Source organism: Halomonas sp. KM-1, from assembly GCF_000246875.1.
GTDB classification, from domain to species: domain Bacteria; phylum Pseudomonadota; class Gammaproteobacteria; order Pseudomonadales; family Halomonadaceae; genus Halomonas; species Halomonas aerodenitrificans.
Genome location: NZ_BAEU01000165.1, coordinates 1 through 44,842, shown reverse-complemented (window position 1 = coordinate 44,842; position 44,842 = coordinate 1). Strand labels below are relative to the sequence as shown.

Sequence of the window (44,842 nt, the reverse complement as noted above, 5' to 3'; positions counted from 1 at the left end):
CGAGCGCGGCGTGGAGGGCAAGATCGCGACCGCCCGCTACGCTCGCGAGAACGGCATTCCCTATCTCGGTATCTGTCTCGGCATGCAGGTGGCGGTGATCGAATTTGCCCGCCATGTGGCCGGTTGGGAAGATGCCAACTCCACCGAGTTCACCCACGACACCCAGCATCCGGTGGTCGGCCTGATCACCGAGTGGATCAACGCCGAGGGCAAGATCGAGCTGCGTGACGCAGCCTCGGACCTGGGCGGCACCATGCGCCTGGGCGGCCAGGTGTGTCACCTTGCAGCGGGCAGCAAGGCGCGCGAGGCCTACGGCAGTGATGAGATCGTCGAGCGCCATCGCCACCGTTTCGAAGTCAACAACCAGTTCATCGAGCAGTTGGAGAAGGCCGGTCTGGTGGTCTCCGGCAAGAGCGTCGACAATTCGCTGGTGGAGATGATCGAGCTGCCCGACCACCCTTGGTTCGTGGCCTGCCAGTTCCATCCCGAGTTCACCTCCACGCCGCGCGACGGCCATCCGCTGTTCACCGGCTTCGTCAACGCGGCGCTGGAGCACAAGGCGGCGCGCGCTCGCGCGCTCTCCTCGCATCAGGAGTGAGACCATGTCTGCCATGACCCCGTCCACACCCGAACGTCATATCTCCTTTGCCGGCCTCACCGCCGGCAATTCTTTGCCGCTGATGCTACTTGGCGGCATGAACGTGCTGGAGTCCCGTGAGCTGGCCCTCGAGGTGGCCGAGACCTATGTCGAGGTGACCGACCGGCTCGGCATGCCTTATGTGTTCAAGGCCAGTTTCGACAAGGCCAACCGCAGCTCCATCCACTCCTTCCGCGGCCCCGGCCTGGAAAAGGGGCTGGAGATACTGGCCGAGATCAAGCAGCGCTTCGGCGTACCGGTGATCACCGACGTGCACGAGCCGTGGCAGGCCGAGCCGGTGGCCGAGGTGGCCGACATCATTCAGCTGCCGGCCTTCCTGGCGCGCCAGACCGACCTGGTAGTGGCCATGGCCCGGACCGGTGCGGTGATCAACATCAAGAAGCCGCAGTTCCTGGCACCCCACGAAATGCGCCACATCATTCGCAAGTGCGAAGAGGCGGGCAACGATCGCGTGTTGCTTTGCGAACGTGGATCGAGCTTCGGGTATAATAATCTGATCGTCGACATGCTCGGTTTCGGTGATATGAAGCAGACCGGCTGTCCGGTGTTCTTCGACGTCACTCACTCCCTGCAGCGCCCCGGCGGACGCGCCGACAGCGCCGGTGGGCGTCGTCAGCAGGTGGCCGAACTGTCGCGTGCCGGCATTGCCGTGGGCCTGGCCGGGCTCTTCCTCGAAGCGCATCCGGACCCCGACAATGCTCTGTGCGACGGCCCCTGCGCGCTGCCGCTGGACCAGCTCGAACCCTTCCTGACCCAGGCGAAGGCGCTCGACGATCTGGTCAAGGGCTTCCCGGCGCTGAAAATCGAATAAAGCCGAGAGAGAAAAAGCGATTCCCACGACTCAATCAACGCTGACTGAATGAAAGGACGATAGAGATGACCAAGATTGTCGATATCCAGGCCCTCGAGGTGCTCGACTCCCGAGGCAACCCCACCGTGCAGGCCGAAGTGCGTCTGGAGAGCGGCGCCGTGGGCGTGGCCTGTGCCCCGAGCGGTGCCTCCACCGGCTCCCGCGAGGCCCTGGAGTTGCGTGACGGTGACAAGTCGCGCTACCTGGGCAAGGGCGTGCTGAAGGCGGTGGAAGCAGTCAACGGCGCCATTCGCGAGCGGCTCGTCGGGATGGATGCCCGTGACCAGCGCGGTCTCGACAATGCCATGCTCGAGCTCGACGGTACCGACAACAAGGCCAAGCTGGGCGCCAATGCCATCCTCGCCGTGTCGCTGGCGGCGGCCAAGGCGGCAGCCAATGCCAAGGGTATGCCGCTGTATGCCCACATCGCCGAACTCTACGGCCAGCCGGGGCAGTACAGCATGCCGGTGCCGATGATGAACATCCTCAACGGCGGCGAGCATGCCGACAACAACGTCGACATCCAGGAGTTCATGGTGCAGCCGGTGGGCGCAGCGAACTTCCGCGAGGCGCTGCGGGTCGGCGCCGAGATCTTCCATGCGCTGAAGAAGGTGCTTTCGGCCAAGGGCCTCTCCACCGCCGTGGGCGATGAGGGCGGCTTCGCGCCCAATCTGGAATCCAACGCCGAGGCGCTCGCCGTGATCAAGCAGGCCGTCGCCGATGCCGGCTACGAGCTCGGCCGCGACGTGACCCTGGCGCTCGACTGCGCCTCTTCCGAGTTCTACAAGGACGGCCAGTACAATCTCTCCGGCGAGGGTAAGGCCTTCGATGCCAATGGCTTCGTCGACTATTTGGCTGAGCTGTGCGACCAGTACCCCATCGTCTCCATCGAAGACGGCATGGACGAGTCCGATTGGGATGGCTGGAAGGCGCTGACCGACAAGCTCGGCGACAAGGTGCAGCTGGTCGGCGACGACCTGTTCGTCACCAACACCAAGATCCTCAAGCGCGGTATCGACGAGAAGATCGGCAACTCCATCCTGATCAAGTTCAACCAGATCGGCTCCCTCTCCGAGACGCTGGACGCCATCAAGATGGCTCAGGACGCTGGCTTCACCGCCGTCATCTCCCACCGCTCCGGCGAGACCGAGGACACTACCATCGCCGATCTGGCGGTGGGTACCTCGGCCGGCCAGATCAAGACCGGTTCGCTATGCCGTTCCGATCGTGTCGCCAAGTACAACCGCCTGCTGGTCATCGAGCAGCAGCTCGGTGAGCGTGTCGGTTATCCTGGCCGCTCGGCCATCAAAGGGCAGTGAATGGGTCGTGATTGAGCGCTGAGCCGACGATATCGCTGACAATTTTGTAGGAAATTGCCTACATAGAGGCGACGATTCAAGCTTAGTCTACCTAGGAAAACCGACGCCTTGGGTGTCGGTTTTTCTCTATCTCATTGTTTTTAAAGAATTTGGCTTTTTCGCTGTCAACCGGTCAGATTCGGCGAGGTTGCCAGAGGCGCGTTTGCGTCTTTTGGAGGAAATGCCAGAATGCGTGTGGGACAAGGCAGAGCGGGAGGCTCTCCAGCAGGATGCAACGGGATGCTTGATTCGTGGCACGCCCGGTGTGACAGGAAGTCGCCTCCGGGCAGGGAAGCTTGCCATTGGAGAGAGGGCGGAAGGAGCCGCCCAAGGAAATGCTGGGAGCCGGGCGGCCTTAGGGCCGCCTTTTTTTGCGCCTGAAATAGGCAATGCCGAAGGCCGCTTGGCCCTCGGCGCTAGGTCGGGCTTACGTTCGACCGGACTAGCCGCTGGGTTGGACTAGCCGCATGAAGCTCGGTTGGACTAGTCGCACGAAAGGGCCAGGTCGGGAAGCGGAGCTCAGCGCTCCAGGTACTGCAGCTTGCCCGGCTTGCCATCCCACTCCTCGGCGTCGGCCGGCGGATCCTTCTTCTCGGCAATGTTCGGCCATACCTCGGAGAGTTCGGCGTTGAGCGCGATGAACTCCTCCTGGCCTTCGGGCAGCTCATCCTCCGAGAAGATCGCTTCGGCTGGGCATTCCGGCTCGCACAGGGCGCAGTCGATGCACTCGTCCGGATGGATCACCAGGAAGTTGGGCCCCTCATAGAAGCAGTCCACCGGGCAGACCTCGACGCAGTCGGTGTACTTGCACTTGATGCAGTTTTCGGTGACGACAAAGGTCATGCCTGTCTCCCTCATTCGCAGCCGGACCGTGGTTTGTCCGGCTGGTGATGTTCGGTATCTTTTTTAAGCCTAAAAGTTATAAAAAACTAACTTCTTATAATGGCGGAAAAATTGGACGCTTCATTCTAGACATGCCGTCCCGTGTGAGCAAGCGACACGCTACCTACAGCTGCTCTCGCCAGCTATAGATCAACTCCAGCGCCCGGCGCGGCGTCAGCTCATCCGGGTTCAGATCGGCCAGGGCGTCGAGCAGCGGATGCGCTGCGCTGGCGAACAGGTCGCTCTGCATCGGCTTGGCATCGTCGCCCCGCGGCAGGCCGCCGCCGCGACTGCTCTGGTCGACCTCCTGCTGCTCGAGCTGCGCCAGCTTGTCCCGCGCCCGCGCGATGACCGACTGCGGCACGCCGGCCAGCTGGGCCACCTGCAAGCCGTAGCTCTGGCTGGCGGGGCCCTCTTCCACCCGGTGCATGAAGACAATGCCGTCGCGATGCTCGGCGGCGGTGAGGTGTACGTTGGCCACCCCTTCGGCCTGTTCGGCCAGCGCGGTCATCTCGAAGTAGTGGGTGGCGAACAGGGTGAAGGCGCGGGTGCGCGTCAGGTGCTCGGCGCTGGCCCAGGCCAGCGACAGCCCGTCGAAGGTGCTGGTGCCGCGGCCGATCTCGTCCATCAGCACCAGGCTGTGGTCGGTGGCGTTGTGCAGGATGCTGGCGGTCTCGGTCATCTCCACCATGAAGGTGGAGCGCCCGCCGGCCAGGTCGTCCGACGAGCCGATGCGGGTGAAGATGCGATCCACCGGGCCGATGCAGGCCTCGTCGGCCGGCACGAAGCTGCCGGTGTGGGCGAGCAGGGTGATCAGCGCCGCCTGGCGCATGTAGGTCGACTTACCGCCCATGTTGGGGCCGGTGATCACCAGCATGCGGCGCTGCTCGTCGAGCACCAGGTCGTTGGGCACGAAGGGAGCGTCGCTGACGTGCTCCACCACCGGGTGACGCCCGCCGCGAATCTCGATGCCCGGCGCCTCGCCGAGCCGGGGCCGCGAGAAGCCCAGCGCCTGGGCGCGCTCGGCGAAGGCGCAGAGCACGTCCAAAGCGGCCAGCGCGCGGCCGGTGCCCTGCAGGGGGGCGAGCTCGGCGTTGAGCGAGTCGAGCAGGCCGTCGTAGAGCAGCTTTTCGCGGGCCAGAGCACGCGACTTGGCCGACAGCGCCTTGTCCTCGAACTCCTTGAGTTCGGGAATGATGAAGCGCTCGGCGTTCTTCAGGGTCTGACGACGTACGTAGTCCACCGGCACTTCACGGGCCTGGGCGCGGGGAATCTCGATGTAGTAGCCGTGTACGCGGTTATAGCCCACCTTGAGCCCGGCCAGGCCGGTGCGCTCGCGCTCGCGGGCTTCGAGCTTCACCAGGTAGTCGCCGGCGTGCTCGGCCAGGCCGCGGTAGTCGTCGAGTTCGGCGTCGAAGCCGTCGCGGATCACGCCGCCGTCGCGGATCACCACCGGGGGATTGTCGAACAGCCCCCGGGCGAGCATGTCGGCAAGCTCGGGATAGGGACGGATATGGTGGGCCAGTTCGTCCAGGGCGGTGCCTTCGCTATAATCTTGCAGTTCACCCTGAAGCTCCGGCAGGGCGAGCAGGGCGTCGCGCAGGCGGGCCAGATCCCGCGGCCGGGCGCTGTAGAGCGCTACCCGCGCCAGAATGCGCTCCACGTCGCCGATCGCCTTGAGCAGCTCGCGCAGGGCGACGAAGCCCTCCTGCTCCAGCAGCAGGGCGACCGCGGCCTGGCGCCCCTGCACCTGGCTGCGGTCACGCAGCGGACGGTTGAGCCAGCGCTTGAGCAGCCGCGAGCCCATGGCAGTGGCGGTGGTGTCGAGCACGCTGGCCAGCGTATTGTCGCCGCCGCCGCCGAGATTGATGTCGATCTCCAGATTGCGTCGGCTGGCGGCGTCGATCACCACAGCGTCGTCGCGGTTCTCCACCCCCAGCGCGGTGACGTGGGGCAGCGGCGAGCGCTGGGTGTCGCGGGCGTACTCCACCAGCACCCCGGCGGCGGTAAGTGCGGCCTCCAGATGAGCACAGCCGAAGCCGCGCAGGTCCTGTACCTGGAACTGGTCGCACAGCAGCCGCGTGGCCGATTCGAGATCGAACAGCCAGTCGCTCTGGCGGCGCAGGCCCGGCCGCCCTTCCAGGGCGGGAGGCAGCGACAGGCTCTCGGCGATGAGCAGTTCGGCGGGATCGAGACGCTGAAGCTCGGCGAGCATGTCGCCCTCGCCCTCCACCTCGAGCACGCTGAAGCGTCCGCTGGAGAGCTCCAGCCAGGCGATGCCCCAGCAGTCGCCGGCCGGGTGCACGGCCACCAGCAGGTTGTCGCGGCGGGCATCGAGCAGCGCCTCGTCGTGCAGCGTGCCGGGGGTGACGATACGCACCACGCGACGCTCCACCGGTCCCTTGCTCGTCGCCGGATCGCCGATCTGCTCGCAGATCGCCACCGACTCGCCGGCCTTGACCAGGCGCGCCAGGTAGCCCTCGGCGCTGTGGTAGGGCACGCCGGCCATGGGAATCGGCTTGCCGGCGGACTGACCGCGCTGGGTCAGGGTGATGTCGAGCAGGGCGGCGGCGCGTCTGGCGTCGTCGAAAAACAGCTCGTAGAAATCGCCCATACGATAGAAGAGCAGCACGTCGGGATGCTCGCGCTTGATCCTCAGATACTGGGCCATCATCGGGGTATGGGCCGGCATGGCCGTCTTGACCGCGTCGTTCATGCGTTCTCGGCTGGCTCGTCGATTGTGTGGGGCGTGGGAGGGCAAGGTTAACATGCGCGGCCCGGAGCCGACACGCTCGGGGTCTGCGGGATACTGTACAGATGGTCTGTCGCCGCGGGGAGGATGCGCTATGGTGGCAGGCAGTCCCACTCGATCAGGAGCGATACCATGCCGCATAGTGCTACCAGCCTGGCCAACCTCGATCTCACCACGCTGGCCGAGCGCCTCGGACGGCGCTGCCGCGAGCAGGGCGTCAGCGTGACCGCGGCCGAATCGTGCACCGGTGGTGGAGTGGCCAGTGCCATCACCGCGGTGGCGGGCAGTTCGGACTACTTCGAGACCGGCTACGTGACCTATTCCAATGCGGCCAAGGCCCGCCTGCTGGGCGTTGCCGAGGCGCTGATCGCCCAGCACGGTGCCGTCAGCCGTGAGGTGGTGGAGGCGATGGTGGCGGGTGCCTGCCGCGACAGCGGCGCCAAGCTGGGGGTGGCGATCAGCGGCGTGGCCGGCCCCGATGGCGGTACGCCGGAGAAGCCGGTGGGCACCGTCTGGCTGGCCTGGGGCAGCGAGCACGAGCAGCGCGCCGAGCGTTTCCAGTTTCCCGGCGACCGGCGGGCGGTGCGCGAGCGGGCGGTGCGCGAGGCCATCGTCGGGCTGATTCGCTACCTGGAGAACCCGCCGGGGCAATCACGTTGAACGAGTGACTAGGCGCGCGGCGTTTTTTTCGTCATACTACTGTCCAACCATACAGTGTCCGGGCGTGCTCCCCTTGGCGGCCCACCATTCATCATTTGTATTTGCAGCATTGTATTTGCAGCATTGCATTTGCAGCGTCTGCGAGTTCTGCGAGGAGAGCCTCATGGCACAGGATGAAAATCGTTCCAAGGCATTGAATGCCGCCCTTTCCCAGATCGAGCGGCAGTTCGGCAAGGGTACCGTGATGCGCCTGGGCGATGCGCCGCGGGTGGCGATGCCCTCGGTGTCCACCGGTTCGCTGGGGCTGGACATCGCCCTGGGCATCGGCGGCCTGCCCTTTGGCCGCGTGGTGGAGATCTTCGGTCCGGAATCCTCGGGCAAGACCACCCTGACCCTGTCGGTGATCGCCCAGGCCCAGAAGCAGGGCAAGACCTGCGCCTTCATCGATGCCGAGCACGCCCTCGACCCGAGCTACGCCGAGAAACTCGGCGTCAACCTCGACGACTTGCTGGTGTCGCAGCCGGACACCGGCGAGCAGGCGCTGGAGATCTGCGACATGCTGGTGCGCTCCGGCGGCGTCGACGTGATCATCATCGACTCGGTGGCGGCGCTCACCCCGCGGGCCGAGATCGAGGGCGAGATGGGCGACTCCCATGTCGGTCTGCAGGCGCGCCTGATGTCCCAGGCCCTGCGCAAGATCACCGGCCACATCAAGAACGCCAACTGCCTGGTGGTGTTCATCAATCAGATCCGCATGAAGATCGGCGTGATGTTCGGCAGCCCCGAGACCACCACCGGCGGCAACGCGCTGAAGTTTTATGCCAGCGTGCGCCTCGACATCCGCCGTACCGGTTCGGTCAAGCAGGGCGACGAGGTGACCGGCAACGAGACCCGCGTCAAGGTGGTGAAGAACAAGGTGGCACCGCCGTTCCGTCAGGCCGAATTCCAGATTCTCTACGGCAAGGGTATCTACCATGCCGGTGAGGTGATCGACCTCGGTGTACAGTGCAACCTGGTCGACAAGGCCGGTGCCTGGTACAGCTACAAGGGCAACAAGATCGGTCAGGGCAAGGCCAACGCCGCCCAGTTCCTCGAGGACAACCCGGCGGTGATGGAGGAGATCGAGAGCCAGATCCGCGGCCAGCTGCTGGCCACGGCGGCGCCCAAGGAGGAGGAGATCGCTGAGCCGCTGGCTGCCGAGGCCGAGCGCGAGGACGACCTGCTCTAAGCCAGGTCGCACTAAATCAGGTTGCTCTAAATCATGCCATTGCAGCCCGGCTCCGAGCGTGCGTCGTCCCCGCGGGACGACGCCATCCGCCTGCTGGCCCGGCGCGAGTACACTCGCGCCGAGCTGACACAGCGGCTCGCGGCGCGTGCCCACTCGGCAGAGGCGATAGCCGCCTGCCTCGATACCCTGGCCGACGAAGGGCTGCAGTCCGACGCCCGCTTCGTCGAGAGCTTCGTGCGCTCGCGCATCGCGCGCGGCCAGGGTCCGCTGAAGGTGCGGGCCGAGCTGGAGCGGCGCGGCGTCGAACGCGCCCTGATCGCGACCGCACTGGCCGAGGTCGAGCGGGAGGGCGAGGTCGATTGGTTCGAGCTCGCCGCCGCGACGCTGGCGCGGCGCTACTCCCTGCCGGACAGCACCCCCCGTGAGCGCGCCCGACGCGAGCGCTTCCTGGCGTCTCGCGGCTTCGAATTCGAGCATGTGCGCTACGCCCTCGAGCGTCTCGACTCGGTCGAATGACGTTCGCTTGGGCGCCTCCTCTTTAGTCGCTTGACAACTGCGTTATAATGCCTCCCTTTGTGAACGCCCTCGGTGGCGCTCCTGACACGCCAAGGCGTGCGAATTCGGCCATGTGAAGCGGCGCCGAGCGCGCCTGCCCGTCGGGTGACCACGCTCATCGCCACGGATATGCCATGAAAAGCGCAGACATCAGACAGGCCTTTCTGAATTACTTCGAGGAGCACGGGCATACCGTTGTGCCATCCAGCTCCCTGGTGCCGGGCAACGACCCGACGCTGCTGTTCACCAATGCCGGCATGGTGCCGTTCAAGGACGTCTTCCTCGGCCGTGACCCGCGCCCCTACGTGCGTGCGGCCTCGTCCCAGCGCTGCGTGCGCGCCGGCGGCAAGCACAACGACCTCGACAACGTCGGCTACACCGCACGGCATCACACCTTCTTCGAGATGCTGGGCAACTTCAGCTTCGGCGACTACTTCAAGCGCGACGCCATCCGCCTGGCCTGGACCTTCCTCACCGAGCGCATGGGGCTGCCGGCCGAGAAGCTGTGGGTCACGGTGTTCACCGAAGACGACGAGGCCTACGGCATCTGGGCCGACGAGATAGGCGTGCCGCACGAGCGCATCGCGCGTATCGGCGCCAAGGACAACTTCTGGCAGATGGGCGATACCGGCCCCTGCGGCCCCTGCTCGGAGATCTTCTACGACCACGGTCCCGAGGTGTGGGGCGGCCCTCCCGGCACTCCCGAGGAGGACGGCGACCGCTACATCGAGATCTGGAACCTGGTGTTCATGCAGTTCGACCGCGATGCGGCCGGCAACCTGAACCCCCTGCCCAAGCCCTCCATCGATACCGGCATGGGCCTCGAGCGGGTGGCAGCGGTGCTCCAGGGCGTGCACTCCAACTACGAGATCGACCTGTTCCAGAATCTGCTCAAGGCGGCGGCCGATGCCACCGGCCATGCGGATACCGACACGCCCTCGCTGCGGGTCATCGCCGACCATATCCGCTCCTGCGCCTTCCTGATCACCGATGGCGTGCTGCCCTCCAACGAGGGCCGCGGCTACGTGCTGCGCCGGATCATCCGCCGCGCCATTCGCCACGGCCACAAGCTCGGCGCCAAGGAGCCGTTCTTCCACAAGCTGGTGGCGGCTCTCGATGCCGAGATGGGCGATGCCTATCCCGAGCTCCGTGAAGCCAGCAGCCAGGTCGAGCGCATCCTGCTCAAGGAGGAGGAGCAGTTCGCGCGCACCCTCGAACACGGCATGAGCCTGCTCGAAGAGGCCCTGGCCGGGCTCCAGGGCGACGTGCTGCCGGGCGAGACGGTATTCAAGCTTTATGACACCTACGGCTTCCCCTATGACCTCACCGCCGACGTCTGCCGCGAGCGCGGCGTGAGCCTGGACGAAGCCGGCTTCGAGCGTGAGCTCGAGGCCCAGCGCGAGCGCGCCCGTGCCGCCAGCCAGTTCGGCGCCAGTCAGGGCGTGGCGCTGGAGCTCGAGGGCGAGACCGCCTTCACCGGTTACGAGCGGCTCGAGGATCGCGCCACCGTCACCGCCATTGCCGACCATGAGGGCAACGCTCTGGTCGCGCTCGAAGCCGAGCAGCGCGGCATCGTGGTGCTCGACCGCACCCCCTTCTATGGCGAGTCCGGTGGCCAGGTGGGCGACACCGGCTACCTGACGCTCGACGGCGGACGCTTCCTGGTCACCGACACCCAGAAGCAGGGCGGTCACCACCTGCATCACGGCGTGCTGCTCGAAGGCCGCCTGAGCGTGGGCGCCGAGGTATCACCTCAGGTCGATGCCAAGCTGCGCGGCGCCACCATCCGCAACCACTCCGCCACTCACCTGATGCACAAGGCGTTGCGTCTGGTGCTGGGCGACCACGTGCAGCAGAAGGGCTCGCTGGTGACGCCGGAGCGGCTGCGCTTCGACTTCAGCCACTTCGAGGCCATGACCCCGGCGCAGCTCGCCGAGGTGGAGCGTCTGGTCAACGAGCAGGTCCTGGCCAATGCGCCGACCCGCATCGAGCAGATGACCCTGGACCAGGCCAAGGCCAAGGGTGCGGCGGCGCTGTTCGAGGCCAAGTACGCCGACAGCGTACGGGTGCTGACCATCGGCGCCGACGACTTCTCCATCGAGCTGTGCGGCGGCACCCACGTGGCCCGCAGCGGCGACATCGGCTGCTTCCACATCGTCAGCGAGCAGGGCATCGCGTCGGGCGTGCGCCGCATCGAGGCGATCACCGGCGAAGGGGCGCTGGCCTACTTCCGCGAGCAGGAAACGCGGCTGGCGCGCATCGGCGAGCGCCTCAAGGCCAAGCCGGAGCAGGTCGAGGAGCGCGTCGAGTCGCTGGTGGAGCGTAACCGCAGCCTGGAGAAGGAGCTCGAGCGGCTCAAGGCCAAGCTGGCAAGCGCCGCGGGCAGCGACATGCTCGCGCAGGCTCAGGAGATCGCCGGGGTCAAGCTGCTGGCCACCCAGCTCGAAGGCGTTTCGGCCAAGGAGCTGCGCGGCGTGCTCGACCAGCTCAAGAACAAGCTGGGCTCTGGCATCGTGGTGCTCGGCGTGGCCGACCGGGAAGCGGGCAAGGTGAGCCTGATTGCCGGTGTCACCGACGATCTCACCGGCAGGGTCAAGGCCGGTGAGCTGGTCAATCACGTGGCCACCCAGGTGGGCGGCAAGGGCGGCGGTCGCGCCGACATGGCCCAGGCCGGGGGCAGCGACGTGACGGCCCTGCCGGCGGCTCTGGAGAGCGTCTCCGCCTGGGTCGAACAGCAGTTGCATTGAGGACGGTCGGGGCCGTGACGTTGCGTTACGGCCCTTTTCGTTGACGACTTTCACTCATCCGAGCGTGCATCGCTCGACAAACGAGGGAAAACCGTAGATGGCACTTTACGTACAGAAATTCGGTGGTACCTCGGTGGGCTCCGTGGAGCGCATCAAGGCCGTGGCCGAGAAGGTCAAGGGCTTTCGTGACGACGGCCATCAGGTGGTGGTCGTGGTCTCCGCCATGAGCGGCGAGACCAACCGTCTGATCGGCATGGCCAACGAGATCAACGACGAGCCCACGCCGCGCGAAATGGACATGCTGGTCTCCACCGGCGAGCAGGTGACCATTTCGCTGCTGGCGCTCGCCCTGCACAAGCTGGGCGTACCGGCCACCTCCTATACCGGCTCCCAGGTGGGTATCCTCACCGACAGCGCCCACACCAAGGCCCGCATTCAGCGCATCGAGACCGACGAGATGCGCGAAGACCTCGACGAGGGCAAGGTGGTCGTAGTGGCAGGCTTCCAGGGCGTCGACGAAGAGGGCAACATCACCACCCTCGGTCGCGGCGGCTCCGATACCACCGGGGTGGCGCTGGCGGCGGCGCTGGGCGCCGACGAGTGTCAGATCTACACCGACGTCGACGGCGTCTACACCACCGACCCGCGGGTCTGCTCGAAGGCTCAACGCCTCGACACCATCACCGTCGAGGAGATGCTGGAACTGGCGAGCCTCGGCTCCAAGGTGCTGCAGATCCGCTCGGTGGAATTCGCCGGCAAGTACAATGTCCCGCTGCGCGTGCTGTCCAGTTTCCAGGATGGCCCCGGCACCCTGATCGTTGCTGAATCCGACCAAGACGAGGACTCCATGGAAGAACCGCTGATCTCAGGCATCGCCTTCACCGCCAACGAGGCCAAGCTGACCCTGCTCCATACGCCGGACGTGCCGGGCGTGGCCTCGCGCATTCTGGGCCCGATCGCCGACGCCAACATCGAAGTCGACATGATCGTGCAGAACGTGGCACCGGCTGGCGACTACACCGATTTCACCTTTACCGTGGCCAAGGGCGACTACAAGAAGACGCTCAAGATCCTCGAGGAACAGGTGATTCCCGAGCTGGGTGGCGGTGAGGTCAACGGCGACGACAACATCGCCAAGGTCTCCCTGGTCGGCGTGGGCATGCGCTCGCATGCCGGCGTTGCCGCCAAGATGTTCCGCGTGCTGGCCGACGAGAACATCAACATCCGCATGGTGTCCACTTCCGAGATCAAGATCTCGGTCGTCATCGACGAGAAGCAGATGGAGCTCGCCGTTCGTGCCCTGCACACCGCGTTCGGTCTCGACAAGAGCGATATCGAGAGCGAATAAGAACGTAACAAGAACATTAACAAGGTAGGACGACTTCAGCGGGTGCTTCTTCTACTCTGGGGAGGTCTGCCGCGATGAGCGGTCCGGCTTCCCTTCAACGCTGTCATCGTGTCATGGTGGGGTTGGGTGGTGGTGATGCACCTTTGGTGCATAGTAGTACTAATGTGTTACATAATGAGAGCAACCTAGCGTCGATGGGATCGACGCGTATCCCGTTGCAAGTCGTCTGAGAAGGAGATCAGTCATGCTCATCCTGACCCGCCGAGTCGGTGAAACGCTGATGATCGGTGATGACATCACCGTGACCGTCCTTGGCGTCAAGGGCAACCAAGTACGTATTGGCGTCAATGCCCCCAAGGATGTCGCCGTACATCGTGAGGAAATCTATCAGCGCATCCAGCGTGAAAAGTCAGACGAAGAGGGTGGGAGCGGTCAGGCTTAGTAGACGACGTTGTCTCCGCCGGTTTCGGCAACAGGAAACAAATGTCTGAATACGCTGGACAAAGCGCGATAGAAAAGATAGGATATGCGCCGTGTCGTTGAGGGAGAGGTGGCCGAGTGGCTGAAGGCGCTCCCCTGCTAAGGGAGTATGGGGTTTATAGCCCCATCGAGGGTTCGAATCCCTCCCTCTCCGCCATACGACATGGATCCATTGTTCGATGCGTATCGTTAGATGCGTGATGGTTCGAAGTGTGATGATGCGCCCGTAGCTCAGCTGGATAGAGTACCTGACTACGAATCAGGTGGTCGGAGGTTCGAATCCTCCCGGGCGCGCCACGAAGCATGATGAAGCGGTCATGAAAATGAGCGTCGATCGTGTCTCCGCAAAGCGCATGATTCGAAGCAATGGTGACTACCTGCAGGACCTCGGTCTTGCAATCCGCGCCCGTAGCTCAGCTGGATAGAGTACCTGACTACGAATCAGGTGGTCGGAGGTTCGAATCCTCCCGGGCGCGCCAGATTCAAAAACCCGTCCTCCTGTGAGGACGGGTTTTTTGCTTTTGTCAGCCCCTTTCTTCAGACGTGGCAGAGCGTGCCTGCAGGCGCTCCTGGCGGCGTGAGCCCGGGCTTCTGCGGCGCGTGCCCGAGCCCGGCCAGCAACCCTTCGAGCAGCCCTTCGAGATCGTTGATGCGCTTCACCGCCTGGAAGCGTCGCTCCGCTTCGTCGTTCCTATAGCGCATGTGGTTCAGCCACTGTTTTACCAGAGACGTGACAATGCGTTCGGGAAGTGTGCTACGCTGCAATGCAGCATATTCGGCAAGGATGGCAGCCCGTTCCTGCCACTGCGTATCGGGCAGTCGCTCGCCGGTACTCAGCCAATGGCGGATGCGAGGTGCCAGTAGCGGATCGGCAAGGGCGCCTCGGCCCAGCATGACGTCGCGGCAGCCGGACAGCGTGCGCGCCTTCCAGTAATCCTCCAGGCTCCAGATATCGCCGTTGGCGACCACCGGAATCTGGATGTGACGGCGAATGCGGCCGATCCACTCCCAGTGGGCCGGTGGGCGATAGCCTTCGTCGCGGGTGCGTGCATGTACCACGAGCTGCGTAGCGCCGCCGTCGGCTGCCGCCTGGGCGCAGGCCAGCGCCAGGCGGCGATCAGAGAAGCCGAGGCGGACCTTGGCCGTCACCGGTATCGAGTCGCCTACGGCGTTGTGAACCGCGGCCACGGCGGCCTGCACGCGACGTGGGTCGCGCAGTAGCGAGGCGCCGCCGTCGTGACGGTTGACCAGCTTGGCCGGGCAGCCGAAGTTGAGATCGATGGCGCGGGCGCCGAGGTCTCGCGCCTGCTCGGCGTTGGCCGCCAGCGCTTCGGGATCGCTGCCGAGCAGCTGTAGCGCCACGGGAACCCCCGCCGGCGTGACTACCCCGGTTTCGAGCTCAGGGCAGTGGCGCAGGAAGACCTTGGGTGGCAGTCGTGCATCGACGACGCGGACGAACTCCGTCACCGCCCAGTCGAAACCGGGGCGGCGGGTAAGCAGATCGCGGGCATGGGCATCGATCACGCCCTCCATGGGGGCGAGTCCGATCCTTCCTTGTAGTAAAACAACAACGTTGGCTTCCACCATGGGGTGCTTGCAATTCATCCGGAGTGTGGCAGTTTAGATGGCCAACTTTTAAACGCTTGGCGTCATGTTTGCGGCAATTTAGCTCAAGAACTCGGCTCAAGAACAAGGGGGAGTAAGCATGCAGGATGAGCAGTTGCTACTCGATGGCCTGGCCCTGATGGGGGTCGGCATGGGTTTCGTTTTTGTTTTTCTTACCATTCTGGTGCTGGCCACCACCCTGATGTCACTGGTAGTTCGCCGCCTGGCGCCGCCCCCTGCTTCCCCGGCCACTGCGCCGACCTCGACCACGCCATCCGCCAAGGATGACGCCGAAATCATGGCCGTCATCAGCACCGCCATCCATCGCTATCGTCAGCGCCGCTGACGGCTGGCAGCGAACGCAATACTACTACACAACACGTCATTCACGGGGTCATTGTCATGAGCGAGACCAATCGCCCGCTGGGCATCACCGACGTCGTCCTGCGCGACGCCCACCAGTCGCTGTTTGCCACCCGCATGCGGCTCGACGACATGCTGCCGATCGCCGAGAAGCTCGACCGGGTCGGCTTCTGGTCGCTGGAGTCCTGGGGCGGTGCCACCTTCGACGCCTGTATCCGCTACCTCGGCGAGGATCCGTGGGAGCGGATACGCGCGTTGAAGGAGGCCATGCCCAATACGCCGCAGCAGATGCTGCTGCGTGGCCAGAACCTGCTCGGCTACCGCCATTACGCCGACGACGTGGTCGACCGCTTCGTCGAACGGGCCAAGACCAACGGCGTCGACGTGTTCCGCGTGTTCGATGCCATGAACGACCCGCGCAACCTGGAGCGGGCCATCAAGGCCGTGCGCAAGGTGGGCGGTCACGCTCAGGGCACCATCTCCTATACCGTGAGCCCGGTGCACACCCTCGACAGTTGGGTCGAGCTGGCCGAGACAATCGCCGACATGGGCGCCGACTCGCTGGCGATCAAGGACATGGCCGGCCTGCTGGCCCCCTACGATGCCTATGAGCTGGTCACGCGGCTGAAGAAGGCGCTGTCGATCCCGATCCACATGCAGTGCCATGCCACCACCGGCATGTCCACCGCCGCCATCCTCAAGGCGGTGGAGGCCGGTATCGACAACGTCGACACGGCCATCTCGTCCATGTCGATGACCTATGGCCACAGTCCCACCGAGTCAGTGGTGGCGATTCTCAAGGGTACCGAGCGCGACACCAATCTCGACCTCGAGCTGCTCGAGGATATCGCCGGTTACTTCCGCGAAGTGCGCAAGAAGTACGCTGCCTTCGAGGGCTCGCTCAAGGGCATTGATTCGCGCATCCTGGTGGCCCAGGTGCCCGGCGGCATGCTCACCAACATGGAGAGCCAGCTCAAGGAGCAGGGTGCCGGCGACAAGCTCGACGACGTGCTGGCCGAGATCCCCCGTGTGCGCGAGGACCTGGGTTTCATCCCGCTGGTCACGCCCACCTCGCAGATCGTCGGCACCCAGGCAGTGATGAACGTGATGATGGGCGAGCGCTACAAGTCGATCTCCAAGGAGGTTCAGGCGCTGCTCAAAGGCGAGTACGGCGCCGCGCCGGCGCCCTTCGACAAGGCGCTGCAGAGTCGCGTGCTGGAGGGTGGTGAGCCGATCACCTGTCGCCCTGCCGATCTGCTTGAAGACGAAATGGACCGGCTCGCCGCCGAACTCAAGGAGAAGGCCAAGACCGACGGCATTCGCCTCGCCGAAGGCGAGCGCGAGATCGACGATGTCCTCACCTATGCGCTGTTCCCGCAGATCGGGCTGAAGTTCCTCAAGAACCGCGACAATCCCGATGCCTTCGAACCGGCCCCCCAGTCGCCGGGGCAGGAGGCCAGCCTGCCGGTGACCGCTCAGAAGGGCGAGGACAAGCTGCCGGCGACGCGTGCGGCGGCGCCTGCCGGCCCCGAGACCTATACGGTCAAGGTCAACGGCAAGCAGTACGTGGTGGAAGTGGCCGAGGGCGGCGAGATCGGTGCCGTGTCGGAGTCGGCCGCCCAGTCGGCGGCTCAGCCGGCGGCGGGTGTCGCAGGCTCGTCGGGTGAAACGATCACCGCCCCGCTGGCCGGCAACATCTTCAAGGTCAACGTGCGCCCCGGCGACAGCGTGCAGGAAGGCGATGTGGTGATCATCCTCGAGGCAATGAAGATGGAAACCGAAGTGCGGGCCGCCAGCAGCGGTACCGTGTCCGAGGTCAAGGTCGGTGAGGGCGACAGCGTCGCCGTCGGCGACACGCTGATCGTGCTGTAAGGGCTTCTACCATGGAAAAGCTGTTGACCCTGTGGGAGGGTTCCGGCCTCTACAACCTGACCTTCGGCCAGGTGGTCATGATCCTGGTGGGCCTGGTGCTGCTCTACCTGGCGATTGCCAAGAAGTTCGAGCCGCTGCTGCTGGTGCCGATCGGCTTCGGCGGCATACTCGCCAACATTCCCGAGGCGGGCCTGGCGATCTCGGCGCTGGATCAGGCCATCGAAGTGGCGCGCCCGGCGGTGCTGCAGCAGATGGCGGCGGCGCTCGGCGCTACGCTCGATCCGCTGGCCGGCGAGGAGGCGTGGCGCGCCACGCTAAAGGCGCTAGTCGACAACGGTGCTGCACCGGATCAGGTCCGCGCCGCCCGGGACATCGCCCTGAACGTCGGCTACGGCGACGGGCTGCTCTACGTCTTCTACTCTCTGGCCGTGGCTTCGGGCATCGCACCGCTGCTGATCTTCATGGGCGTGGGGGCGATGACCGACTTCGGCCCGCTGCTGGCCAACCCGCGCACCCTGTTCCTGGGAGCGGCGGCGCAGTTCGGCATCTTCGCCACCCTGTTCGGCGCGGTTGGCATGTCGGCTCTGGGCTGGATGGACTTCTCCATCGAGCAGGCCGCGGCCATCGGCATCATCGGCGGTGCCGACGGGCCGACCTCGATCTACGTGTCGAGCGTGCTGGCGCCGGAGCTGCTGGGTGCCATCGCCGTGGCAGCCTACGCCTACATGGCACTGGTGCCGATGCTGCAGCCGCCGATCATGCGGCTGCTGACCACGCGCAAGGAGCGGGCGATAGCGATGACGCAGCTGCGCCCGGTCTCCAAGCTGGAGAAGATCGCCTTCCCCCTGCTGCTGCTGATGCTGGTGGCGCTGTTCCTGCCCGATGCCGCGCCGCTGCTGGGCATGTTCTGCTTCGGAAACCTGATGCGCGAGTGCGGCGTGGTGGAGCGACTGACCGATACCGCGCAGAACGCCCTGATCAACATCGTCACCATCGTGCTGGGGCTGGCCGTGGGTTCGCGGCTGATGGCCGAGAGCTTCCTGGCGCTGGAGACTCTGGGCATCATGACGCTGGGCATGGTGGCCTTCGCCATCGGTACCGCGGCCGGGGTGCTGATGGCCAAGCTGATGAACCTGGTGAGCCGCATGCCGATCAATCCGCTGATCGGTGCCGCCGGGGTGTCGGCGGTGCCGATGGCGGCACGGGTCGCCAACAAGGTGGGGCTCGAGTCCAACCCGCACAACTTCCTGCTCATGCACGCCATGGGCCCCAACGTGGCCGGCGTCATCGGCTCGGCGGTGGCTGCCGGGGTGATGATCAAGTACCTGGGATAGCAGAGCCTCGATGAGTAACGACTACGGCACCCGAGGGTGCCGTAGTCGTTCATGCAGGTCACGCTACCAGGGCAGCACGGCACCGTCGGTACGCGGCTCGGTGCCGCCGCACAGCACGCCGGATGTCGGGTCGCGCAGGATGATCTGGCCACGACCGAAGCTGATCGTGTCGGCAAGCTTGACGATGTGGTGGCCGCGCCGCGCCAGGGCTTGTGCCAGGTGGTCGGGGAAATGCGGTTCCACCTCGACGGTCTTGCCCTTGGTCCACTTCCAGCGCGGCATATCCAGGGCCGCCTGAGGATTGAGCCGGTCCTCGAGCATTGCGGTGATCACCTGCACGTGGCCCTGGGGCTGCATGTAGCCGCCCATCACCCCGAACGGCCCCACTGCCTGACCATCCCGGGTGATGAAGCCGGGGATGATGGTGTGATAGGTACGCTTGCCCGGTGCCAGGGCGTTGGCGTGGTCGGCATTGAGAGAGAAGGAGGCGCCGCGATTCTGCAGGCTGATGCCGGTACCCGGGATCACGATGCCCGAGCCGAAGCCGTGGAAGTTGCTCTGGATGAACGACACCATGTTGCCCTCGCCATCGGCGGTGGCCAGATAGACGGTGCCGCCCATGACCGGATTGCCGTGAACCGGGTCGACGGCTCTCTCTCCGATCAGTCCGGCGCGCTGTGCCAGGTAATCGCCGGCGAGCATCTGCTCGACGCTCGGCTTCATGGCGTCGCGCTCGGTGATGTAGTTCAGTCCATCCACATAGGCCAGCTTGGTGGCCTCGATACGCCGATGCAGCGTCTCTACCGGGTCGCGCCCCTCCGCCCCCATCTGCTCGAGCATGCCGAGGGCTTGCAGCGCGATCATGCCGGAGCCGTTGGGGGGAATTTCCCAGATGTCGTGGCCGCGGTAGCGCGTGGAAATGGGTTCGACCCATTCCGGCTGGAAGGCGGCCAGGTCCGCCTTGCGCAGCAGACCGCCGTGCTCGCGGAAGAAGGCATCGATCTTGTCGGCCAGCTCGCCCTCGTAGAAGGCGCGGCCCTTGGTCTCGGCGATGGCGCGCAGCGAGCTGGCGTGGCCTGTCGACGACCAGCGCTCGCCGGGCCTGGGCGCGCGACCCTCGATTGCAAAGGTATCGAACCACGGCTTGAAGGCCGCATCGTCATAGGCCGAGTAGGTGTGGAAGGACTCGTCCCACATCTGGTGGGCCACCGGGGTGACCGCATAGCCCTGCTCGGCCAGTGCCACTGCGGGGGCGAGCAGGTCGGCGAAGGGCAGCTTGCCGAAGCGCTCGGAGAGGGCCGCCCATGCCGCCGGCGCGCCGGGCACGGTGACCGGCAGCAGGCCGTGAAGAGGCATGTTGGCATGACCCAGTGCCTTCATGGTCTCGATGGTGGCGGCCTGGGGGGCCGGCCCGCTGGCATTCAAGCCGTGCAGCTTGCCGTCGATCCAGACGATGGCGAAGGCGTCGCTGCCGATGCCGTTGGAGGTTGGCTCGACCACGCTCAGCGCTGCGGCGCTGGCGATGGCGGCATCCACGGCATTGCCCCCCTGCTGAAGGATCTGCATGCCCACCTGGGCGGCCACCGGCTGGGAGGTGGCGACCATGCCGCGGGTGCCGAAGGCGGCCATGCGTCGTGAAGGGCTGGGGTAGTAAAGCGCATCGTGTTGCATAAGGGATCCTTGAGGGGCTTGTTGATGGCAGGCGGCGGGCGTCTCAGCCCAGGAATATTCCTCCATAAACCAGAGCGCCGAGTACCACGAAGGCCGGGTGGGTACGAAAGCGGAGCAAGGCGACCGCGGCCACCGCACCGATCAGCAGCGTGTGGAGCAGACCGGCGTTGTTGATGCCCTCACTGAAGAAGCTCCAGGTCAACCAGGCCATCATCATGGCAATGACGGGGCGTACCCACTGGCTCATGCACTGAACCCGCGGCGAGTTGCGGTGGCGATGAAGCAACCCCAGCGCACAGAGCATCAGCAAAAGCGAGGGGGCCACTGTCGCCAGCACCGCCACCATGGCGCCGCTGATACCAGCAACGTCATAGCCCACGTAGCCGGCCATCTTGGTGGCGATGGGGCTGGGCAAGGCGTTGCCCAGCGCCAGGGTCTCGGCAAATTGTTGTGCGTTCATCCAGCCGTAGCGACCCACCACTTCGGCTTCGATCAGCGGGATGATGGCCGGCCCGCCGCCATAGCCGATGATGTTGGGAATGAAGAAGGCGAGGAACAGCTCCCCATAGATCATGATGCACCCGCCTTCCGCGGCATGGGCCGCAGTAGCGCCGCCGCCAGGATGCCGCCGATCACCAGGCCGGGATGCACGCCTAGCAGGTAGATCAGCACGCCGGCCGCCGCCGCCATCGCGAGACTGACCAGCCAGCCGAGCACCAACTGCGACTTGTCGAGGAAGTCCCAGGCCAATTGACCCATCATCACCATCACCACCGGTACCACCGCTTGGCCCATACCGCGGATCCAGGCGACGTCGCGGTATCGGCTGAACGCCGTGAGCAGCGCAATCATGGCCACGATCATGGGTATGATGACGGCACCCACGGCAACGATGCAGCCGAGCGTGCCGGCGACCCGGTAGCCGATATAACCGGGCATCTTGGTGGCGATGGGGCCGGGTAGGGTATTGCCGATGGCCAGGATGTCAGCGAACTCCTCGTCGCTGAGCCAGGCATGGCGTTTGACTACCTCTTGCCGTACCAGGGGTATCATGGCGGGGCCGCCGCCGAAGCCAAGTAGGCCGATGCGAGTGAAGGCCCAGAACAAGGCGCCGAGGGGCGCTTTGCCGGGCGCCTTCATGCGGCTACCTCATGTACATCGGTAATGGGAGCGATGATTGATTTAGTGTTCATCTGTCTTCTTAATGATAAAAAATCGATTGTTTGGGCTAGAATATAGGTTGAGCCCGAAAGCCGCGTCAACCTTCGTTGCCAAAACGAGCTGAGGAGGGAGCATGGGGATACCCAAACGCCAGGTGTCGTCGACGGCGTCCAGCCGCATCTACGACACCCTGCGACAAGACCTGATCAACGGTCGTTTTACTGCCGGCGAAAAGGTCGCTATCAGCGCGCTCAAGGAGCGCTATGAGATCGGGCTGAGTCCGCTACGTGAGGCGCTGAATCGCCTGGCGGCTCACGGTTTGCTGATCCAGGAGAACCAGCGCGGTTTCCGCGTGCCCAGCATGGAGCGCAGCGAGCTCGACGATATCGCCGAGATGCGTCGCGAACTCGAAGGCATGGCACTGGAGCGTGCCATACGCTTGGGTGATGCCGAATGGGAGTCCGAGTTGCTGGCCGCTGCGCACCGCTTGAAGCGGGCCGACATGGCGCCGGACAAGGTCGAGGAGTGGGAGCATTTCCATGCCTGTTTCCACCGCACCCTGGTGGCACCCTGCGGCTCGGCTTGGTTATTGCGCTTCATTGCGCAGCTGCATGATCAGTTCGACCGCTATCGGCGCATGGCACCGGAGGCACCCGAGGTGCGTTGTGTGCTGGACGCTCAGCATGGCGAGTTGGTGGAGCTGGCGTTGGAGCGTGATATCAAATCGGCTCGAGCGCTGATGGACGACCACATTCAGCGTTCGTATCAGGTGGCTCTGCAAGGTGTGTTGTCACCGGCCTGATTCGTAGCAAGCAGGTCTCGCGTGCCGTGCAGCCATGCTTGCAGTCTCTTCCGCGGTCAGCGAGAAACCGATGGCGGCACAGGTTGCCAACGAATCGGTATTGGCTCGCCTGGCCGCCTGTCGCCGCTCATGAGGCCGTAACGCCACCGGCTCGGCTCGGCTGGCTGCTGCCGGCCGCACTGTCCTGAGCCAGCTCGAGATCCTCTTCCACCCACAGCTGGCAGGCGAGCCGGTAGCCCTGTTCCAGGCGCTCTCCCAGCATCTTCTTCTCCTTCCAGTTGGGCTCGGGCAATGCTTCACCTCCCTTGAGCACCTTGCACATGCACTTGGCGCACTTGCCCATACCGCAGCCGTAGCTCAGGTGGGGGTAGGGAAACTGGCGGATGCCGGCGCGCACCACCAGGTTGGTGTTGGGCTGGACTTCGCCTTCGAAGACCTCGCCGTTCTTGTGGATCGTGATCAGGGGCATGAGGGTCACCTAGTCGTTATCGTCAGATTGCGCATCGCGCTTCCATGTCGCTCTTCCATGTCTCTCGGGCGTAACGCGCGATGCCTGTCGTCTGCATTGCCTTTTGGCATATGGTATACCATGTGCCAGTTGTGAGGTTTCGTCAACCCTACATTGCGCTATTTTTTGTGGCCCAAAAAAACTCACCCGGTGTCGTGGACGCCGGGTGAGATGGCTATTGAGATGGCTACTGCCTGGACAGGCTCCTTGGGCGCTATATCAGCAGGAACACGGCAAGCAGCGAGGCCACGACGACACCCGAGATCACCGGGATGAAGTTGCGTCGCACCAAGGCGGCAGGGCTGACGCCAGCGATGCCGGCATCGGCGGCCACGCCGAAGGCCCAGGCTGCCAGCGTGCCACCACCGGCGAAGATCGCCGCCACCTGGCCGAGGGCCGCCAGGACGTGAATGTCGACATTAGCCGCGGTACCCAGCGCGCCGGACAGCGAACCCACCAGCGGCAGGCCGGAGAAACCCGAGCCGTCCATGCCGGAGAGCAGGCCGATGAAGGCCATGCCGAAGGTCAGCAGGAAGACGTTGCCATCGATGTAGTGGCCGATGTTGTGGCCGATATCGAACAGGAAGCCTGACGCGCCGGCGCCGATTACCTCGGCGGAGTGCCCGGGGTGGCCGAGGAAGAAGAAGCCGGCGATGGGGATGATGGGGGCGAAGATCTTGATGGCGAAGAAGAAGCCTTCGCGGGTATAGGTGCTGATGCCATCCAGGGCATGGTGTCCGTGGGAGGCGAACGATGAAAGCACCAGCAGGATCGTTGCCGTGCCGCCCAGCAGCGCCGTGGCACCGCCGCCGCGAATCGCCTGGTCGGGCATGAACACGGCGCGATAGATCATCAGCCCCGCGATGCCGAGCAGGATGACGGGAACGGCGATGGCGAAGATGCGCGCGTAGGGGCCGGCCTCGGGCTCATCCTCTTCCTTGACGGTATCGGTCTGCACCGCGGCGGCACCTGCCGAGCGCGGAGTGAATACCTCGTCGGACTGGGGGGCTTCCAGAACGCCCGAGCGCATGTCGCGACGCAGGGCAAGGCAGGCCATGGTGATGGCAACACCGCCCACGACCAGGGAGAACAGCAGGGTATAGGGCACCAGGACGGTGGTATCGATGCCGGCGGCGCCGGCGGTCAGGCGGCTAGCCCCCTGGATGACCGGATCGGCGGAAAGCGCCATGCCGTGGCCGAACAGGTTGACCGCCATGGCGGCACCGATGGCCGGCAGGCCGACCTGCATGGCCACCGGAATCAGCACCGTGCCGACGAGTGCCACGGCCGGGGTCGGCCAGAAGAAGGCGGCGGCAACGTACATGGTGATGCCGACCACGAAGAAGGCGGTCCAGGGGCCGATCATCAGCTTCTTCATCGGCGCCACCATCATCCTGTCGGCGCCCTGGCTCTGTAGCGACTTGAGCATGGCAACCATCAGCGCGATGACCAGCATGATGTCGAAGAGCTCGGTGCCGGCATTAAGCAGGGCACGGAAGACCACCTGTACGGCGAAGAGCAATTGATTCAACCCGCCCTCATGGGGGGCGTCGGCCAGCAGGCCGAGCATGAAGATACCGGCGATGGAGGGTACGATGACCCCCTTGCGAAAACCGATGGAAACGAAGATCGCCAGGATCACCAGCAGGAAGACCCAGTGCGAGGCGGTGAGTTGTATTTGCTCGAGTTGTTCCATTTTGCACCTGTCGTGTCGTCAGACTTGGCGATGGCGGCTCCGGTAGTGTCGAGAGAGCCATCGTCTACTTGTATTTGTCGGTTCTTGCACAGTCACGGTTGCGTGTTGCCTTGCATGTCACGAAAGCGGTGCTGACGTCTTTCGCACATGGGGGCTGCTCAGCTCAGGGGTCGTCGCATCGTTTTCTCCTGTCTTCGAGTATGGCTATCCATGAAGATTCGGTGGCCGGGTGCTCTAGCCCAGCAGCAAGCCTCCGTAGGCCAATGCTCCCACCACCACCAGGGCGGGATGCGCCTTGAAACGGAACAGCGCGATGGCCGCTAGCGCTGCAATGATCGCGGTATGCACGAGCCCGGCGCCGGCGATGCCTTCACTGAAGAAACTCAGTACCATGCCGGCCATCATGATGGCGATGACGGGGCGCACCCACTGGCTCATGCGCTTGACCCGCGGTGAGTCGCGGTAGCGATAGAGCAGGCCCAGAGCGCCCAGCATCAGCAGCAGAGTAGGTACCACCGTCGCCAGCACGGCGACCACGGCACCGCCGGCACCGGCCACTTCATAACCCACGTAGCCCGCCATCTTGGTGGCGATCGGGCTCGGCAGGGCGTTGCCCAAACCCAGCACCTCGGCGAACTCCTGGGCGTTCATCCAGCCGTAGCGGCCCACCACTTCCGCTTCGATCAGCGGGATGATGGCGGGGCCGCCGCCATAGCCGACGATGTTGGGAATGAAGAAGGCCAAAAAGAGTTGTACGTAGATCATTGCGCCGCCTCCTCGACCGACTTGCGTTTCGTGAGGGGAGGCAACATGGCGGCGACCAGCAGGGCGCCGATCACCAGGCCGGGATGGACGCCCAGCCAGTAGATCAATGCGCCGGCCACGGCGGCCATGGCCAGGCTGACGGCCCAGCCCAGCGCCAGGCGCGACTTGTTAAGAAAGTCCCAGGCAAGCTGGCCCATCATCACCATCACCACCGGTACCATTCCTTGGCTCATGCCGTGGATCCAAGCCACGTCACGATGGCGGCTGAACAGACCTAGCAGCAGGATCATGGCCACGATCATCGGCAGAATCACCGCAACCACGGCATTGATGCAGCCGAGCGTTCCGCCGACCCGGAAGCCGATATAGCCCGGCATCTTGGTGGCGATCGGCCCCGGCAGCGTATTGGCGATGGCCAGTACGTCAGCGAACTCCTCGTCCTTCATCCAGGCGTGCCGCTTGACTACCTCTTGGTGTACCAAAGGTATCATCGAAGGGCCGCCACCGAAGCCCAGCAGGCCGATGCGAAGGAAGGAGAAGAACAGCTTTCCCTGTTGCGATGCCGTCATGTTAGCGGATTTCCTCAAAAGGGATCGGTCATATTTCCATTGAAAAACAACTTGTTGTGGCTATATCCGTTGTATTTTTTCTGGAAATAATCGATTATTTGACTCAGATTAGATTGAAGCCTGGCGATTCGTCAAGTCAGGTATACCAAATTCCAAAAAAGAATGGAGCCACGCCATGACCGAAACCCTCAAGCAAGGCAGTGCCACCGCCGCCAGCAGGATCTACGAGACGCTGCGTCAGGATCTGCTCAACGGTCGCTACCGTGCAGGCGAGCGGCTGTCGATCACGCTACTGCGGGAGACCTACGACGTGGGCCTTAGCCCACTGCGCGAGGCGCTGAACCGTCTGGCTGCCTACGGTCTGCTACGCCAGGAGAACCAGCGTGGCTTTCGGGTACTGGAGCTGACCCGGGAGGAGCTGGCCGACATCACCGAAATGCGTCGCCAACTGGAGGGCATGGCGCTCGAACTTGCCATACGCCATGGCGACGAGGAGTGGGAGTCCCAACTGCTGGCGGCCAATCACCGCCTGGCCCGGGCTGGCGAGCACACCCCGGTGGTGGAGTGGGAGAGCCTGCATTCGCGTTTCCACAGTGCCCTGGTGGCGCCGTGCGGTTCGGCCTGGCTACTGCGCTTCATTTCGCAGCTGCACGACCAGTTCGACCGCTATCGGCGGGTGGCGCCGCGCGCCCAGGAGCTGCGCCATCAGCTCGACTCCCAGCACCAGGAGCTGGTCGATCTGGCGCTGACGCGGGATGCCCGCCGAGCCAGGGCACTGATCGAGGAGCACATCACGCTTTCCAGCGAGGTGGCCAAGCGCAGCTGTCGCTAGCGCCGCGGGCGGTCGCTCAAAGGCTTTGCATGAATCGCCGGATTCGGCTAGTGTTGGCATATGGTATACCAAGTGTCTGTGTGACACTCTTACCCTCATGACAACAGGCTGCCTGCCGTCGAGGCTCCAGCGCGCAGGCACCGAAGGAGAGCGGGATGGAAAGTCAGTTGGCAGGTCAGACGGCAGATCAGATGAAAAGCTACGTACTGACGGAAATGACCTGGCCCGAGGTCGAGGAGGCGCTCAAGAGCGCCAAGATGGCCATCGTGCCGGTCGGGGCGCACGAGCAGCACGGGCCGCACATGAACGAGAGCTGCGATGCGGTACTAGCCACCGAGATGGCCAAGCGGCTCGCCGCAGTGCTGTATCCGCAGGTTCTCGTCACGCCCACCGTGAACATGGGCGTTTCCCCGCACCACCTGAACTTCCCCGGCACCATTAGTCTGCGCCCGGAAACCCTGCTGGCCGTACTGCGCGACATGGTCGTCTCGCTCAAGCGCCACGGCATCGACAAGGTGCTGTTTCTCAACAGCCACGGCGGCAACCAGGGCACCCTGGGCCTGGCCTGCGCCAGCTTCGCCCAGGAGCTGGAGGTCGACTGCTATTACGCCAAGACCACGGCTTCCGCCAAGCAGGCCATGAAGGAGCACATCGGCTCGACGCTGTTCGGCCACAGCTGCGAGCGCGAGGTTTCAGAGGCGTACTACCTCGCCCCGCACCTGGTGCGTCCCGAGCGCCTGGAGAAGGGCGACATCGTGCATGGTGGGCGCTGGGAGCGGATGCGTCCGGGCAACCCCATCCAGGGTTTCTACCGCTACGAGGAGATGACCCGCAACGGCTGCATCGGCGATGCCACCCAGGCCAGCCTCGAGATCGGCAAGGCCATCGTCGAGGAGGCCCTGGCAGAGCTGTCGGCAGCGCTGCGGCCTCTGCTGGAGGAGCCTGTCGGCAAGCAGGCGGCAGGAGTGGAGAGGGAGCTCGCCACCTGAAGTCCGCTGGGCCAGACCAAACGCAAGAGCATCACAAGCACAAGATCCGATTAGAGAGGGCACCGACATGTACATCATCCTGACGAGCAAGCTGGGCGAATACGATGCCAGGCCGGGGCAGGGCATCTCCCCGGTCGAAGCCTACGAGTACTTCTTCTACGGCAAGAAGAAGGCCGACTTCACCATCGCCGAGGTCGACGGCGATCAGGGTCGTGTCAGCATCGTCGAAACCGGCGAAGGCGGCACGACCAACAGCGTGCCGCTGAAATTCTTCGAGCGCTTCGATACGGTCGAGGCGGCCCGCGACGAGCTCAAGCAACTGGTGACCTTCGGCAATATCGATACGCGGCTGGAAAGGGTGACGCCCTAGCTCGAACGTGACATCAGGCCAGCCATGACGCCCGTACCGTTCGGTGCGGGCGTTGATGTTTGCCTCGGCTCCCTGGCCCCTCGTGCACCAGATACCGTTGCATTGTCCAGATATGGTAAAATGCGCCATTCGCCACCCCCGTTCCAAGACAGCCGAAGGTAGCCAATGATGGCCGAGACCTGGACCCAGGAAGACCTTTCACCGATCCGCGACAAGGTGTACGCCCACCTCAAGGACGCCATTCTGCGCGGTGAGTACAAGGCGGGGGATCGGCTGGTCGAAAGGGTGCTGGCGGAAAAGCTCAACATCAGCCGCACTCCCATTCGTGAGGCGCTGTTTCGCCTCGAGACCCAGCGCTTCGTGCGCACGGTGCCGCGCAAGGGGGTGGTGGTCAACGAGATCACCCAGTCCGAGATCCTCGAAGTCTTCATGATCCTGGCATCGCTGGAGTCGCTGGCGGCACGCCTGGCTGCCCAGAAGGTCAACGACGAGATCGTGGCCGAGATCGACCAGCTCATGGCCGAGATCGAGGAGGCCTTGAACAACGGCGGCGGCGACGAGGTCGAACTCAACGTCAAGTACAACGAGCTGATCGGGCGTGCCTCCGGCAATCCCAAGCTTCATGAGATGCTGGTCGACCTCAAGGATTACGTGCGTGCCTTCTCCAATCTGAGCAGCGCCCTGCCGGGGCGTACCAAGGAGGCGCTGCGCGAGCACCAGGACGTGCTGAGCGCGATTCGCAGCGGCGAAGAGGATCTGGCCGAGAGCTTCACCCGCATCCACCTCGAGAAGTCGCGCAAGGCCTACATGAGCCACTCCCAGGTCTGAGCGGTTGGGCAACAGTATGACAACGCAAACCGGGCGCCCTCGAGCGCCCGGTTTGCGTTTTCCTCATCACACACCTTCGACAAGCCGAATGTCTCTGATGGCGCCATCGCCGAGTGCATCAAGCGCAGCACCATAAGCTTCTCCATCGTGGGTTGCTCGGGCACTTTCCAAATCGGGAAACTCGATGATGATGGTGCGGTCTTGCTGACCATCCTCATAGGCGAAGGCTGCCACATCTCTAGCCAGGAAGATGCCGCCGCCCGCGGCGATAGCTGGGACAGCAAGCTTTATGTAGTTGGCGTACTTCGTCGAATCCGTTATCTCACGGTAGCAGGAGACCCAATATGCTTTGCTCACCTTTAAACTCCTTGCCCATGCTTCGCAGCCACTAGCCGATGACCAGCGGCGAGGAGAGATTCTTCAGCGCCCGGGCAACGCTCATGGCGACGATATAGCCGGTCTTGGGGTTGCTGGGGGAAGGGGTGTTGCGCACCTCGATGCGCACTTCGCCGAAAAGTCCCTTGGCCGACACCTCGTGCACGTTCTTGTCGATGGTGGGGTCGACCAGCACGCGAACCTGCGTCGCCTCGAAGCCCACCCCCGCCAGGCTCAGCGCCGCCGAGACGTTGACGCTCTCCGGAAACACCCGGGACGATTCGCGGGCGTTGCCCTCGAAGATCACCGTCGGCTGCGTGATCGCATCGAGACTCACCACTTCCTCGGCAAAGGTACCGCGCCACGCCTTGACCGGCTTGCGGGTAGTCAGCGTGACACGCTCCAGCGGCCCCTGGGCGGCGGCGGCGATGCGGTCGAGGCCGGCAATGGCCGCTGAAGGCACCAGCACCCGCTGGCCATTCCGCTCGGCGCTGGACATCACGCGGTCGAACAGCGCCTGGTCGCAGAAGGCACCCACCGAGACCACCATGAAATCGCAGCCGTGGGCGAGCGAGGTCTCGGCATAGCGCGCCACAGCCGCGTGGCCCGCCGTTTCCACCACCACATCGGGAGTGCAGGCGAAGAAGGCCTCCTCGCTGTCGGTGAAGTGACAGCCTTCCGGGGCAACGTCGGCATACTTGGCCATGTCGCGTACCAGCACGGCGACCAAGCGGCTGCTGCCCGCCTGGCCGCCGAGGATGGCCTCGGCGACGTCCTTGCCGGCGGTGCCATAACCGATGAGGCCGACCCGTGTCGTCTTCTCGCTGCTGGTCATGGCGCTACTCATGCCTCCGCCTTGGGCTGAACCTGCCGTGCGCCGGCGGTGCCGCCCTTGGGGGTCTCCTCCCAGGAGACCTTGACGTCGCCCTTGAGGAAGGTCTGGCAGGCCAGACGATAGCCCTGCTCGAGCTCCTCGGCCGAGAGCAGCTTCTCTTCCTTCTTCTTCACCGCGTCGGTGTTCTCGCGGCCCTCCTCGACCAGGCACTTGCAGGTGCCGCACAGGCCGCCGCCACACTTGAACGGAATGCCGCCCTTCTCGCGCAGCGAGATGCGCAGCAGGTTGGAGTCCTCAGGAGCGCTGATGACCTTGCCGCCGTTGGTGATGAAAGTGATATCCGGCATGTCGATTACCTCGCTAGATCCGGTGAAGCGTCAGGCGACGCTGCCTTCGAGCTCATGGGTGAAGTTGAAGCTGTCGGCGTAGATCCGCTCGACGTCGAGGCCGCGCTGGGCAAAGCTCGTCTTGGCGGCGGCGATCATCGGCGGCGGGCCGCACAGGTAGGCATCGAAGGAGCTCAGGTCGTCGAAGTCTTGGCACACGGCCTCGTGCACGAAGCCGCGGCGGCCGCCCCACTCGGGATCGGGGTCCGAGAGCACCGGCACGTAGCGGAAGTCGGGCAGCGTTCTGGCCCAGTCGTTGAGCTGCTCGTCGAGATAGAGATCCTCGGCGCGACGCACGCCCCAGTAGAGCGTGATACTCGGCCGGTTCGGCTCGTCCAGCAGCGATTCGATGATGCTCTTGAGCGGCGCCAGGCCGGTGCCGCCGCCCACCATCAGCAGGTCGCGGGGGCTCTCGGCGTCGTGACGGAAGTTGCCCAGCGGCAGCTCCACGTCGAGGGTGTCGCCGGCCTGGTAGTGCGTTTCCAGGCGGCCGGTAAAATGGCCGCCTGGCACGCGACGGATGTGAAAGTCGAACAGTTCGCCGCGGTGGGGCGAGGCCATCGAGAAGCTGCGCGGGCTGCCGTCGTCCAGCATCACGTTGAGATACTGGCCGGGATGGAAGACCACCTCGCTGGCGCTGGGAATACGCAGCACCAGGTGAGTCACGTCATGGCTCAACTTTTCCAGCCGCTCGATGGTAGCGACGTGGAAATCGGCCGGAATGTGGCCCGCCGGCAGCAGCTTGGCGCTGATGGTCAGGTCGCTCTGGGCGCAGGCCTGACAGGCCAGGGCGTAGCCCGCCTCGGCTTCCTCCTCGGTCAGGCCGAAGGGGAACTCGTCATACTCGACGGTGCCCTCGATCAGCTTGACGCGGCAGGCGCCGCAGCCACCGAAGCGGCAATCATGAGCCAGAGGGAAACCGGCTCGCTCAGCGGCCTCGAGCAGCGGCTCTCCCGGCTGGGCCTCGAAGCTTTCTGGCGTGTCGGCTGAAGTGTCGGCAGAAGTGTTGGCTGAAGTTCTGGAGAGGGTAATACGGTAGCTCATGGCAGCCTCCTCGAGCGCACCCGCTTCAGGCCCGGGGGGCTTGTCGTTCTCAGCGGGTGTCGGTGCTCGGCCGGTCGTCTGGGGCGTCGGCAGGCGCGCAAGCCGCCTGCCGAAGTCGCTCGCTTATTTCTTGATATCGGCCTCGACCACGACCTCGTGGCCGGATTCGCGCAGATGGTCCTGCAGGGCCTGCAGCGCGGCCAGGCCGGCCTGGGTGTCCTGCTCGCCGTTGCCGCCGCTCAGACCGACCCCGCCGATCACCTCGCCGTCGACCACGATGGGAAAGCCGCCGACGAACACGGCAAACTTGCCCTCGAAGCTCCACTGGATGCCGAAGGCCTCGTTGCCGGGCAGGGCGGGGCCGTTGGGGGCGGTATTGAAAAGGTGGGTGGAACGCTTGTGGCCGGCGGCGGTGAAGGCCTTGTTCCAGGCGATCTGCGGGCCGGTGACGCGGGCGCCGTTCATGCGCTCCAGGGCCAGCGGATAGCCGCCGTCATCTACCACGCAGATGGTTTCCAGCACGCCGATCTCCTCGGAGCGCTTCTTGGCGGCTTCCACCATCAGCTTGGCTTCTTCCAGTTCCAGTCGGAATACCTGTTTCATGAGTCACCTATATCGTCAGGTTGTCGTTGTGTGTGGCGCGCTCAGCGGCCGAGATAGACGGTCTTGGTCTGAGTGAAGAAATCCAGCCCGGCGCGTCCCGACTCGCGGAAAGTCGAGGTGCTCGATTGCTTCAGCCCGCCGAAGGGGGCGTTGACCAGGTTGCCGGTGGTGGTGCGGTTGATCTTCACCGTGCCGGCCTGGATATCGAGCGGGAAGCGCTGGATGTACTCGAAGTTCTTCGTCACCAGGGCGGCGGCGAGGCCGTAGGGCGTGTCGTTGGCCTTGGCGATGGCATCCTCGTAGCCGTCGATCTCGATCACCGCGACCACCGGGCCGAAGATTTCCTCACGGGCGATGCGCATCTCCTGGGTCACGTCGCTGAAGATCGCCGGCGCCACGTAGAAGCCCTTGGCGTAGTCACCCTCGGTGAGGTGCTCGCCGCCATGCACGTGAGTGGCTTCCTTCTTGCCCGCCTCGACATAGCCGAGCACGGTGTCGAGCTGCTGACGGGTTGCCAGCGGGCCGATCTGGGTGCCCTCGGTCATGCCGTTGCCGATCTTCAGCGTCTTGACCTTCTCCACCAGTTGCGTCAGGTACTCCTGCTTGCGGCTGCGAGCGATCAGCACGCGGCTGGTGCCGGTGCAGGCCTGGCCGGTGAGCGAGAAGCCGCCCTTAACAGTCAGGTCCACGGCGGTGTCGATGTCGGCGTCTTCCAGCACGATCAGCGGGTTCTTGCCGCCGAGTTCCATCTGGGTGCGGGTAGCCATGGCCGCGGCGCGGTGAATGCGCTCGCCGGCGGCGGTGGAGCCGGTGAAGGAGATTGCCTTGACGATGGGGTTGGCGGTGATCTCCTCGCCGATGGCCGAAGCGGCGCCGGTGATGAAGTTGAACACGCCTGCCGGCACGCCGGCGTGATGCAGCGCTTCGGCCAGTCGATAGCCGATCAGCGGAGCATCGGAAGAGGGCTTGAACACCACGGTGTTGCCGGTGATCAGGGCCGGGGCGATCTTGCGCGCCGGAATCGAGATCGGGAAGTTCCACGGCGTGATGATGGTGGCCACTCCGAGCGGCTCGCGCTGGGTGTAGACCGTCATCTTGGCGTCGTCCTGGGGGAAGGTCTCGCCGGTGATGGTCTGACCTTCCACGGCGTAGAAGCGCAGGGTTTGGGCCGAGCGAGTCACCTCGTCGCGGCTGTTGGCCAGCAGCTTGCCCTCTTCGCGGGTCAGCTCCTCGGCGAACTGCTCGACGTTCTCCATCAGGTAGTCGGCGGCGCGGTTGAGAATCTTGGCGCGCTGCGAGATGGGCGTCTCACGCCAGGCGGCGAATGCACGGTCGGCGGCATCGATGGCGCGGCGCGCATCGTCGACGCTGGAAGCCTGGAACTGCCCTAGCAGGTCGTCCTGGTTGGCAGGATTGCGGTTCTCGAAGGTCTCCCCCGAGGCGCTGGCGACCCACTGGCCGTCGATATAGTTGAGAAACTGGGTTGCGTTATCCAAGACGCTTACCTCTTGTCGTCACTGGCTGTCGTCGCTGTCATCTTCGCGATTGGCGGCCATCTGCCGGTCCGATGCCGACAGATGGCTTTGGCTGCATACCCTGGCGGGGCCGAGGCTGTCAGGCCGCCATGTCGAGCTCGGAGAGGGGCAGCTCGTCGGCGACGTAGTCGTAGTACAGCGCGGTGGTATAAAGCAGACGCATCTGGGCGCCGATCTCGCAGATTTTCAGGCAGCGCTGCTGCAGCTCGACGGTATCGGCGTGCTCCAGCACGATCTGGTAGCCGCGCTCGCCGTGGATCTCGTCGGAGACGATATGCAGATCGAAGAACTCGACCTCTTCGTCGGTAAAGCCGTACTTATCGCGCAGGGTCGGCGTTTGGCGGCGGTAGATCGAGGGCACCTGGGATTCCAGGCCGACCACCAATGCTGCCACGGCGACCACCGGGTGCTCGCGCATGGCCACGGCATAGCACCAGCTCTGCAGGCCGCGGGTGGTGGGCGACATGTTGTCTGGATCTTCGACGCGCTCGCGAGTGGTGCCGCAGGCCTCGGCGAAGCGAATCAGCAGATCGGTATGACGATCGCCGCCGAGCTCTTCCTCGTACATGTTCTGCAGCAGGAAGTCCTTGGCCTCTTTGAAGTTTTCCGGGGTGTTTGCATAGATGTAGGCCAGGTAATCAGCGAACGGACCCACGTAGTGATAGTGGTTCTCTGCCCACTTGGCCAGGTGCTCGCGGGACAGCTTGCCGCTGGCCCAGGCCACGCTGAACGGTGCCTTGTTGGCGCTCTTGCCCTTGATGGCTTCTTCCAGAGCGGTGCGGAATTCGTCGCGATTCATCAACTGTGCCATGGGGAGGACTCCTGATGGGTTACCCGTGCGCCGCCTGTTGCGACAGGCCGCGCTCTTGTTGTTTGGCGTCATGGTTCCGGCAGTGACCGGTTCTCTTGGATGGCTCTTGGTATACCAAAAGCCATGAATGCAGCCTAGATTGCCGCCGATATCTCTGTCAAGGCTTTTTCTGACCTGGATCAATTTTTCTCTTTCAGCCAGGTTTTACGCTGTGACAAGAGCAATGAGGCTAACGTATCTTACTGAAAATAAAAAAGATCGTGTGGGGGTGTGGAGCGGCTGGTTCGAGCTGGCAAGGCAGGCTGGTCTTGATTTGCTTACGGTATACCATAAAGCTTGGTATACCAAGGTCGCAAGGGGATAGTCGCCGCTGGACCGACCTCGCCCGGCTTCAGCCAGGGGGAATCAGGTCGGCAGGGTAATCGGGTTGGCAGAGATAAGAAGAATAGCAGCTGGCAGGAGTCAGAGGGTGTCGAGACGGGTCAGGCGACCGCGCAGCCGGGCTTCCAGCGGTGACAGGTCCACTTCTACGTCGCTGGGCCAGGCTGCGGTGAGACGCACACCGTCGCTGACGTAGTCGGCGTGCTCCACCGGTGCGTCATGGCTCTCCAGCCAGGCACGGGCCTCCGCTTCGCCGGCGAAGTCGACGCCAAGTTTCAGCGTGGTGCGTTCCACCGCTTGCCGCTGCGGCAGCGCCTCGAGCCCCCGAACCACGGCCTGGGAATAGGCGCGGGCCAGGCCGCCGGTGCCGAGCTTGGTGCCACCGAAATAGCGGGTTACCACGCAACCTACCTGTCCCAGCCCGGCGCCTTCCAGCACCTGAAATATGGGGCGCCCCGCGGTGCCGCCGGGTTCGCCGTCGTCGGAGAAACCGATGGCCTGCTGCTCACCGGGCGGCCCGGCGATATAGGCACTGCAGTGGTGGCTGGCGTTGGGGTGGGTGCGTCTCGCTGCCGCCAGTAAAGCATCGAAGGCCGCCACGTCGGGCGCATGGCAGAGCCAGGCGATGAAGCGGCTGCGTTCGACTTCGATGACGCTCTCCCGCCAGGCACCGGGAGCGAGGTCGGGTACCGGGTAGCGCATCAGTGGGTCAGCTCGGGGCCGTCCTGCCGGCGCACCACGCCCATGACCATGCCCAGTACCTGGATGTCGCTGTTCTTGAGATAGATCGGCGCCATGTTCTCGTTGGCCGGCTGCAGGCGCACGCCGTTCTTCTCGATATACAGCTTCTTCAGCGTGACCTCCTGCTGGTTGATCAGGACCACGGCGGTCTCGCCGTTCTCGGCGCTCTCCTGACGCTCGATGATGATCACGTCGCCATCGAAGATGTTGCAGTCGATCATCGAGTCGCCACGTACGCGCAGGGCGTAGGTGTTGCGTCGCACCATGCAGGCAGGGGCGCGAATGGCACCGCCGCTGGGGCAGGCCTCGATGGGCAGCCCCGCGGAGACGTCGCCCAGCAGGGGCACCTCGACGAGGTCGGTGGCGTCGACGCTGGCCCAGGAGGTGGCGATGGGCAGGTTGGGACGTCGGTACAGGTAGTGCATGGAAGGCGTTGGCATTGGCGTTTCCCCCTCTGTGCGACCCTGTTGAAATGTACAGGTGCTTCGAATCATATCAGGCGTTACGTTCCTGGCAAGTTTCTCTGTCATGCAGCTGCCTTGACCTGGGGCAAGGGTGGCGCCATGACGCACCCCGCTCGGTAGCGGCAAAAGGCCTTTCCGTGTAGCATTTCCGGCGTAATCACCCATTCCTGGAGAGTGCTGTTGAGCCTGCGTCTACAAGCGCAAAGCCTGGCCTGCGAACGTGACGACCGTTGGCTGTTCCGGGATCTGGACCTGGATATCCGTGCGGGCGAGATCGTACGGGTAGAGGGGCCGAACGGCAGCGGCAAGACCACCTTGCTCAAGATTCTCTCGGGTCAGCTGGCCGACTACGAAGGCGAACTGTTCTGGAGCGAGCGGCCGATGCGCGAGGCCCGCGAGTCCTTTCTCGCCAACCTGCTCTATCTGGGCCATGCCCCGGGGGTAAAGGCAGCGCTGACGCCGCTGGAGAATCTGGCCTGGTATCAGGCGCTCAGCGGCGAGAAGCCGAGCGAGGCGGCACGCTTCAGGGCACTGGAAGAGGTCGGCCTGGTCGGCTTCGAGGACGTGCCGGCCGGACAGCTCTCCGCCGGGCAGCAGCGACGCGTGGCACTTGCCAGGCTGATTCTGACACCGCGTGCGCTATGGGTGCTCGACGAACCTTTTACCGCCATCGACCGCGATGGCGTGGCGGCGCTGGAGCGGCGCCTGGTGGAGCACGCCCGCAGCGGTGGCTGCGTGCTGGTCACCACGCACCACGAGCTCACGCCGTGCGCCGAGCTGCGCCGTATCCGCCTCGGCGGGGGAGGGGCCGATGACGGCATCTGAAAACTCGTTGAACAGGGCAGCCGCTGCGCTGCGCGAGGAACCTGGCGACGGCCTCGCTGTCGCAGTATGGGCAACGCTCAAGCGGGACCTGCTGTTGATGCTGCGTCGGCGCAGCGAAGTGCTCAACCCGCTGGTGTTCTTCGCCCTCGTCATCACCCTGTTCCCGATCGGCATCTCCCCCGATCCGGCACTGCTGGCGGCCATTGCGCCCGGCCTGCTGTGGGTGGCGGCGCTGCTGGCGGCCCTGCTGTCGCTGGACAGTCTGTTCCGGGCCGATTACGACGACGGCTCGCTGGAACAACTGCTGCTGACGCCCCAACCGCTGGCGCTGCTGGCGCTGGCCAAGGTCGCCGTGCACTGGCTGCTGACCGGTCTGCCCCTGGCGCTGATGGCGCCGGTGCTCGGTATCATGCTGTCGCTGCCGGCTGGCAGCTATGCGGTGTTAGCCATTTCCCTGGCGCTGGGAAGCGCCAGTCTCAGCCTGATCGGTGCCATCGGAGCGGCGCTGACGGTGGGGCTTTCCCGCGGTGGCGTATTGCTGTCGCTGCTGGTGCTGCCCCTTTACATCCCGGTGCTGATCTTCGGTGCCGGAGCCGTCCAGGCGGCCATCCTCGGCGATGGCGTACTGGCGCATCTGGCGATTCTCGGCGCGCTTCTGGCGCTGGCCCTGAGTCTTGCGCCGCTGGCAATCGCGGCGTCGCTGCGCATCAGTATCAACGGTTGAGAGGTTGAGAGGCATGTGGGCCTTCATTAACAAGCTGCGTTCCCCCAAGTGGTTCTATGCCATCAGTGCCCGACTGCAGCCCTGGTTCTGGGCGGCAGCGCTGATCCTCATCGTCACCGGTACCATCTGGGGGCTGGCCTTCGCCCCGGCCGACTATCAGCAGGGCAACAGCTTCCGCATCATCTACGTGCACGTGCCGGCGGCCTTCCTCGCCCAGTCGATCTTCGTTTCCATGGCGATCACGGGGCTGGTGTTCATGGTCTGGAAGATCAAGATCGCCGACATGGCCGCCACCGTGATGGCGCCGCTGGGCGCCGCCATGACCTTCATCGCGCTGTTCTCCGGCGCGGTGTGGGGCGTACCGACCTGGGGCACTTGGTGGATGTGGGACGCGCGCCTCACCTCGATGCTGATCCTGCTGTTCCTCTACCTCGGCGTGATCGCCCTGCGTGGCGCCTTCGCCAGCCGCGACAGCGCCTCCCGCGCCGCCTCGGTGCTGGCCATGGTCGGCGTCATCAACATTCCGATCATCAAGTACTCGGTGGAGTGGTGGTATACCCTGCACCAGCCGGCCACCTTCACCGTCACCGGGCGTGTCGGCATGCCGATGGAAATGTGGCTGCCGCTGCTGATCATGGTGCTGGGCTTCTACAGCTTCTTCATCGCGCTGGTGCTGACGCGTACGCGCAGCGAGATCCTGCGCCGCGAAGCCAACAAGCGCTGGGTGCGTGAGCTGGCCGAGGAGGCGAACTGATGGCATTCGACACCTTCCAGGAGCTGCTCGCCATGGGCGGGCACGCACCCTACGTCTGGTCCGCCTGGGGCGTGACCGCCGCCCTGATGCTGGGCATCGTCTTTCATGCTCGCGCCGAGCGCCGCCAACTGCTGAGGCAGCTGCAGCGTCGCGCTCGCCGCGAAGCGCGCCAGAGCGCACCCGCCGCTGCGGCGCAACCGATTCAAACTAGCAAGGGTGGATGCACCAATGACGCCTAAACGCAAACAGAAGCTGTTCATGTTCCTCGGCCTGGTGTCGCTTGCGGCCATCGCCGTGGGGCTGACGCTCTATGCCCTGCGGGCCAATATCAACCTGTTCTTCAGTCCGATCCAGATCGCCGCCGGCGACGCTCCCTACGAACGCCAGATTCGCGCCGGTGGCATGGTGAGGGAAGGCAGCGTGTCGCGTAATCCGGATAGCCTGGACGTGGAGTTCACCGTCACCGACTATGTCGAGGACGTGCGCGTTCACTACAGCGGCATCCTGCCCGACCTGTTCCGTGAAGGGCAGGGCGTGGTAGTGGTCGGACAACTGCAGCGCGACGGCTATATCAAGGCCGATCAGGTGCTGGCGCGTCACGACGAGAACTACATGCCCCCCGAGGTCGCCGAGGCGCTCGAAGCCGCCGGCTATTCCCCCGCCGACTTCCAGCAGAAGGCCGCCAAGGTGGCCAAGCGCATCGAAGAGAGCGAGGCGCAAGAAGGCGCAAGCCAGTACTGAGCGGAGTTTCCATGCAGATTCAGATGATTCCCGAAATCGGCCACTTCGCCCTGGTGATTGCACTGCTGTTCGCCATCGTGCAATCGGTGGTGCCGCTGGCCGGTGCCGCCCTGCGCCGGCCGCTGTGGATGGCCTATGCCCGGCCCATGGCGGCCGGGCAGTTCCTGTTCGTTGCCATCGCCTATGCCGCGCTGACCGCCAGCTACATGCTGGACGACTTCAGCGTGCTCAACGTGGCCAACAACTCCAACTCCATGCTGCCCTGGTACTACAAGTTCAGCGCCGTATGGGGCAACCATGAAGGCTCGGTGCTGCTGTGGAGCCTGATGCTGGCCGGCTGGGGCTACTTCGCCGTGCGCTACTCCCGCGAACTGCCGCGGGACATGGTGGCACGGGTCATCAGCGTGCTGGGCATGGTCTGCGTCGGCTTCCTGCTGTTCATCCTGGTCACCTCCAACCCCTTCGAGCGCCTGCTGCCCCAGATGCCTCAGGACGGCGCCGACCTCAACCCGCTGTTGCAGGACATCGGCTTGATCCTGCATCCGCCCATGCTCTACATGGGCTACGTCGGCTTCTCGGTGGTCTTCGCCTTTGCCATCGCCGCGTTGATCGGCGGTCGCCTGGATGCCGCCTGGGCGCGCTGGGCACGGCCCTGGACCAACCTGGCCTGGGCCTTCCTCACCGTTGGCATCGCGCTGGGCAGCTGGTGGGCCTACTACGAGCTGGGCTGGGGCGGCTGGTGGTTCTGGGATCCGGTCGAGAACGCCTCACTGCTGCCCTGGTTGACCGGCACCGCGCTGATGCACTCGCTGGCGGTGACCGAGAAGCGCGGCTCGTTCAAGAGCTGGACCCTGCTGCTGGCGATCACCACCTTCTCGCTGTCGCTGCTGGGTACCTTCCTGGTACGTTCCGGCGTACTGACCTCGGTGCACGCCTTCGCCAACGATCCTTCCCGCGGCTTCTTCATCCTGATGCTGCTGGGCATCACCGTGGGCCTGTCGCTGCTGATCTTCGCGCTGCGCGCGCCGCGCGTGAGCCACAAGGTGGGCTTCGGCTGGCTGTCCCGCGACGCCATGCTGTTGATCAACAACATCATGCTGGTGATCCTGACCGTCACCGTGCTGCTGGGCACCGTCTATCCGCTGCTGCTCGACGCCCTCAATCTGGGCAAGATCAGCGTGGGCCCGCCCTATTTCAACGCCCTGTTCGTGCCGCTGACGCTACTCATGTGCGTGTTCATGGGCATGGGGCCGATCTCGCGCTGGAAGGACACCAGCAGCAAGCTGCTGATTCAGCGCCTGTGGCTCGCTGCCGCGGTGGCGGTAGTGCTCGGTATGGCGCTGCCGTTGATCTTCGCCGAGCGCTGGAGTGCCCCGGTGGCGATCGGTATCATCGCCGCGCTGTGGATCGTGTTGCCGATGCTGCGCGACCTCTACGACAAGACCCGCCACGCAAGCTCGGTGGGCACGGGGCTCAAGAAGCTGTCGCTGGCCTACTGGGGCATGCAGCTCGGCCATCTGGGCGTGGCGGTGACCATCGTCGGCGTGGCCGTGGTGTCGAACTACAACATCGAACGCAACGTGCGCATGAGCGTGGGCGACAGTGTCAGCGTGGCCGGCTACACCTTCACCATGACCGAACTCGCCAGCCGCCGCGGGCCCAACTTCCTGGCCGACCGGGCAGTGATCGAGGTGCAGCGCGACGGTAGCCGGCGCAGCTTCACCATGAACCCGGAGAAGCGCCTCTACATCGCCCGCGGCATGCCCATGACCCAGGTGGCCCTGCGTCCGGGCTTCTTCCGTGACCTCTACGTGGCCATGGGCGAGGACCTCGGCGACAACAGCTGGGCCATGCGCGTGCAGTACAAGCCCTTCGTGCGTTGGCTGTGGCTGGGTGGTCTGCTGATGGCCGCTGGCGGTGTGCTGGCCGTGGCCGACAAGCGCTACCGGCGCCTGGCCACCGCGCCGGACCCGGAAGATGTCGCCGCCAGCTCAGGCGCCAAGCCGGAAGGCGACCGACAGGAGGCGACCGCATGACCCGTCGTCTGATCCTGCTGCTGCCGCTACTCGGCTTCCTGGGGCTGTCGGTGTTCCTCTATCAGGGCCTGTCGCTCAACCCCTTCCAGCGCGATTCGGCACTGATGGCGCGGGATTTCCCAGTGTTCGACATGGTCACTCTGGAAGACCCGGAGCGCCGCGTGGACCGCTCGCTGCTGGCCAATGGCGAAGTCACCCTGGTCAACGTGTGGGGCGAGTGGTGCCCGGAGTGCAAACGCGAGATGCCGCAGCTGCTCGACCTGGCCGACCGCGGTATCCGCATGGTGGGCATCAGCTACAAGGATACTCGCGAGAAGGGGCTCGGCTTCCTGCAGGACTTCGGCAACCCCTTCGAGGTCAACATCTTCGATCCGGACGGCGAGTTGGGCTTCGAGCTGGGCGTCTATGGCGCCCCCGAGACCTTCCTGGTCGACCGTGACGGCATCATCCGCTATCACCACACCGGCTACATCTCGGCCCGTGACGTTCGTGAACACATCCTGCCGGAGGTGCAGAAATGGCAGTGATTCGATTGGCTCTCATCGGCATCCTGACGCTGCTGATGGCGGGCACCCTTCAGGCTGGCGGCATCGAGGTTCGTGAATTCGACGACCCGGTAATGGAGCAGCGCTACCGCAGCCTGACCGCCTCGCTGCGCTGTCCCACCTGCGAGAACCAGGCCATCAACGACTCCGATGCGCCGGTCTCCCGCGACATGCGCGACCGCGTCTACATGATGCTCATGGATGGCCGCGCCGACATGGAGATCCGCGACCACATGGTCGAGCGCTTCGGCAACTACGTGCTCTACAACCCCCGTTTGGAAGGGCGCACCTTCCTGCTCTGGGGCCTGCCGGCCGGGTTGGTGCTGGCCGGTGGCGTACTGGTGGGGCTGGTGGTGCGCGCACGGCGCAACGCCTCTGCCCGTGAGCTGAGCGCCGAAGAGCGCGCCCGCCTCGAGGTCCTGATCAACCGCGGGAGGTCCGAATGATCCAGCTATGGCTAGCCTTTGCCCTCCTGCTGCTGCCCGCGCTGTGGCTGCTGGTGGCGCCGCTGCGTCGGGCGCGTCTGGTGCATGACGCCCAGCGCGACTTCGAAGCCAACGACAAGTCCACCGAGCAGAATGTGGCGATCTATCATCGTCGCCTGGCGTCGCTCGAAGCTGCGCTCGAGCGCGGCGACATCGACCAGGCGCGTTTCGAAGAGGACCGTCTCGACCTCGACCGCAGCCTGCTCGAGGATACCGAAGGGTTGGTGCGCCGGCCGCTGCATGCGCCGGCCGCCGGTCGTCTCGTGGTGCCGCTGGTGGCGGTGGCCGTGGTGGTGGGCAGTGTGCTGTGGTATCAGCAGCACGGCGCCGAGGGCGATCTCGCCCTGTTCAACGCCTTCCAGGAGAGCGACTCGCTGCCCACGCTGCTGGCGCGGCTCGAGCAGCAGGCCGAGAGCCAGCCGCGCAATCCCAACGTGTGGGCCACGCTCTACCCGATCTATCGCGATTCGGGGCAGGGCGAGGCGGCACTGCACGCGCTGGACAACCTGATCGCCATCGAGGGGCGTGCCGCCTCGCTGCTGGCGCAGAAGGCACAGCTCAAGTTCTTCATGGCCGATCGCACTCTCACCGACGAGGTGCAGGGGCTGATCGAAGAGACCCAGCAGCTCAACCCCAGCGAGCCGACCATCTTCGGCATGCTGGGCGTGCACGCCTTCGACCGCGGCGACTACGAGCAGGCCGTGGACCATTGGCGCCGGGCCATCGCCGGCATGTCCGACTCCAGCTCCGCCCAGGCGCTGCGCGAGGGCATCCAGATCGCCCAGCAGCGCATGGGGGTGGCACCGGATGAGCAGGAAGCCGTGGCCCAGGGGCCCGGCATCCACGTCAGCGTCAGCCTGGAGGAGCGCCTGCAGGGGCTGCTCGACGACGACACCCGCGTGTTCGTCATCGCCCGCGACATGGAGGGCGAGCTACCGCCGCTGGCCGTGGCCCGGGTAACCCTTGGCGATCTGCCGGCCACGCTGATCATCGACGATCGCCATGCCATGTCGCCCGATGCCTCGCTGTCTCAGGTCAGCGAAGTGCGCCTGCTGGTGCGCGTCAGCAAGAGCGGCGGTGCCACACCGGAGACCGGCGACATGTACGGCGACCTGGAAGGGGTAAGAGTTGGTGACGTTGAAGGAGATCCCGTGGAGGTCGTGATCGACCGTGTCATAGAATAGCGGGATGCGACTCACCTCGATCCGCCTGAGCGGTTTCAAATCCTTCGTCGATCCAGTCACGGTGCCCTTCGATGGCAACATGACGGCCATCGTCGGCCCCAACGGCTGCGGCAAGTCGAACATCATCGACGCCGTGCGCTGGGTCATGGGCGAATCCTCGGCCAAGACCCTGCGCGGCGAATCGATGACCGACGTCATCTTCAACGGCTCCACCGCGCGCAAGCCGGTGGGGCAGGCCGCCATCGAGCTGCGCTTCGACAACAGCGATGGCACCATGGGCGGCCTCTATGCCCAGTACGCCGAGATCGCGGTGAAGCGCCTGGTAACCCGCGACGGCCAGTCCAGCTACTTCTTCAACGGCCAGAAGTGCCGCCGCCGCGACATCGCTGATTTGTTTCTCGGCACCGGCCTCGGCCCGCGCTCCTACGCCATCATCGGCCAGGGCATGATCTCGCGGCTGATCGAGGCGCGCCCCGAGGAGCTGCGCGCCACTCTCGAAGAGGCCGCCGGCATCTCCAAGTACAAGGAGCGCCGCCGCGAGACCGAGAATCGCATGCGCCGCACCCGCGAGAACCTCGAGCGACTCGAGGACATTCGCGACGAGCTCGACAAGCAGCTCGAACGTCTCCGGCGTCAGGCCGAGGCGGCGCGTCGCTATCAATCCCTGAAGGAAGAGGAGTTCCGCCTCAAGGGCGAGCTGGCGTTGCTGCGCGGTCGTGCCCTGCGTGCCCGTCAGGTCGAGGAGGAGCGCCGCGTAGGCGAGCTGGAAACCGCCGTGGAGCGCGAGGTCCTCGGCCTGCGCCAGTGCGAGACCCGCCTGGAGGAGGCGCGGGCCGGCCACGACGCCCTCGCCGAGACCCTCGAGGCGCGCCAGGCGCGCTTCTTCGAGACCAGTGGCGCCATTGCTCGCCTGGAACAGAACCTGGAGCATGCCCGCAGCCGTGAAGGGCAACTGGCCCGCGACCTGGAGAGCGCTCGCCAGGAGCTCACCGAGCTCGACCGCCTGGGCGAGCACGACCGCGAGCGCCTGATGCGTCTCGACGAGCGTCTCGAAACCCTGGTGCCGGAGCAGGAAGAGGTGGCCGAGCAGCTCGCCGAGCTGGAGGCGATGCTGGAGGAAGCCGAGCCCGCAGCCGAGGAGGCCGAGCAGGCCTTCGAGACCTTCAGCGAAAGCTGGCGCGAGGCCAGCCGCGAGGCCGAACGCAGTCAGGACCGCCTGCGCGAGCTGGAGAGCCGTCTGGCGCGGCTCGAAGCCGACGTTCAGCGCCGTCGTCAGCAGCAGCAGGAGCTGCCCGACCTGGCCGAGCTGATGGCCCGGCGCGACGAGTTGAAGGAGCGGCTGGCGGAATTCGATCTGGCTCAGGAAGAGGTCGAAGCCCGCCGCGAGCAGCTACAGGCCGGCCGTGACGCCGCCCGCGAAGCGGCGGCGACCCTCGAGCGCGAGCGCGAGGCCGAACGCGCCAGGCGCAGTGCGCTGCAGCTCGCGATAT

At 64.9% G+C, this 44,842-nt stretch carries 46 protein-coding genes and 3 tRNA genes; 30 read left to right on the top strand and 19 right to left on the bottom strand.

The window, feature by feature from the left end; translation table 11 throughout:
- The 3 genes from B8115_RS22400 to eno form a co-directional block, all read left to right on the top strand.
- Positions 1–598 (top strand): gamma-glutamyl-gamma-aminobutyrate hydrolase family protein (locus tag B8115_RS22400; protein WP_010630105.1); only part of this gene is annotated, 598 nt, incomplete at its 5' end.
- Positions 599–611: 13 nt separating this feature from the next.
- Positions 612–1,469, top strand: a complete 858-nt coding sequence (kdsA, locus tag B8115_RS22395) for a 3-deoxy-8-phosphooctulonate synthase (RefSeq protein ID WP_010630104.1) — start codon at positions 612–614, stop codon at positions 1,467–1,469.
- Positions 1,470–1,534: 65 nt separating this feature from the next.
- Positions 1,535–2,827: a phosphopyruvate hydratase gene (gene eno / locus B8115_RS22390; protein ID WP_010630103.1), complete on the top strand. Its 1,293-nt coding sequence runs from the start codon at positions 1,535–1,537 to the stop codon at positions 2,825–2,827.
- Positions 2,828–3,385: 558 nt separating this feature from the next.
- Here eno and fdxA read toward each other — a convergent pair.
- Positions 3,386–3,709, bottom strand: a complete 324-nt coding sequence (fdxA, locus tag B8115_RS22385) for a ferredoxin FdxA (protein ID WP_010630102.1) — start codon at positions 3,707–3,709, stop codon at positions 3,386–3,388.
- Positions 3,710–3,872: 163 nt separating this feature from the next.
- Complete coding sequence (mutS, locus tag B8115_RS22380) at positions 3,873–6,464, bottom strand: DNA mismatch repair protein MutS (protein ID WP_010630101.1); 2,592 nt, start codon at positions 6,462–6,464, stop codon at positions 3,873–3,875.
- Between the two features lie 168 nt (positions 6,465–6,632).
- Here mutS and B8115_RS22375 point away from each other — a divergent pair, with 168 nt between their 5' ends.
- The 9 genes from B8115_RS22375 to B8115_RS22335 all read left to right on the top strand — a co-directional run bounded on the left by B8115_RS22375 (position 6,633) and on the right by B8115_RS22335 (position 13,997).
- Positions 6,633–7,160: a CinA family protein gene (locus B8115_RS22375; RefSeq protein ID WP_010630100.1), complete on the top strand. Its 528-nt coding sequence runs from the start codon at positions 6,633–6,635 to the stop codon at positions 7,158–7,160.
- Between the two features lie 163 nt (positions 7,161–7,323).
- A complete protein-coding gene (recA, locus tag B8115_RS22370; protein ID WP_010630099.1) occupies positions 7,324–8,388 on the top strand; it encodes a recombinase RecA in 1,065 nt (354 codons plus the stop codon).
- Between the two features lie 33 nt (positions 8,389–8,421).
- Positions 8,422–8,904, top strand: a complete 483-nt coding sequence (locus tag B8115_RS22365) for a regulatory protein RecX (RefSeq protein ID WP_010630098.1) — start codon at positions 8,422–8,424, stop codon at positions 8,902–8,904.
- Between the two features lie 173 nt (positions 8,905–9,077).
- Positions 9,078–11,690 carry an alanine--tRNA ligase gene (gene alaS, locus B8115_RS22360; RefSeq protein ID WP_010630097.1) on the top strand — a complete coding sequence of 871 codons (2,613 nt, stop codon included), beginning with the start codon at positions 9,078–9,080 and terminating at the stop codon, positions 11,688–11,690.
- Positions 11,691–11,787: 97 nt separating this feature from the next.
- Positions 11,788–13,038, top strand: a complete 1,251-nt coding sequence (locus B8115_RS22355; RefSeq protein ID WP_010630096.1) for an aspartate kinase — start codon at positions 11,788–11,790, stop codon at positions 13,036–13,038.
- A 244-nt stretch (positions 13,039–13,282) separates the two neighbouring features.
- Positions 13,283–13,480 (top strand): carbon storage regulator CsrA, encoded by a 198-nt coding sequence (gene csrA / locus B8115_RS22350; protein ID WP_010630095.1) that lies wholly within the window; start codon positions 13,283–13,285, stop codon positions 13,478–13,480.
- A gap of 102 nt (positions 13,481–13,582) precedes the next feature.
- Positions 13,583–13,675: transfer RNA gene (locus tag B8115_RS22345), tRNA-Ser, on the top strand.
- A 63-nt stretch (positions 13,676–13,738) separates the two neighbouring features.
- Positions 13,739–13,815 (top strand) — tRNA-Arg (locus tag B8115_RS22340).
- Between the two features lie 105 nt (positions 13,816–13,920).
- A tRNA-Arg gene (locus B8115_RS22335) sits at positions 13,921–13,997 on the top strand.
- A 58-nt stretch (positions 13,998–14,055) separates the two neighbouring features.
- Here B8115_RS22335 and B8115_RS22330 read toward each other — a convergent pair.
- Entirely contained in the window at positions 14,056–15,051 is a 996-nt protein-coding gene (locus B8115_RS22330; RefSeq protein ID WP_010630094.1) for a tRNA-dihydrouridine synthase, read from the bottom strand.
- Positions 15,052–15,223: 172 nt separating this feature from the next.
- Here B8115_RS22330 and B8115_RS22325 point away from each other — a divergent pair, with 172 nt between their 5' ends.
- From B8115_RS22325 to B8115_RS22315, 3 genes are read left to right on the top strand one after another with little or no spacing between them, the layout of a single operon-like run.
- The gene (locus B8115_RS22325) at positions 15,224–15,469 is read left to right on the top strand and encodes an OadG family protein (protein ID WP_010630093.1); all 246 of its coding nucleotides are present in this window, start codon (positions 15,224–15,226) and stop codon (positions 15,467–15,469) included.
- Between the two features lie 56 nt (positions 15,470–15,525).
- Positions 15,526–17,358, top strand: a complete 1,833-nt coding sequence (gene oadA, locus B8115_RS22320) for a sodium-extruding oxaloacetate decarboxylase subunit alpha (RefSeq protein WP_010630092.1) — start codon at positions 15,526–15,528, stop codon at positions 17,356–17,358.
- A gap of 11 nt (positions 17,359–17,369) precedes the next feature.
- Positions 17,370–18,692, top strand: a complete 1,323-nt coding sequence (locus B8115_RS22315) for a sodium ion-translocating decarboxylase subunit beta (RefSeq protein ID WP_010630091.1) — start codon at positions 17,370–17,372, stop codon at positions 18,690–18,692.
- 63 nt (positions 18,693–18,755) lie between these two features.
- On the opposite strand, the gene B8115_RS22310 is transcribed toward B8115_RS22315, so the two are convergent.
- The 3 genes from B8115_RS22310 to B8115_RS22300 are packed head-to-tail and all read right to left on the bottom strand — an operon-like array spanning position 18,756 to position 21,503.
- A complete protein-coding gene (locus tag B8115_RS22310; RefSeq protein WP_010630090.1) occupies positions 18,756–20,363 on the bottom strand; it encodes a gamma-glutamyltransferase family protein in 1,608 nt (535 codons plus the stop codon).
- A gap of 43 nt (positions 20,364–20,406) precedes the next feature.
- The gene (locus tag B8115_RS22305; protein WP_010630089.1) at positions 20,407–20,937 is read right to left on the bottom strand and encodes a chromate transporter; all 531 of its coding nucleotides are present in this window, start codon (positions 20,935–20,937) and stop codon (positions 20,407–20,409) included.
- Positions 20,934–21,503 carry a chromate transporter gene (locus B8115_RS22300; protein ID WP_010630088.1) on the bottom strand — a complete coding sequence of 190 codons (570 nt, stop codon included), beginning with the start codon at positions 21,501–21,503 and terminating at the stop codon, positions 20,934–20,936. The genes B8115_RS22305 and B8115_RS22300 overlap by 4 nt, the downstream gene beginning before the upstream one ends.
- A gap of 154 nt (positions 21,504–21,657) precedes the next feature.
- Here B8115_RS22300 and B8115_RS22295 point away from each other — a divergent pair, with 154 nt between their 5' ends.
- Positions 21,658–22,326, top strand: a complete 669-nt coding sequence (locus B8115_RS22295; protein WP_010630087.1) for a GntR family transcriptional regulator — start codon at positions 21,658–21,660, stop codon at positions 22,324–22,326.
- A 127-nt stretch (positions 22,327–22,453) separates the two neighbouring features.
- On the opposite strand, the gene B8115_RS22290 is transcribed toward B8115_RS22295, so the two are convergent.
- From B8115_RS22290 to B8115_RS22275, 4 genes are all read right to left on the bottom strand, one after another.
- A complete protein-coding gene (locus B8115_RS22290) occupies positions 22,454–22,795 on the bottom strand; it encodes a 2Fe-2S iron-sulfur cluster-binding protein (RefSeq protein ID WP_010630086.1) in 342 nt (113 codons plus the stop codon).
- Between the two features lie 253 nt (positions 22,796–23,048).
- Entirely contained in the window at positions 23,049–24,530 is a 1,482-nt protein-coding gene (locus B8115_RS22285; protein ID WP_010630085.1) for a hypothetical protein, read from the bottom strand.
- Between the two features lie 234 nt (positions 24,531–24,764).
- Positions 24,765–25,295, bottom strand: coding sequence for a chromate transporter (locus B8115_RS22280; protein WP_010630084.1), 531 nt, complete (start codon positions 25,293–25,295; stop codon positions 24,765–24,767).
- Positions 25,292–25,864, bottom strand: coding sequence for a chromate transporter (locus B8115_RS22275; protein ID WP_010630083.1), 573 nt, complete (start codon positions 25,862–25,864; stop codon positions 25,292–25,294). Before B8115_RS22275 ends, B8115_RS22280 begins: the two co-directional genes overlap by 4 nt.
- 175 nt (positions 25,865–26,039) lie before the next feature.
- On the opposite strand from B8115_RS22275, the gene B8115_RS22270 reads away from it, so the two are divergent.
- The 4 genes from B8115_RS22270 to B8115_RS22255 all read left to right on the top strand — a co-directional run bounded on the left by B8115_RS22270 (position 26,040) and on the right by B8115_RS22255 (position 28,883).
- Positions 26,040–26,696 carry a GntR family transcriptional regulator gene (locus B8115_RS22270; RefSeq protein ID WP_010630082.1) on the top strand — a complete coding sequence of 219 codons (657 nt, stop codon included), beginning with the start codon at positions 26,040–26,042 and terminating at the stop codon, positions 26,694–26,696.
- A gap of 155 nt (positions 26,697–26,851) precedes the next feature.
- Positions 26,852–27,685, top strand: a complete 834-nt coding sequence (locus B8115_RS22265) for a creatininase family protein (RefSeq protein WP_010630081.1) — start codon at positions 26,852–26,854, stop codon at positions 27,683–27,685.
- Between the two features lie 67 nt (positions 27,686–27,752).
- On the top strand, positions 27,753–28,055 hold the full coding sequence (locus B8115_RS22260) for a hypothetical protein (RefSeq protein WP_010630080.1): 303 nt from the start codon (positions 27,753–27,755) through the stop codon (positions 28,053–28,055).
- A 168-nt stretch (positions 28,056–28,223) separates the two neighbouring features.
- Positions 28,224–28,883, top strand: coding sequence for a GntR family transcriptional regulator (locus B8115_RS22255; protein ID WP_010630079.1), 660 nt, complete (start codon positions 28,224–28,226; stop codon positions 28,881–28,883).
- Between the two features lie 66 nt (positions 28,884–28,949).
- Here B8115_RS22255 and B8115_RS22250 read toward each other — a convergent pair whose 3' ends face one another.
- The 9 genes from B8115_RS22250 to B8115_RS22210 form a co-directional block, all read right to left on the bottom strand.
- On the bottom strand, positions 28,950–29,240 hold the full coding sequence (locus tag B8115_RS22250; RefSeq protein WP_010630078.1) for a DUF1330 domain-containing protein: 291 nt from the start codon (positions 29,238–29,240) through the stop codon (positions 28,950–28,952).
- A 31-nt stretch (positions 29,241–29,271) separates the two neighbouring features.
- Positions 29,272–30,105, bottom strand: a complete 834-nt coding sequence (gene nadX, locus B8115_RS22245) for an aspartate dehydrogenase (RefSeq protein ID WP_202949121.1) — start codon at positions 30,103–30,105, stop codon at positions 29,272–29,274.
- Entirely contained in the window at positions 30,102–30,440 is a 339-nt protein-coding gene (locus B8115_RS22240) for a 2Fe-2S iron-sulfur cluster binding domain-containing protein (RefSeq protein WP_010630076.1), read from the bottom strand. Before B8115_RS22240 ends, nadX begins: the two co-directional genes overlap by 4 nt.
- 30 nt (positions 30,441–30,470) lie before the next feature.
- Positions 30,471–31,523 carry a 2Fe-2S iron-sulfur cluster-binding protein gene (locus tag B8115_RS22235; protein WP_010630075.1) on the bottom strand — a complete coding sequence of 351 codons (1,053 nt, stop codon included), beginning with the start codon at positions 31,521–31,523 and terminating at the stop codon, positions 30,471–30,473.
- A 123-nt stretch (positions 31,524–31,646) separates the two neighbouring features.
- Positions 31,647–32,126, bottom strand: a complete 480-nt coding sequence (locus B8115_RS22230; protein WP_010630074.1) for a heme-binding protein — start codon at positions 32,124–32,126, stop codon at positions 31,647–31,649.
- Positions 32,127–32,167: 41 nt separating this feature from the next.
- Positions 32,168–33,622: an aldehyde dehydrogenase family protein gene (locus B8115_RS22225; RefSeq protein ID WP_010630073.1), complete on the bottom strand. Its 1,455-nt coding sequence runs from the start codon at positions 33,620–33,622 to the stop codon at positions 32,168–32,170.
- 118 nt (positions 33,623–33,740) lie between these two features.
- Complete coding sequence (locus B8115_RS22220; RefSeq protein WP_010630072.1) at positions 33,741–34,472, bottom strand: TenA family transcriptional regulator; 732 nt, start codon at positions 34,470–34,472, stop codon at positions 33,741–33,743.
- A 462-nt stretch (positions 34,473–34,934) separates the two neighbouring features.
- Complete coding sequence (locus B8115_RS22215) at positions 34,935–35,555, bottom strand: YigZ family protein (protein WP_010630071.1); 621 nt, start codon at positions 35,553–35,555, stop codon at positions 34,935–34,937.
- On the bottom strand, positions 35,555–36,034 hold the full coding sequence (locus tag B8115_RS22210) for a phage repressor protein (protein WP_026038318.1): 480 nt from the start codon (positions 36,032–36,034) through the stop codon (positions 35,555–35,557). The genes B8115_RS22215 and B8115_RS22210 overlap by 1 nt, the downstream gene beginning before the upstream one ends.
- Positions 36,035–36,238: 204 nt before the next feature.
- Between B8115_RS22210 and ccmA the strand changes: the two genes are divergently transcribed.
- From ccmA to B8115_RS22160, 10 genes are all read left to right on the top strand, one after another.
- Positions 36,239–36,883 carry a cytochrome c biogenesis heme-transporting ATPase CcmA gene (gene ccmA / locus B8115_RS22205; RefSeq protein ID WP_010630069.1) on the top strand — a complete coding sequence of 215 codons (645 nt, stop codon included), beginning with the start codon at positions 36,239–36,241 and terminating at the stop codon, positions 36,881–36,883.
- Positions 36,870–37,607 carry a heme exporter protein CcmB gene (ccmB, locus tag B8115_RS22200; protein ID WP_010630068.1) on the top strand — a complete coding sequence of 246 codons (738 nt, stop codon included), beginning with the start codon at positions 36,870–36,872 and terminating at the stop codon, positions 37,605–37,607. The genes ccmA and ccmB overlap by 14 nt, the downstream gene beginning before the upstream one ends.
- A 13-nt stretch (positions 37,608–37,620) precedes the next feature.
- Positions 37,621–38,361 carry a heme ABC transporter permease gene (locus B8115_RS22195; RefSeq protein ID WP_010630067.1) on the top strand — a complete coding sequence of 247 codons (741 nt, stop codon included), beginning with the start codon at positions 37,621–37,623 and terminating at the stop codon, positions 38,359–38,361.
- On the top strand, positions 38,361–38,600 hold the full coding sequence (gene ccmD, locus B8115_RS22190) for a heme exporter protein CcmD (RefSeq protein ID WP_010630066.1): 240 nt from the start codon (positions 38,361–38,363) through the stop codon (positions 38,598–38,600). Before B8115_RS22195 ends, ccmD begins: the two co-directional genes overlap by 1 nt.
- On the top strand, positions 38,590–39,102 hold the full coding sequence (gene ccmE, locus B8115_RS22185) for a cytochrome c maturation protein CcmE (RefSeq protein WP_026038316.1): 513 nt from the start codon (positions 38,590–38,592) through the stop codon (positions 39,100–39,102). The genes ccmD and ccmE overlap by 11 nt, the downstream gene beginning before the upstream one ends.
- Before the next feature lie 11 nt (positions 39,103–39,113).
- Complete coding sequence (locus B8115_RS22180; protein ID WP_010630064.1) at positions 39,114–41,138, top strand: heme lyase CcmF/NrfE family subunit; 2,025 nt, start codon at positions 39,114–39,116, stop codon at positions 41,136–41,138.
- Positions 41,135–41,665, top strand: coding sequence for a DsbE family thiol:disulfide interchange protein (locus tag B8115_RS22175; RefSeq protein ID WP_010630063.1), 531 nt, complete (start codon positions 41,135–41,137; stop codon positions 41,663–41,665). The genes B8115_RS22180 and B8115_RS22175 overlap by 4 nt, the downstream gene beginning before the upstream one ends.
- Positions 41,656–42,129: a cytochrome c-type biogenesis protein gene (locus B8115_RS22170; protein ID WP_010630062.1), complete on the top strand. Its 474-nt coding sequence runs from the start codon at positions 41,656–41,658 to the stop codon at positions 42,127–42,129. The genes B8115_RS22175 and B8115_RS22170 overlap by 10 nt, the downstream gene beginning before the upstream one ends.
- On the top strand, positions 42,126–43,352 hold the full coding sequence (gene ccmI / locus B8115_RS22165) for a c-type cytochrome biogenesis protein CcmI (RefSeq protein WP_010630061.1): 1,227 nt from the start codon (positions 42,126–42,128) through the stop codon (positions 43,350–43,352). The genes B8115_RS22170 and ccmI overlap by 4 nt, the downstream gene beginning before the upstream one ends.
- 4 nt (positions 43,353–43,356) lie before the next feature.
- Positions 43,357–44,842, top strand: a 1,486-nt coding sequence (locus B8115_RS22160; protein ID WP_010630060.1) for a chromosome segregation SMC family protein, incomplete at its 3' end; no start/stop codon positions are given.

Bases quoted from the DNA above. Each gene is read 5' to 3' on its own strand.
- kdsA (WP_010630104.1), top strand. From the start codon at position 612: ATGACCCCGTCCACACCCGAACGTCATATCTCCTTTGCCGGCCTCACC.
- eno (WP_010630103.1), top strand. From the start codon at position 1,535: ATGACCAAGATTGTCGATATCCAGGCCCTCGAGGTGCTCGACTCCCGA.
- fdxA (WP_010630102.1), bottom strand. From the start codon at position 3,709: ATGACCTTTGTCGTCACCGAAAACTGCATCAAGTGCAAGTACACCGAC.
- mutS (WP_010630101.1), bottom strand. From the start codon at position 6,464: ATGAACGACGCGGTCAAGACGGCCATGCCGGCCCATACCCCGATGATG.
- B8115_RS22375 (WP_010630100.1), top strand. From the start codon at position 6,633: ATGCCGCATAGTGCTACCAGCCTGGCCAACCTCGATCTCACCACGCTG.
- recA (WP_010630099.1), top strand. From the start codon at position 7,324: ATGGCACAGGATGAAAATCGTTCCAAGGCATTGAATGCCGCCCTTTCC.
- B8115_RS22365 (WP_010630098.1), top strand. From the start codon at position 8,422: ATGCCATTGCAGCCCGGCTCCGAGCGTGCGTCGTCCCCGCGGGACGAC.
- alaS (WP_010630097.1), top strand. From the start codon at position 9,078: ATGAAAAGCGCAGACATCAGACAGGCCTTTCTGAATTACTTCGAGGAG.
- B8115_RS22355 (WP_010630096.1), top strand. From the start codon at position 11,788: ATGGCACTTTACGTACAGAAATTCGGTGGTACCTCGGTGGGCTCCGTG.
- csrA (WP_010630095.1), top strand. From the start codon at position 13,283: ATGCTCATCCTGACCCGCCGAGTCGGTGAAACGCTGATGATCGGTGAT.
- B8115_RS22330 (WP_010630094.1), bottom strand. From the start codon at position 15,051: ATGGAGGGCGTGATCGATGCCCATGCCCGCGATCTGCTTACCCGCCGC.
- B8115_RS22325 (WP_010630093.1), top strand. From the start codon at position 15,224: ATGCAGGATGAGCAGTTGCTACTCGATGGCCTGGCCCTGATGGGGGTC.
- oadA (WP_010630092.1), top strand. From the start codon at position 15,526: ATGAGCGAGACCAATCGCCCGCTGGGCATCACCGACGTCGTCCTGCGC.
- B8115_RS22315 (WP_010630091.1), top strand. From the start codon at position 17,370: ATGGAAAAGCTGTTGACCCTGTGGGAGGGTTCCGGCCTCTACAACCTG.
- B8115_RS22310 (WP_010630090.1), bottom strand. From the start codon at position 20,363: ATGCAACACGATGCGCTTTACTACCCCAGCCCTTCACGACGCATGGCC.
- B8115_RS22305 (WP_010630089.1), bottom strand. From the start codon at position 20,937: ATGATCTATGGGGAGCTGTTCCTCGCCTTCTTCATTCCCAACATCATC.
- B8115_RS22300 (WP_010630088.1), bottom strand. From the start codon at position 21,503: ATGAAGGCGCCCGGCAAAGCGCCCCTCGGCGCCTTGTTCTGGGCCTTC.
- B8115_RS22295 (WP_010630087.1), top strand. From the start codon at position 21,658: ATGGGGATACCCAAACGCCAGGTGTCGTCGACGGCGTCCAGCCGCATC.
- B8115_RS22290 (WP_010630086.1), bottom strand. From the start codon at position 22,795: ATGCCCCTGATCACGATCCACAAGAACGGCGAGGTCTTCGAAGGCGAA.
- B8115_RS22285 (WP_010630085.1), bottom strand. From the start codon at position 24,530: ATGGAACAACTCGAGCAAATACAACTCACCGCCTCGCACTGGGTCTTC.
- B8115_RS22280 (WP_010630084.1), bottom strand. From the start codon at position 25,295: ATGATCTACGTACAACTCTTTTTGGCCTTCTTCATTCCCAACATCGTC.
- B8115_RS22275 (WP_010630083.1), bottom strand. From the start codon at position 25,864: ATGACGGCATCGCAACAGGGAAAGCTGTTCTTCTCCTTCCTTCGCATC.
- B8115_RS22270 (WP_010630082.1), top strand. From the start codon at position 26,040: ATGACCGAAACCCTCAAGCAAGGCAGTGCCACCGCCGCCAGCAGGATC.
- B8115_RS22265 (WP_010630081.1), top strand. From the start codon at position 26,852: ATGGAAAGTCAGTTGGCAGGTCAGACGGCAGATCAGATGAAAAGCTAC.
- B8115_RS22260 (WP_010630080.1), top strand. From the start codon at position 27,753: ATGTACATCATCCTGACGAGCAAGCTGGGCGAATACGATGCCAGGCCG.
- B8115_RS22255 (WP_010630079.1), top strand. From the start codon at position 28,224: ATGGCCGAGACCTGGACCCAGGAAGACCTTTCACCGATCCGCGACAAG.
- nadX (WP_202949121.1), bottom strand. From the start codon at position 30,105: ATGAGTAGCGCCATGACCAGCAGCGAGAAGACGACACGGGTCGGCCTC.
- B8115_RS22240 (WP_010630076.1), bottom strand. From the start codon at position 30,440: ATGCCGGATATCACTTTCATCACCAACGGCGGCAAGGTCATCAGCGCT.
- B8115_RS22235 (WP_010630075.1), bottom strand. From the start codon at position 31,523: ATGAGCTACCGTATTACCCTCTCCAGAACTTCAGCCAACACTTCTGCC.
- B8115_RS22230 (WP_010630074.1), bottom strand. From the start codon at position 32,126: ATGAAACAGGTATTCCGACTGGAACTGGAAGAAGCCAAGCTGATGGTG.
- B8115_RS22220 (WP_010630072.1), bottom strand. From the start codon at position 34,472: ATGGCACAGTTGATGAATCGCGACGAATTCCGCACCGCTCTGGAAGAA.
- B8115_RS22215 (WP_010630071.1), bottom strand. From the start codon at position 35,555: ATGCGCTACCCGGTACCCGACCTCGCTCCCGGTGCCTGGCGGGAGAGC.
- B8115_RS22210 (WP_026038318.1), bottom strand. From the start codon at position 36,034: ATGCCAACGCCTTCCATGCACTACCTGTACCGACGTCCCAACCTGCCC.
- ccmB (WP_010630068.1), top strand. From the start codon at position 36,870: ATGACGGCATCTGAAAACTCGTTGAACAGGGCAGCCGCTGCGCTGCGC.
- B8115_RS22195 (WP_010630067.1), top strand. From the start codon at position 37,621: ATGTGGGCCTTCATTAACAAGCTGCGTTCCCCCAAGTGGTTCTATGCC.
- ccmD (WP_010630066.1), top strand. From the start codon at position 38,361: ATGGCATTCGACACCTTCCAGGAGCTGCTCGCCATGGGCGGGCACGCA.
- ccmE (WP_026038316.1), top strand. From the start codon at position 38,590: ATGACGCCTAAACGCAAACAGAAGCTGTTCATGTTCCTCGGCCTGGTG.
- B8115_RS22180 (WP_010630064.1), top strand. From the start codon at position 39,114: ATGCAGATTCAGATGATTCCCGAAATCGGCCACTTCGCCCTGGTGATT.
- B8115_RS22175 (WP_010630063.1), top strand. From the start codon at position 41,135: ATGACCCGTCGTCTGATCCTGCTGCTGCCGCTACTCGGCTTCCTGGGG.
- B8115_RS22170 (WP_010630062.1), top strand. From the start codon at position 41,656: ATGGCAGTGATTCGATTGGCTCTCATCGGCATCCTGACGCTGCTGATG.
- ccmI (WP_010630061.1), top strand. From the start codon at position 42,126: ATGATCCAGCTATGGCTAGCCTTTGCCCTCCTGCTGCTGCCCGCGCTG.